51 protein-coding genes and 1 tRNA gene are annotated in these 56,648 nt (G+C 64.0%); 22 read left to right on the forward strand and 30 right to left on the reverse strand.

Annotated features, from left to right (window positions below; genetic code table 11):
• The first annotated feature begins 548 nt into the window (after positions 1-548).
• A complete protein-coding gene (locus AC1DYC_RS19200; RefSeq protein ID WP_477409025.1) occupies positions 549-2,519 on the forward strand; it encodes a M23 family metallopeptidase in 1,971 nt (656 codons plus the stop codon).
• Between the two features lie 69 nt (positions 2,520-2,588).
• Here AC1DYC_RS19200 and AC1DYC_RS19205 read toward each other — a convergent pair whose 3' ends face one another.
• A complete protein-coding gene (locus tag AC1DYC_RS19205) occupies positions 2,589-4,148 on the reverse strand; it encodes an MFS transporter (RefSeq protein WP_477409027.1) in 1,560 nt (519 codons plus the stop codon).
• 165 nt (positions 4,149-4,313) lie between these two features.
• Between AC1DYC_RS19205 and AC1DYC_RS19210 the strand changes: the two genes are divergently transcribed.
• Positions 4,314-4,946 (forward strand): TMEM175 family protein, encoded by a 633-nt coding sequence (locus tag AC1DYC_RS19210; RefSeq protein ID WP_477409029.1) that lies wholly within the window; start codon positions 4,314-4,316, stop codon positions 4,944-4,946.
• On the opposite strand, the gene AC1DYC_RS19215 is transcribed toward AC1DYC_RS19210, so the two are convergent.
• The 8 genes from AC1DYC_RS19215 to AC1DYC_RS19250 all read right to left on the reverse strand — a co-directional run bounded on the left by AC1DYC_RS19215 (position 4,920) and on the right by AC1DYC_RS19250 (position 16,831).
• On the reverse strand, positions 4,920-6,440 hold the full coding sequence (locus AC1DYC_RS19215) for a L,D-transpeptidase family protein (RefSeq protein WP_477409620.1): 1,521 nt from the start codon (positions 6,438-6,440) through the stop codon (positions 4,920-4,922). The genes AC1DYC_RS19210 and AC1DYC_RS19215 overlap by 27 nt on opposite strands.
• A gap of 294 nt (positions 6,441-6,734) precedes the next feature.
• Positions 6,735-7,091 (reverse strand): MmcQ/YjbR family DNA-binding protein, encoded by a 357-nt coding sequence (locus tag AC1DYC_RS19220; RefSeq protein WP_477309665.1) that lies wholly within the window; start codon positions 7,089-7,091, stop codon positions 6,735-6,737.
• A 72-nt stretch (positions 7,092-7,163) separates the two neighbouring features.
• A complete protein-coding gene (gene clpB, locus AC1DYC_RS19225) occupies positions 7,164-9,770 on the reverse strand; it encodes an ATP-dependent chaperone ClpB (protein ID WP_477409031.1) in 2,607 nt (868 codons plus the stop codon).
• Positions 9,771-9,979: 209 nt separating this feature from the next.
• Entirely contained in the window at positions 9,980-10,960 is a 981-nt protein-coding gene (locus AC1DYC_RS19230; RefSeq protein ID WP_477409033.1) for a DUF4167 domain-containing protein, read from the reverse strand.
• A 304-nt stretch (positions 10,961-11,264) separates the two neighbouring features.
• Complete coding sequence (gene prmC / locus AC1DYC_RS19235) at positions 11,265-12,143, reverse strand: peptide chain release factor N(5)-glutamine methyltransferase (RefSeq protein WP_477409034.1); 879 nt, start codon at positions 12,141-12,143, stop codon at positions 11,265-11,267.
• Positions 12,136-13,215, reverse strand: a complete 1,080-nt coding sequence (gene prfA, locus AC1DYC_RS19240) for a peptide chain release factor 1 (protein WP_477409036.1) — start codon at positions 13,213-13,215, stop codon at positions 12,136-12,138. The genes prmC and prfA overlap by 8 nt, the downstream gene beginning before the upstream one ends.
• A gap of 8 nt (positions 13,216-13,223) precedes the next feature.
• Positions 13,224-15,494, reverse strand: a complete 2,271-nt coding sequence (gene ptsP, locus AC1DYC_RS19245) for a phosphoenolpyruvate--protein phosphotransferase (protein WP_477309660.1) — start codon at positions 15,492-15,494, stop codon at positions 13,224-13,226.
• A gap of 83 nt (positions 15,495-15,577) precedes the next feature.
• The gene (locus AC1DYC_RS19250; RefSeq protein ID WP_477409038.1) at positions 15,578-16,831 is read right to left on the reverse strand and encodes an aspartate kinase; all 1,254 of its coding nucleotides are present in this window, start codon (positions 16,829-16,831) and stop codon (positions 15,578-15,580) included.
• Between the two features lie 247 nt (positions 16,832-17,078).
• Here AC1DYC_RS19250 and AC1DYC_RS19255 point away from each other — a divergent pair, with 247 nt between their 5' ends.
• Together AC1DYC_RS19255 and AC1DYC_RS19260 are read left to right on the forward strand one after the other, a co-directional pair.
• The gene (locus AC1DYC_RS19255; RefSeq protein ID WP_477409040.1) at positions 17,079-18,917 is read left to right on the forward strand and encodes a CHASE3 domain-containing protein; all 1,839 of its coding nucleotides are present in this window, start codon (positions 17,079-17,081) and stop codon (positions 18,915-18,917) included.
• A complete protein-coding gene (locus tag AC1DYC_RS19260; protein ID WP_477409042.1) occupies positions 18,914-19,210 on the forward strand; it encodes an antibiotic biosynthesis monooxygenase family protein in 297 nt (98 codons plus the stop codon). Before AC1DYC_RS19255 ends, AC1DYC_RS19260 begins: the two co-directional genes overlap by 4 nt.
• Here AC1DYC_RS19260 and AC1DYC_RS19265 read toward each other — a convergent pair.
• Positions 19,207-21,435, reverse strand: a complete 2,229-nt coding sequence (locus AC1DYC_RS19265; protein ID WP_477409044.1) for a diguanylate cyclase — start codon at positions 21,433-21,435, stop codon at positions 19,207-19,209. The genes AC1DYC_RS19260 and AC1DYC_RS19265 overlap by 4 nt on opposite strands.
• 373 nt (positions 21,436-21,808) lie before the next feature.
• Here AC1DYC_RS19265 and ubiG point away from each other — a divergent pair, with 373 nt between their 5' ends.
• Together ubiG and AC1DYC_RS19275 are read left to right on the forward strand one after the other, a co-directional pair.
• On the forward strand, positions 21,809-22,558 hold the full coding sequence (gene ubiG / locus AC1DYC_RS19270) for a bifunctional 2-polyprenyl-6-hydroxyphenol methylase/3-demethylubiquinol 3-O-methyltransferase UbiG (RefSeq protein ID WP_477283364.1): 750 nt from the start codon (positions 21,809-21,811) through the stop codon (positions 22,556-22,558).
• A gap of 20 nt (positions 22,559-22,578) precedes the next feature.
• Positions 22,579-22,920 (forward strand): MmcQ/YjbR family DNA-binding protein, encoded by a 342-nt coding sequence (locus AC1DYC_RS19275; RefSeq protein ID WP_477409046.1) that lies wholly within the window; start codon positions 22,579-22,581, stop codon positions 22,918-22,920.
• Between the two features lie 5 nt (positions 22,921-22,925).
• Here the strand turns inward: AC1DYC_RS19275 and AC1DYC_RS19280 are convergent, their stop codons facing one another.
• Positions 22,926-23,816, reverse strand: a complete 891-nt coding sequence (locus AC1DYC_RS19280) for a DMT family transporter (RefSeq protein WP_477409048.1) — start codon at positions 23,814-23,816, stop codon at positions 22,926-22,928.
• Between the two features lie 117 nt (positions 23,817-23,933).
• On the opposite strand from AC1DYC_RS19280, the gene AC1DYC_RS19285 reads away from it, so the two are divergent.
• A complete protein-coding gene (locus AC1DYC_RS19285) occupies positions 23,934-24,419 on the forward strand; it encodes a MarR family winged helix-turn-helix transcriptional regulator (protein WP_477409050.1) in 486 nt (161 codons plus the stop codon).
• Positions 24,420-24,423: 4 nt separating this feature from the next.
• On the opposite strand, the gene AC1DYC_RS19290 is transcribed toward AC1DYC_RS19285, so the two are convergent.
• The 5 genes from AC1DYC_RS19290 to AC1DYC_RS19310 form a co-directional block, all read right to left on the reverse strand.
• The gene (locus AC1DYC_RS19290; RefSeq protein ID WP_477409052.1) at positions 24,424-24,969 is read right to left on the reverse strand and encodes a hypothetical protein; all 546 of its coding nucleotides are present in this window, start codon (positions 24,967-24,969) and stop codon (positions 24,424-24,426) included.
• Positions 24,970-25,100: 131 nt separating this feature from the next.
• Complete coding sequence (locus AC1DYC_RS19295; RefSeq protein WP_477409054.1) at positions 25,101-25,526, reverse strand: DUF1178 family protein; 426 nt, start codon at positions 25,524-25,526, stop codon at positions 25,101-25,103.
• Complete coding sequence (locus tag AC1DYC_RS19300; RefSeq protein WP_477409622.1) at positions 25,523-26,389, reverse strand: carbon-nitrogen hydrolase family protein; 867 nt, start codon at positions 26,387-26,389, stop codon at positions 25,523-25,525. The genes AC1DYC_RS19295 and AC1DYC_RS19300 overlap by 4 nt, the downstream gene beginning before the upstream one ends.
• 2 nt (positions 26,390-26,391) lie before the next feature.
• Positions 26,392-26,670 carry a glutaredoxin 3 gene (grxC, locus tag AC1DYC_RS19305; protein ID WP_477409056.1) on the reverse strand — a complete coding sequence of 93 codons (279 nt, stop codon included), beginning with the start codon at positions 26,668-26,670 and terminating at the stop codon, positions 26,392-26,394.
• Between the two features lie 28 nt (positions 26,671-26,698).
• Positions 26,699-27,484 (reverse strand): ComF family protein, encoded by a 786-nt coding sequence (locus AC1DYC_RS19310; protein ID WP_477409624.1) that lies wholly within the window; start codon positions 27,482-27,484, stop codon positions 26,699-26,701.
• 55 nt (positions 27,485-27,539) lie between these two features.
• Between AC1DYC_RS19310 and AC1DYC_RS19315 the strand changes: the two genes are divergently transcribed.
• Complete coding sequence (locus AC1DYC_RS19315; RefSeq protein WP_477409058.1) at positions 27,540-28,412, forward strand: methyltransferase domain-containing protein; 873 nt, start codon at positions 27,540-27,542, stop codon at positions 28,410-28,412.
• A gap of 12 nt (positions 28,413-28,424) precedes the next feature.
• Here the strand turns inward: AC1DYC_RS19315 and AC1DYC_RS19320 are convergent, their stop codons facing one another.
• The 6 genes from AC1DYC_RS19320 to AC1DYC_RS19345 form a co-directional block, all read right to left on the reverse strand.
• Complete coding sequence (locus AC1DYC_RS19320; protein WP_477309668.1) at positions 28,425-28,607, reverse strand: Flp family type IVb pilin; 183 nt, start codon at positions 28,605-28,607, stop codon at positions 28,425-28,427.
• 127 nt (positions 28,608-28,734) lie between these two features.
• Positions 28,735-29,049, reverse strand: coding sequence for a hypothetical protein (locus tag AC1DYC_RS19325; RefSeq protein WP_477409060.1), 315 nt, complete (start codon positions 29,047-29,049; stop codon positions 28,735-28,737).
• 97 nt (positions 29,050-29,146) lie between these two features.
• On the reverse strand, positions 29,147-29,566 hold the full coding sequence (gene mutT, locus AC1DYC_RS19330; RefSeq protein ID WP_192258647.1) for an 8-oxo-dGTP diphosphatase MutT: 420 nt from the start codon (positions 29,564-29,566) through the stop codon (positions 29,147-29,149).
• A complete protein-coding gene (locus AC1DYC_RS19335) occupies positions 29,563-30,312 on the reverse strand; it encodes a GNAT family N-acetyltransferase (RefSeq protein ID WP_477409626.1) in 750 nt (249 codons plus the stop codon). Before AC1DYC_RS19335 ends, mutT begins: the two co-directional genes overlap by 4 nt.
• Before the next feature lie 29 nt (positions 30,313-30,341).
• Positions 30,342-31,583 carry a bifunctional glutamate N-acetyltransferase/amino-acid acetyltransferase ArgJ gene (argJ, locus tag AC1DYC_RS19340; protein WP_477409062.1) on the reverse strand — a complete coding sequence of 414 codons (1,242 nt, stop codon included), beginning with the start codon at positions 31,581-31,583 and terminating at the stop codon, positions 30,342-30,344.
• Positions 31,525-31,842 (reverse strand): hypothetical protein, encoded by a 318-nt coding sequence (locus AC1DYC_RS19345; protein WP_477409064.1) that lies wholly within the window; start codon positions 31,840-31,842, stop codon positions 31,525-31,527. Before AC1DYC_RS19345 ends, argJ begins: the two co-directional genes overlap by 59 nt.
• Between AC1DYC_RS19345 and AC1DYC_RS19350 the strand changes: the two genes are divergently transcribed.
• From AC1DYC_RS19350 to AC1DYC_RS19360, 3 genes are all read left to right on the forward strand, one after another.
• Complete coding sequence (locus AC1DYC_RS19350; protein WP_477409066.1) at positions 31,829-32,977, forward strand: caspase family protein; 1,149 nt, start codon at positions 31,829-31,831, stop codon at positions 32,975-32,977. The two genes, AC1DYC_RS19345 and AC1DYC_RS19350, sit on opposite strands and share 14 nt — an antisense overlap.
• Before the next feature lie 112 nt (positions 32,978-33,089).
• Positions 33,090-33,674, forward strand: coding sequence for a TetR/AcrR family transcriptional regulator (locus AC1DYC_RS19355; RefSeq protein WP_477305757.1), 585 nt, complete (start codon positions 33,090-33,092; stop codon positions 33,672-33,674).
• A 25-nt stretch (positions 33,675-33,699) separates the two neighbouring features.
• Positions 33,700-34,644 carry a glycosyltransferase gene (locus AC1DYC_RS19360; protein WP_477409068.1) on the forward strand — a complete coding sequence of 315 codons (945 nt, stop codon included), beginning with the start codon at positions 33,700-33,702 and terminating at the stop codon, positions 34,642-34,644.
• A gap of 75 nt (positions 34,645-34,719) precedes the next feature.
• On the opposite strand, the gene AC1DYC_RS19365 is transcribed toward AC1DYC_RS19360, so the two are convergent.
• Positions 34,720-35,637 carry a peptidylprolyl isomerase gene (locus AC1DYC_RS19365; protein WP_477409070.1) on the reverse strand — a complete coding sequence of 306 codons (918 nt, stop codon included), beginning with the start codon at positions 35,635-35,637 and terminating at the stop codon, positions 34,720-34,722.
• Between the two features lie 243 nt (positions 35,638-35,880).
• On the opposite strand from AC1DYC_RS19365, the gene secA reads away from it, so the two are divergent.
• Positions 35,881-38,613 (forward strand): preprotein translocase subunit SecA, encoded by a 2,733-nt coding sequence (secA, locus tag AC1DYC_RS19370; RefSeq protein ID WP_477409072.1) that lies wholly within the window; start codon positions 35,881-35,883, stop codon positions 38,611-38,613.
• Between the two features lie 68 nt (positions 38,614-38,681).
• Here the strand turns inward: secA and AC1DYC_RS19375 are convergent, their stop codons facing one another.
• Positions 38,682-39,644 (reverse strand): alpha/beta fold hydrolase, encoded by a 963-nt coding sequence (locus AC1DYC_RS19375; RefSeq protein ID WP_477409074.1) that lies wholly within the window; start codon positions 39,642-39,644, stop codon positions 38,682-38,684.
• A gap of 239 nt (positions 39,645-39,883) precedes the next feature.
• Here AC1DYC_RS19375 and AC1DYC_RS19380 point away from each other — a divergent pair, with 239 nt between their 5' ends.
• Positions 39,884-40,456: a TetR/AcrR family transcriptional regulator gene (locus AC1DYC_RS19380; protein WP_477305759.1), complete on the forward strand. Its 573-nt coding sequence runs from the start codon at positions 39,884-39,886 to the stop codon at positions 40,454-40,456.
• Positions 40,457-40,539: 83 nt separating this feature from the next.
• Here AC1DYC_RS19380 and AC1DYC_RS19385 read toward each other — a convergent pair whose 3' ends face one another.
• Complete coding sequence (locus AC1DYC_RS19385; protein ID WP_477409076.1) at positions 40,540-43,128, reverse strand: helix-turn-helix transcriptional regulator; 2,589 nt, start codon at positions 43,126-43,128, stop codon at positions 40,540-40,542.
• 240 nt (positions 43,129-43,368) lie between these two features.
• On the opposite strand from AC1DYC_RS19385, the gene AC1DYC_RS19390 reads away from it, so the two are divergent.
• The 5 genes from AC1DYC_RS19390 to AC1DYC_RS19410 all read left to right on the forward strand — a co-directional run bounded on the left by AC1DYC_RS19390 (position 43,369) and on the right by AC1DYC_RS19410 (position 48,804).
• Positions 43,369-43,641: a DUF4242 domain-containing protein gene (locus AC1DYC_RS19390; RefSeq protein WP_352557606.1), complete on the forward strand. Its 273-nt coding sequence runs from the start codon at positions 43,369-43,371 to the stop codon at positions 43,639-43,641.
• A gap of 447 nt (positions 43,642-44,088) precedes the next feature.
• Positions 44,089-44,592 (forward strand): hypothetical protein, encoded by a 504-nt coding sequence (locus tag AC1DYC_RS19395; RefSeq protein ID WP_477409078.1) that lies wholly within the window; start codon positions 44,089-44,091, stop codon positions 44,590-44,592.
• A 269-nt stretch (positions 44,593-44,861) separates the two neighbouring features.
• Positions 44,862-46,265 (forward strand): lipopolysaccharide biosynthesis protein, encoded by a 1,404-nt coding sequence (locus AC1DYC_RS19400; RefSeq protein WP_477409080.1) that lies wholly within the window; start codon positions 44,862-44,864, stop codon positions 46,263-46,265.
• Positions 46,265-47,545, forward strand: a complete 1,281-nt coding sequence (locus AC1DYC_RS19405; protein ID WP_477409082.1) for a GNAT family N-acetyltransferase — start codon at positions 46,265-46,267, stop codon at positions 47,543-47,545. The genes AC1DYC_RS19400 and AC1DYC_RS19405 overlap by 1 nt, the downstream gene beginning before the upstream one ends.
• Positions 47,546-47,652: 107 nt before the next feature.
• On the forward strand, positions 47,653-48,804 hold the full coding sequence (locus tag AC1DYC_RS19410; RefSeq protein WP_477409084.1) for a YncE family protein: 1,152 nt from the start codon (positions 47,653-47,655) through the stop codon (positions 48,802-48,804).
• A gap of 163 nt (positions 48,805-48,967) precedes the next feature.
• Here the strand turns inward: AC1DYC_RS19410 and AC1DYC_RS19415 are convergent, their stop codons facing one another.
• Entirely contained in the window at positions 48,968-50,713 is a 1,746-nt protein-coding gene (locus AC1DYC_RS19415) for an adenylate/guanylate cyclase domain-containing protein (protein WP_477409086.1), read from the reverse strand.
• A gap of 480 nt (positions 50,714-51,193) precedes the next feature.
• Positions 51,194-51,278: transfer RNA gene (locus tag AC1DYC_RS19420), tRNA-Leu, on the reverse strand.
• Between the two features lie 205 nt (positions 51,279-51,483).
• On the opposite strand from AC1DYC_RS19420, the gene AC1DYC_RS19425 reads away from it, so the two are divergent.
• Positions 51,484-52,068: a YqaA family protein gene (locus tag AC1DYC_RS19425; protein WP_477409088.1), complete on the forward strand. Its 585-nt coding sequence runs from the start codon at positions 51,484-51,486 to the stop codon at positions 52,066-52,068.
• A 62-nt stretch (positions 52,069-52,130) separates the two neighbouring features.
• On the forward strand, positions 52,131-52,649 hold the full coding sequence (locus AC1DYC_RS19430) for a disulfide bond formation protein B (protein WP_477409090.1): 519 nt from the start codon (positions 52,131-52,133) through the stop codon (positions 52,647-52,649).
• Positions 52,650-52,944: 295 nt separating this feature from the next.
• Here AC1DYC_RS19430 and AC1DYC_RS19435 read toward each other — a convergent pair whose 3' ends face one another.
• Positions 52,945-53,502, reverse strand: a complete 558-nt coding sequence (locus AC1DYC_RS19435) for an HNH endonuclease (protein ID WP_008874122.1) — start codon at positions 53,500-53,502, stop codon at positions 52,945-52,947.
• A gap of 128 nt (positions 53,503-53,630) precedes the next feature.
• Positions 53,631-54,272, reverse strand: a complete 642-nt coding sequence (locus tag AC1DYC_RS19440; protein ID WP_477409092.1) for a DNA-3-methyladenine glycosylase family protein — start codon at positions 54,270-54,272, stop codon at positions 53,631-53,633.
• 75 nt (positions 54,273-54,347) lie between these two features.
• On the opposite strand from AC1DYC_RS19440, the gene gluQRS reads away from it, so the two are divergent.
• Positions 54,348-55,223, forward strand: a complete 876-nt coding sequence (gluQRS, locus tag AC1DYC_RS19445) for a tRNA glutamyl-Q(34) synthetase GluQRS (protein ID WP_477409094.1) — start codon at positions 54,348-54,350, stop codon at positions 55,221-55,223.
• Here the strand turns inward: gluQRS and AC1DYC_RS19450 are convergent, their stop codons facing one another.
• Positions 55,224-55,511: a hypothetical protein gene (locus AC1DYC_RS19450; RefSeq protein WP_112562263.1), complete on the reverse strand. Its 288-nt coding sequence runs from the start codon at positions 55,509-55,511 to the stop codon at positions 55,224-55,226.
• A 224-nt stretch (positions 55,512-55,735) separates the two neighbouring features.
• Between AC1DYC_RS19450 and AC1DYC_RS19455 the strand changes: the two genes are divergently transcribed.
• A complete protein-coding gene (locus AC1DYC_RS19455) occupies positions 55,736-56,611 on the forward strand; it encodes a DMT family transporter (RefSeq protein WP_477409096.1) in 876 nt (291 codons plus the stop codon).
• The last annotated feature ends 37 nt before the right edge of the window (positions 56,612-56,648 follow it).

The raw sequence follows: 56,648 nt of genomic DNA on the forward strand, positions 1-56,648 counted from the left end.
CCGCAGACGCGGTGTCGTGGCCCGTTACGCTTGTGGCTTCGGGGCCGTCCGAGTGTCGCTTACGCGGCTCTCTTGAATTCTCACAAGGGCTTATTCAGAAGCAAACTGCTTCGCCGCCAGCGGCGCACCGCCCTCGTTCGTGAGGCGTATATAGTCGCCACCAACCAAAACTGTCAACAGCACTTCGTCATGTTTTTGAACTTTTTGCGACAGAAGTTTCAGAGCCGGCGGACTGCCCCAGGGGAACGTTGGGGTTGCCACGAAGGAGCCCTATTGCCGCCGCATTGCCGTTCGACACCAAGGCCAACAAGAAGGTACCGCGCGACCCGCGCAGCGCCTTCGTCCAAAAGACCAAAGCGAGGCCTGCGCATGACCGGTTGGGAGCCTCTTATAAGAGCATAGAGACGCCTCTTTATAAGGGGCCGTAAAACAGAGCGTGTGAGTGGGGATTTCGCCGCTTCGTTGACTTCACCCGCCGTGACAGGCAAATGTCATGGCCCAACAGAAGCGAAAAGCCGTTCCGCCCGGGGAAGAAGCAGCCTTTCTGGATGCCAGACACGGAAGATGTCATAGCCGAACTCGGCAATGAGCCGCCGCTGATCGCGGATGGCCGCAGCGGCCCGCCCGATCGGCGCGAGGTTTCGGCGCGCTGGCTGTCGGGCACGTTTCTTACCGGCGTGACCTCGAGCGTGCTGATGGGTGTGGCATTGTTTGCCGCCCTTGACGGCCGCCAGCAGCTGGCAACCCCGCCCGAAATCGCCGAACTGGCCCAGCTCGAAAGCGGCGGCGATTCCGGTGAGGTCGCCAAGACCACCAGGCTGGTGGCGCCGCGCCAGATCGCCAAGGCAAAAGATCGCCGGCGCATGGAAGTGTCGATGGTGACCAAGGTCGGCGACCGCGACGTTATCCACACCATGCCGTTCGTGCAGATCAAGATGGCACTGGCCGCCGGCCACACAACCAACCGCGCCTATCCGCCTTTCGACCCGATGCAGGTGTTCGGCGACGACGGCGACTCAACGCCCGCGCAGCCGGCGACGGCTTCCGCGGTTGGCGGCCAGATCTACGGCGCCAAGGTCGAAAGCGAAATGAGCCTGAAGACGGTCGATTTCCCGGTCGAGACGGCCTCCTTCGACGAAAAAAGCGACCTGTCCGCCGACGAGGTGGAAAAGGTGGTGCGCGAAGCCGGCACCGACCTCAGCGACGGCGCCGTGCAGGTCGCCTCGCTGCATTATGTCGACCCGCAGCGATTCGGCGATGCCTTCGCCGAATCGATGGCCGGCTCTTACGACGTCAAGATCGTGCCGGAAAACGTCTCGGTGGCGCCGCGCGTCGCCATCGACGACCAGACCCCGGCTTTCGCCGAGGAAATCATCCCCTTTACCAGGGACCGCGACATTGCCGAGGCCTTTGCCGATTCGGGCTATACCGGCGATGACGCCACCGGCATGGCCGAGGCGATCGGCAAGTTACTCAACGCACCGGCGCTGAAGGCCGGAACCGTGCTGCGCGTCGGGCTCGAAGTGCATGGTGATGCCGCCAAGGTGGTCCGCACCAGCGTCTATGACAAGACCACGCACATCGTCACCATCGCGCTCGACGATCACGGCCAGTATGTGCCGGCGCAGGAACCCGAACCGAATCCCGAATTGCTGACGGCGTTTGACGATTCCTCCGCGCCGGTGGTCGTGCGCGGCAATCTGCCGAACGTCTATGACGGCATTTACCGCGCCGCCTATTCCTATGGCATGTCTAAGAAGCTGACCCAGCAACTGGTCAAGCTTTTGGCCTCCGGCGTCGACTTCCAGTCCAGGCTCAATCCGTCGGACCGCATCGACGTCCTGTTCTCGCAGCCGGACGGCGACGACCAGGCCTCCGACGAATCGGAACTTCTTTATGTCTCGTCGACCTTCGGCGGCCAGACACGCAATTTCTACCGCTTCCAGATGCAGGACGGCTCGACCGACTATTTCGACGAGGATGGATCGAGCGCCGAGCAGTTCCTGCTGCGCAATCCCCTGCCCGCCGGGAAATTCCGCTCCGGCTTCGGCGCCCGCAGGCATCCGATCCTCGGCTACGTCCGCATGCATACCGGCGTCGACTGGGCAGCGCCGATCGGAACGCCGATCATCGCCGCCGGCAACGGCACCGTCGAAAAGGCCGGCTGGGCCGGCGGTTACGGCAAGCAGATCATCATCCGCCATGCCAATGGTTACGAGACCTCCTACAATCACCAGAGTGCCTTTGCCAAAGGCATCGAGCCGGGCGTTCATGTCCGCCAGGGCCAGATCATCGGCTTCCTCGGCCAGACCGGCCTCTCCACCGGTCCGCATCTTCACTACGAGCTGATCGTCAACGGCACCAAGGTCGACCCGATGCGCGTGCGCCTGCCGGTCGGCAAGGTGCTGAAGGGCGACGACCTTGTCGCCTTCAAGCGCGAGCGCGAGCGCATCGATGAACTGCTCAAGCAGGAAGACGGCAATCCACTGAAAGTCGCGAGCGCCAAGATCGAAGGCTAAGCCTTCAAAACCGCGCTGCCGAATCAAATTCATTCAAAATCAGAGCACTACGAATCAGTCCGCCCGGAATCAGGGTTGCTGATTCTCGGCGGTTTGCGACCAGGGCAGCTTCTGTCCGGAGATGGTTATCCAGGCGATGACAGCGGCAAGCAGGCAAAGCAGGGCCGTCACCACGGATACGGCTGCGAAGGCCGCATCGCTGGCGGCGAGCCGTGTCGCTTCAAGTTCAGGCGCGAGTGCTGTCGAGACCGGTTCGCCGAACCCCGGAATGCCAGGCCTGACGCTGGTGTCCAGCATCGTCGAATAGACCCAGGCCGCGAGCGACCCCATCGCCGCCACCGCGATCAGCCCGGCAATGCGCGAAACCGCATTGTTGATGCCCGAGGCAGCGCCCGTATCCTTGTCCTCGACCGCCGTCATGATCGCCGTCGACAACGGTGACACCACCAGCGCCATGCCGAGCCCCATCACCGCCATCAGCGGAAACGTGCCGGTCCAGAAATTGTGCATGCCGGCATGGGTGAGCATTGCAAGCCCGGCAAAGGCGATCGCCACGACCAGGCAGCCGCTGGCGATCGGAAAGCGCGGACCGATCCGGTCCGACCACTGGCCGACGGGACCCGACAGCAGCGCGATCGACGCCGACAGCGGCAGGAAGATGAAGCCGACCTCTTTGGTGCTCAGTCCCCAGCCGGCAATCAACAGCATCGGCAGGTAGAACAAATTGGCCGACAGCGCGAAATAGAGGAAGAAGGTGGCGACGTTGGCGCCGGCAAAGGCGCCGATCCGAAACAGCTTGAGATCGATCATCGGCTCGCGCTGCCGAAGCTCGAAGACGATGAAGACCACGAGCAGCACCGCACCCGCGGCGATGCTCGGCCCAGACATCAGCCCACCGCCTTCGCCGCTCATCGCGGTCAGCCCATAGGCAAGTGCCCCGAAGGCAAGCGTTGCGAGCAGCGCTCCGCCGAGATCAAGGCTGCGCTTCTCCGTAGGCGCGTCGGCGGAAATCTTGGCCAGCAGCAGATAGATTGAGATCAGCCCGAGCGGCAAATTGACGGCGAAGATCGCCCGCCAGATGCCGCCGCCAAAGGCGGCCAGGACAAAGCCGCCCAGCACCGGACCGAGCGCCGTCGTCAGCGCCGAAGCGGCGGCCCAGATGCCGATCGCCCGGCCGCGCTCGTTCTTCGGATAGGATTTGGCGATGATGGCGAGGCTGCCCGGCACCATGATCGCCGCACCGACGCCCTGAACCGCGCGAAAGGCGATGAGCACCAGCGCATTCGGCGCCACCGCGCAGGCAAGCGAAGCGACAATGAAGAGCGCAATGCCGGCCACGAAGGCGCGCCGCAGACCGAATCGGTCGCCGGCGGCGCCTCCGGCCAGGATCAGCGCCGACAGCGTCAGCGCATAGGCATTGGAAATCCACTGCGCTTCGGCCAGGCTGGCGCCGAGGTCGACGCGCATAGCCGGCATGGCAATCGCCAGGATCGAACCGTCGATAAAGCCGAGCGCGGACGCCAGGATCGCCGCCACCAGCACGAATTTGCGCTGCGCCGGCGGACAAAACGAACCGTTGGAAAGAGAGCTGGTCAGAGGGATTGCTGCGGCTTCGCTCGGAGACTTCATGAGCGCTTGCTTAGACCCCCTATGCCCTGGCAACAACCAGCCAGAGCTTCGCAGTCCTTGAAACCAGATTCGACCTGGCCGCATGGGCAGGAATCACGCCTCAATGGATGCAACCGGCACACAGCGTGTTAAGTTTCTTGCAACGCGCAAAGCAGGGGAAGCCGCATGAAACGACCGCTCGAACCATCGGTAGAGGCGCGCGGGCGCGTTGTCGGCATCACCGATGGCGTCTTTGCCATCGCGCTCACGTTGATCGTGCTTGAGATTCGCGTGCCGGCACACGAAATGGTCCACTCCGAGGGCGAGCTGCTTTCGGCGATCGCAGCACTGGCGCCGCGCTTCCTGACCTATGCGCTGAGCTTCCTGACGCTGACCATCTTCTGGTTCGGCCAGCAGGCGCAGCACGGGCTGATCGCTAGGTCAGATCGGCGGCTGGCGACGCTGAACCTGTGTTTTCTCGCCTTCATCGCCTTGCTGCCGTTCTCGACCGACCTGCTGGCTGACTTCCTCGAGTTCCGAACCGCGGTGATCGTCTACTGGCTGAACCTGTTGATGCTGGGCGTGACGCTGTTCGCAAGCTGGTGGTATGCCGACGGGAACGGCATGATCGCCGAGGATGTGGACGCTGAAACGCGGCGCACGGTCTACAATCGTATCGTCAAGGCACAGGCGCTGTGGGCGGCCGGCGCGGCGCTGTGCCTGATCACGCCGCTGCTCAGCATCGGTTTCATCCTGCTGGTACAGCTCATCTATGCCGCCGCGCCGCGCGCCTCACTGCTGCGTAAACTCGTCGGTTGAGGTCCCGCCGACATCCGCGATTGTTGGTCCGCCGACGAATTCCACCGTGACGCCCGGCGAGACGAGCTTGGCCAGTTCTCGCGCATCCCAGTTGGTTAGGCGCACGCAGCCATGGCTTTCGGTCTTGCCTATCTTGGAGGGATCGGGCGTGCCGTGAATGCCGTAGGTCGGCTTGTCCAGCGCAATCCATACCGAGCCGACCGGCCCGTTCGGCCCCGGCGGAATGGTCAGGATCTTGTCGTTCTGGCCCTGCTTGAAATTGATGCTCGGATTGTAGGTGTAGTTCGGATCGAGCGCGACGCGCGACACCGTATGGGTGCCGGTTGGCGAAGGCGTGTCGGCCGAGCCGATGGTGGCGGGATAGGCCGCGACCAGCTTGCCAGCGGCGTCATACGCGAACACCTGCTTCTTGTCCTTGTCGGCGACGATGCGGGCAACCGGAGTCGCCACCAGCCTGCCGAAATTGGCGACCTTGATGATGGTGCCGGGACGGTTGAAGTCGGCCTCTGGATTGAGTCCCTTCAGATAATTCTCGTCCATGTGGAAGCGCTCGGCCAAGGCCTCGGTGACAGAGGTGTAGGCCATGCGATCGAGCTGCGCTTTCTGGCTGTAGTCTTCCGGTATCGAGGCGACGTAGGGGCCGGCCGCGTCCTCGGGGGTGATCGTGTAATTGGCGAAAGCATCGCCGCCGGTTTGCGCCAGCGCTGCCTGGATGCCGACCGCATCGGTCGAGCGCAGATTGCTGCCGGTGATCTGATTGTAGGCGGCCAGCGCCTTGTCGACATTGGAGCCAAACCGTCCATCGATGACGCCGGGTGAGGCGCCGGCGCGGTCGAGCAGCACCTGCAAGGCAGCCACATCCTGGCGCGCACCGAGTGAAAGCGAGGGATCAACGACAGTCTTGCCGCCCTCGCTCTTGGGTGGCAGAGCGGCCTGGTCGCCGGGTGCCGCCGGGTCGATCGAAGCCTCGTTCAGCGGCTGGCGCTTGACGGGCCGCGGCTCGGCCGACTTCGGCGCTTCCGGGTAGACGTCGCCATCATCATTGGCGTTATCCTGGGGATAGCCCCCAAGGAATCTGTCACTGTTGGGATCGTATTCCTCAATCGGCGGACCCGGAATTTGTCCCTGATCGTCCAGCTGCCGGCGGCGGAAACGCGCCATGTCCTCGGGATCGTCGAGATAATAGCGGTCGTCATCCTCGACCGGTGCGCGTCCGAGTTCGCGCGCCCGCATCTGGCGACGCAGCGCACGGCGGTCGAGCCTGGTCTGCGGCGGCTGGATGGCGATGACCTTGCCGGTGTCGGCATCGACAATGACGCGGTTGCCCCTGGCGTCGTAGTAGATGTCGAGATTGCCGTCCTGGGCGAGCACAATGCCGGCGCTATCGGCAACGCGAACAACCGGCCGTGCGTTGTCCACTGTCGGCGATGCCATGGCGCTGGACGCAAGCAGCCCGGCTGCGAGCACCGAAAAGGCAAAGATCGTGCGGAACATGGTGGTCAAGCTCTCCGGTACTTACAGCGCCGCGCGTCTGTTTGGGCGCGCAAAGGACGCTGTAACACTTCATGTCTGCGCATATCCTTTCCGAAAATCGAATTTCGATTTTCGGGGTCATGCGTAAATTGCCGCCGCCCCCGGCAGTATCCCTTCAGAACGCGCTCGCCACCATTTGGATGCGTAGGCAACGCCCTGACCGTCAAAAGCCTGCGGGCAAACCTCTTCGCCAGCAAACCAGAACATAAGTTTTCCAACATGAACCGGGCATGAAGATGGCGGATTTCAGGTTCGCTACAGGCCCAATTCTTTGCGCGTCTGCTTCGTCAGCTTGAGGACGACGAGGCGATGGCTTTCGCCGAGATAGTCCTTCAGCGCATCATCATCCATGCTCTGGCTTGTCTGACGCTGGATCCATTTCATGCCGCGCGAGGCCAGATAGGGCGCCGGCCGGCAGCCAGGCTGGTCCTTCAGAATGTCATAGGCCATCTCAGAACATTTGAAGGTGACGAAGACGCTTCCCTCGCGATCATGACCGGCGATGGCGAAGACCTTGCCGCCGACTTTCCAGACATGCGCGCCACCCCACTGCACGACGTGGGTCGTCTGCGGCAGCGAGGCGCAGAGGCTGTTGTAGTCGTCCAGCGTCATCTGCACCCCACCAAAGCATTGTTATTTCATGAGAAAACGCCGCGCGTCCGTTCGGGACGCGCGGCGTATTGGTCAGGCTGCGGCTTCGGTCGCCACTACAGTGGGCTTCGACCGGAAATTCAGCCGGTCGGAGCCGGCGGTAACCTTCACGGTCGAGCCGTCGAGGATGTCGCCGAGCAGGATCTTCTCCGCCAGCGGATCCTGCAGGTCCTTCTGCATCACCCGCTTCAGCGGCCGCGCGCCATAGGCCGGGTCGTAGCCCTTGGCCGCCAGCCAGTCGATCGATTCCTGGTCGAGCGACAGCGTGATCTTGCGGTCGACGAGCAGGCTTTCCAGCCGCTTGAGCTGGATCTCGACGATGCGGCCCATATCCTGCCGGCGCAGCCGGTGGAACAGGATCACCTCATCGACGCGGTTGAGGAACTCCGGCCGGAACGACGCTCTCACCACGCCCATCACGTCGTCGCGCACGAGATCGACATCCTGGTCCTCGCTGAGATTGACCAGATATTCGGAGCCGAGGTTTGACGTCATGATGATCAACGTGTTGCGGAAGTCGACGGTGCGGCCCTGTCCGTCAGTCAGCCGCCCATCGTCGAGCACCTGCAGCAGCACGTTGAACACATCGGGATGCGCCTTCTCGATCTCGTCGAACAGGACGACCTGATAGGGCCGGCGCCGCACCGCTTCGGTCAGCGCGCCGCCTTCCTCGTAGCCGACATAGCCGGGAGGCGCGCCGATCAGCCGGGCGACCGAGTGCTTTTCCATGTACTCCGACATGTCGATGCGCACCAAGGCGCTCTCGTCGTCGAACAGGAAGTTGGCCAGCGCCTTGGTCAGTTCCGTCTTGCCGACGCCGGTCGGCCCGAGGAACATGAACGACCCGATCGGCCGGTTCGGATCCTGCAGGCCGGCACGGGCGCGACGCACGGCCTTGGACACCGCCTGCACCGCCTCGCCCTGGCCGACGACACGCTTGCCGATCTCGTCTTCCATGCGCAGCAACTTGTCGCGCTCGCCCTGCAGCATCTTGTCGACCGGAATGCCGGTCCAGCGCGACACGATATGGGCGACGTGATCAGGCGTGACCACCTCTTCGACCATGCCGACCTTGCCATCCTGGGCCTCGGCTTCCTTCAGCTTCTTCTCCAGCTCCGGAATCTTGCCATAGGCAAGCTCGCCGGCGCGCTGGAATTCACCCTTGCGCTGCGCAATGGCAAGCTCGTTGCGGGCCTCGTCGAGCTGCTTCTTCAGGTCGGCGGCGAGCCCAAGCTTCTGCTTTTCGGCCTGCCATTTGGTCGTGATCTCGGTCGATTCCTCCTCGAGGCCGACAAGTTCCTTTTCCAGACGGGCGAGCCGATCCTTCGAAGCGTCATCCGTCTCGACCTTCAGCGCCTCGCGCTCGATCTTGAGCTGCATGATGCGGCGATCGATTTCGTCCAGCGCCTCAGGCTTGGAATCGACCTGCATCCTCAGCCGCGAAGCGGCTTCGTCGACGAGGTCGATCGCCTTGTCCGGCAGGAACCTGTCGGCGATATAGCGGTTGGACAGAGTTGCCGCCGCGACCAGGGCCGAATCCGAGATGCGCACCTTGTGGTGCTGCTCATACTTTTCCTTCAGGCCGCGCAGGATCGAAACCGTGTCCTCCACCGACGGCTCGTCGACGAAAACCGGCTGGAAACGGCGGGCAAGGGCGGCATCCTTCTCGACATGCTTCCTGTATTCATCGAGCGTGGTCGCGCCGACGCAGTGCAGCTCGCCGCGCGCCAGCGCCGGCTTCAGCAGGTTCGACGCATCCATGGCGCCATCGGCCTTGCCGGCGCCGACCAGCGTGTGCATCTCATCAATGAACAGGATGATGCCGCCGGCGGCAGCGGTGACTTCATTGAGCACGGCCTTCAGCCGTTCCTCGAACTCGCCGCGATATTTGGCGCCGGCAATCAGCGCGCCCATGTCGAGCGCCATCAACTGCTTGTCCTTCAGCGATTCCGGCACGTCGCCATTGACGATGCGCAGCGCCAGTCCTTCGGCGATCGCCGTCTTGCCGACACCGGGTTCGCCGATCAGCACCGGATTGTTCTTGGTGCGCCGCGACAGCACCTGGATGGTGCGGCGGATCTCGTCGTCACGGCCGATTACCGGGTCCAGCTTGCCGGCGCGAGCGTCGGCGGTCAGGTCGCGGGCGTATTTCTTCAGCGCGTCATAGGCCTGCTCGGCGCTCGCCGAATCGGCGGTGCGGCCCTTGCGGACATCGTTGATGACCTGGTTCAGCGCCTGCGCGGTGACGCCGGCCTTGGCCAGGATATCGGCTGTCTTGGCCGATTTCTCCATCGCCAGCGCCTGCAGCAGCCGTTCGACGGTGACAAAGGAGTCGCCGGCCTTCTTGGCCAGTTCTTCCGCCGTCGAAAACACCTTGGCCAGCGGCTGCGCCAGATAAAGCTGGCCGTTGCCGCCTTCCACCTTGGGCATGGCCTCAAGCGCGGTTTCGACGCCGAGCTTGACGTCGCGGATATTACCGCCGGCGCGCTCGATCAGCGAGGCGGCCAGGCCCTCATCGTCGTCAACGAGGACTTTCAGCATGTGTTCGGGGGTGAATTGCTGGTGATTGCGCGAGAGCGCCATGGTCTGGGCGGACTGGATGAATCCGCGGACGCGCTCGGAGTATTTCTCGAGGTTCATTTCTGTCTCCTTCCATCACCGGCCCGCTTTGCGGCACCGGATCAGATTGCGGTGACGGACCCGCTCATCCGAGCCGGGTCCAGTTCACGCCAGATATGGGGCGCAAGCCATTGCCGCTCAAGACTTGCCGCGGATGATATTGCATGCCCGTGCAAACGAAAACGGCGGAGATTTCTCTCCGCCGTTTCATTGGTTGACGTCTTGTCCGGTTAGTTGTTGGCGTCGACGACGAACGGGTCGACGGCAGGGCTTTCAGCCGGCGCCGCATCCACCACCACCTCGGTGGCTGCAGCGGTCTCGCTGGCGCTATCCACCTGTTCACCACCAGACTGGTCGTCACCGACCTGATCGGCATTGGTGCGCGGGCGGCGCGGGCGACGAGGACGACGCGCAGCGCCGCTCTCGGCAGCGGCCTCATTGAGTTCGGCACGGGCCGCAAGAGCCGCCGGCGACAGGTTTTCGTACAGCGGCGCCGGCTCGGAAAAACCGGTCTCGGCTTCGGGTTCAACCGCGGAAACGGCCTCCGCCTGCACCGGGGTTTCGGTGAAGCGCTGCTGGTCGCCGCGCTGGCCGTTCTGCTCGCCGCGCTGGGCATAGTCGCCACGCTGGTCGTTCTGGCCATAACCGCCATTGGGGCGGCGGTCCCGGTTGCGGCCGTTGTTGTCGCGCCCGTTATTGTTGCGACCATTGTTGTCACGGCCATTGTTGTTCTCGCGGCCGTTTTCCTGGCCGTATGCCAGTTCGGCCGGCGTGCCTTCGATCGTCGGCTGCGGACCGTTGCCGTGGTTGACCTGCGGAGCCTGCGTCTCGCCGCCATTGCCGTTGCCGGCATTGTCGAAATCGTCGCGATCTTCATCGTCGTCGAAATCGTCGCGATTCTGCTGCTGGTTCTGGATCGGCAACTGGGCCTGCGCGGCAGCGATGATGCGATTGTAGTGCTCGGCATGCTGGAGGTAGTTCTCCGCCATCACCCGGTCGCCGGAGCTGTGCGCGTCACGGGCCAGAGTGGCGTATTTTTCGGCGATCTGCTGAGCCGATCCGCGGATCTTCACGTCCGGGCCGTTGCTCTCATAGTTGCGCGTCAAGGGATTTGGGCCCTTGCGGTTGTTGTTGTTGTTATTGTTGTTGCCACCGCCGCCGCCATTGTTGTTGCGACCGCGCATGCGCCTGTTCTGCTGTTGTGGCCTCATAAGACTCTCTTCATTTTGAAATTTTCGAAAAACGTTTCACGAACGGAGGCGCTCATGCAGCCAGCCGTTTCGTTTCTTCACCGGCGTTCGCCCGCATCAATTGCGTTGGCGCCACGTGTCATCCTGTTCCGGTTACATCACTTGCCGGACGATTCCCGCACGAAGCTTGGGCGTCGTTTGCGCAAGAAGGCAGCTATTTCCAAGGAAAACCGAATCGCTAAGAGCACTGCCTGCTTCGTCTCATCCGGTTAAGGCGGACCCTAGCCGCATTCCCCGGCATTGCCAAGCGCTTTTTTGCACTGCGTCAAGGCTTTCCCTGTTCAAACATAAGAACCCTGTCGTTTCCGCCGAGATCGACAAATGCCCCGGCCGGCCTGTAGCCGGCTGCCGTGAATATGTCTTTGACCTCATTGCGCTGCGTGTGGCCGATCTCGACCGCAATCTTGCCTTGTGCTTCCAAAAACCTTGCCGCCCCGGCGGCGATGATTCTGTAGGGGCCAAGACCGTCCACACCGCCGTCGAGGGCTCTGTGCGGATCGAAATCGCGGACCTCGTCCTGCAGATTTCCAATGTCTTCAGACGGTATATAGGGAGGATTTGCGGCAATTACATGGTAGCGGCCGCAAACTTTTGCGAACCAGTCGGAGTGCAGGGCCTCGAACCGGCCGGCCAGCCCGAGTTGCTCGGCATTGCGGGTCGCGGTCGTGAGCGCATCTTGTGAAATGTCCACGCCGGTGGCGGTCGCGGCGGGAACGGCGCTGAGCAGGGCCAGCGCAATGGCGCCGGTGCCGGTGCCGAGGTCGAGGATGCGGCATTCCCCCAGCCTTTCGGCCGTTTCGCTGGCAAAAGGCAGGACCGCCTCGACCAGCGTTTCGGTATCCGGCCGCGGCTCAAGCGTTCCCGGCGACAGACCAAGACGCAGGCCGTAGAATTCGCGATAACCGAGGATGCGGTGCACCGGCTCGCCGGCAAGGCGGCGCCGCAAGGCAGCATCGATTGAAGCGAGTGTACCGGCGTCGACCGCCCTTTGCGGCTCGGCGATGGCCTGCGTGCGGTCGGTGCCGGAAAAATGTTCGACAATCAGCCTGGCGTCCAGCGCCGGATCGGCAATGCCGGCCGCGGCCAGCCGCTCCCGCGCTGCCCGCAGCAGCGGCCCGAGCGTGCCGGGCAGGATGTCAGCCATCGAGCCCGATATCGGCAAGCAGCTTCGACTGGTGGTCCGCGATCAGCGCATTGATGACCTCGTCCAGCTCGCCCATCATCACCCGGTCGAGCTTGTAGAGCGTCAGGTTGATACGGTGATCGGTAAGGCGCCCCTGCGGGAAATTGTAGGTGCGGATGCGCTCCGAGCGGTCGCCGGAACCGACCTGCGATTTGCGCGCCTCGGAACGCTCCTCGTCCGCCTTGCTGCGCTCCATGTCATAGAGCCGCGCGCGTAGGATCTGCATGGCTTTCGCCCGGTTCTGGTGCTGCGACTTTTCCGCCTGCACCACCATGATGCCGGTCGGCAGATGGGTGATGCGCACCGCCGAATCGGTGGTGTTGACATGCTGGCCGCCGGAGCCTGAGGCCCGCATGGTGTCGATGCGGATGTCTTCGGCGCGGATGTCGATATCGACCTCTTCGGCTTCCGGCAGCACGGCCACCGTCGCCGCCGAGGTGTGGATGCGCCCGCTGGCCTCGGTGGCCGGCACGCGCTGGACGCGATGCACCCCGGATTCGAACTTCAGATGGGCAAAGACGCCCCGGCCGGAAATGGTGGCGATGATTTCCTTGAAGCCGCCGGCATCGCCGTCGCTGGCCGACACGGTCTCGAAGCGCCAGCCGCGTTCGGCGGCATAGCGCTCATACATGCGAAACAGGTCGCCGGCGAACAGCGCTGCCTCATCGCCGCCGGTGCCGGCGCGAATTTCGAGGATGGCGTTCTTGTCGTCGGCGGCATCCCTGGGCAGCAGCAGGATCTGGATATCCTTTTGCAGTTCCTCGATACGCTCCTCGACCCCGGGCAGATCGGCTTCGGCCAGCGCCCGCATCTCGGCATCGGTGCTTTTATCGGCAAGCATCGCTTCGAGGTCGGCCTGCTCATGCTCGGCCGCACGCAATTCCCTGACCTTGGCCACCATGTCCTGAAGCTCGGAATACTCCGAAGCCATCTTCACATAGGCATCGGCCGCCGGGCCGGCCGACATCTGCGCTTCGAGCATCTCGAAACGCTTGACGACCTGATCCATACGCTCGCGGGGAAGATTGACCATGGCGGATGCTATAGCGGGATGGAGCGGTCGTCGGCAAAGGCCTGCAGCAGCGCCCGCATCGGCAGCCCATGCGCCGGCGCCATCAGATTGTCGGCAAAGAAGGCCTCCAATTCCTCCAGCGGCAATTCGGTCAGCATCGCCTTGACCGGGCCGATCGAGGCCGGCGACATCGAGATCGAGCGGTAGCCGAGGCCGATCAGCGCCATGGCGGAGATGGGTTTGCCCGCCAGTTCGCCGCACAGCGTCACCGGCGTGTGGTTGCGCGCGCCGGCGTCCGCAATCTGCTTCAGCACCCTGAGGAACGGCGCCGACAGCGTGTCGAAGCGGTTGGCGAGCTGTGTGTTGCCGCGATCGACCGCCATGACGAACTGGAACAGATCGTTAGAGCCGACCGAGACGAAATCGACCGCCTTCATCAGATCGTCGAGCTGGAACAGCAGCGACGGCACTTCCAGCATGGCGCCGAGCTTGAGGCTGGTCGGCAGATGGTGGGCAAAGCGCGAGAGATGCCTGACCTCGCGGTCGATGATCTCGCGCGCCTGGGCGATTTCGCCGAGTTCGGTAACCATCGGCAGCATCAGCTTCAGTTCGCGCCCGCCGCAGGCCTTCAGCAGAGCGCGTATCTGGGTCCTGAGCAGGCCCGGCCGGTCGAGCGTAAGCCGGATCGCCCGCCAGCCCAGCGCCGGGTTTTCTTCCTGGATGGCGCCCTTGAAGTAGGGCAGCACCTTGTCGCCGCCGATGTCGATGGTGCGGAAGGTGACCGGCTTGCCGCGCGCCGCGTCGAGCACGTCGCGGTAGAGCTTCTCCTGCGCTTCGGCGCGCGGGAAGGTCGAGGCGACCATGAACTGCAATTCGGTGCGAAACAGGCCGATGCCGGCAGCACCGGCCTCGGCCAGCTGCGGCAGGTCGACGGCCAGACCTGCATTCATCAGCAAATCGACCTGGACGCCGTCCTTGGTCATAGACGGCTTCTTGCGCAGTTCGCGGTAGACTTCCTGCCGGCGCGCCCGGAAGCGGACCTTTTCGGCATAGGCGGCTTCGAGGTCGGGCTGCGGTCTGAGATGGATCGTGCCTTCCTCGCCGTCGACGATGATGGCATCGCCGTTTTCCGCCATGGAAACGGCGCCCTTCATCTGGCCGGCGACCGGGATGCCCATGGCGCGCGCGACGATGACGACATGGCTGGTGGCAGCGCCGTCTTCCAGCACCACGCCGCGCAGCTTGTCCCGGGGATAGTCGAGCAGTTCGGCTGCGCCCATCGAACGGGCTACCAGGATGGCGTCCTTTGGCAAGGACGCCGCGACATCCTCCGGCCCGCGTCCCATCAGCTGGCGCAGCAGCCGGTTGGCGAGGTCGTCGAAATCGCTCATCCGCTCGCGCAGATAGGGATCGGTCATGTGCAGCATGCGGGCGCGCATGTCGCTTTGCACCTTCTCCACCGCCGCTTCCGCCGTCAGGCCGTTGCGGATCGCCTCTTCCAGTCGGCGCACCCAGCCGCGGTCGTTGGCGAACATGCGATAGGCTTCGAGGACCTCGCGATGCTCGCCCTCGAAGGCGACGTCGCGTCGTTCCAGCATGTCGTCGATGGAGAGCCTGAGCGAGCCGAGCGACGTCTCGAGCCGTCGGACCTCTTCCTCGCTATCCTCGTTGAACAGATTGGTGACGACGATGCGCGGCTCGTGCAGCACGACATGGCCAAGCCCGACGCCTTCATTGAAGGACAGGCCGGTGAAGCTGACAGGGCGGCGCAAATCGAGTTCCAGCCCGGGCCGGGTCAGCCGCGCGAGATCGCCGGTGGCGATCATCTCGGCGATCACCATGGCGGTGGTTTCCAGCGCCTCGACTTCGTCGTCGCGGTAGTGGCGCATGGTCTTGTTCTGCACGACGAGCACGCCGAGCGTGCGCCCTGCCCGCAGCACGGGCACGCCGAGGAAGGAATTGTAGATCTCTTCGCCCGTCTCCGGCAGGTAGGCGAAGGCCGGGTGCTCCTGCGCGTTGGAGAGGTTCAGCGGCCGCGCACTGGCGGCAATCGTGCCGACCAGGCCTTGCCCTAGCCGCAACTGAGCCAAGTGGACGGCGTTCGGATTCAGACCCTCGGTGGCGTAGAGTTCGAGCACCGAATCGGCGCGCAGCACGTAGAGCGAGCAGACTTCGGCGACCATGTTGGAGGCGATGTCGCGCACGATCCGGTCAAGCCGCTCCTGCGGCTCCAGCGGCTCCTGCATGAGCTCGCGGAGCCGTTTCAGCAGAACGCGCGGGCCACTGGCCGTATCACGCATCGCGGCTTCTTCTCCAATGGGAATTTTGCCCGCCGCAGTTTCCACTGCGACCGGCGCACACGCAACAACTCAAATCGTTCTCGCTACTGCTTATCCAGACCGTAGACGGAATGCAAAGTGCGAACCGCCAGTTCGGTGTAGGGACCGTCGATCAGTATCGAAATCTTGATCTCGGAGGTGGTGATGGCCCGGATGTTGATGGCCTTGTCGGCCAGCGCCTTGAAGGCCGTGGCGGCGACACCCGCATGGCTGCGCATGCCGATGCCGATGACCGAGACCTTCGACATGCCGGCTTCGGACTGCACGACGTCATAGCCGATCGAAGCCTTCAGGCGCTCGAGCACGGCCAGCGCCTTGTCGACGTCGCCCGACGGAACGGTAAAGGTCATGTCGGTGAACTTGCCGTCCTCGGAGATGTTCTGGACGATCATGTCGACATTGATGTTGGCCTCGGCCAGCGGCCCGAAGATGCCGGCGGCAACGCCCGGGCGGTCACCGACACGGCGCAGTGAGATCTGCGCCTCGTCCTTGGCGTAGGCAATTCCGGTGACGACCTGCTGTTCCACGATCTCTTCCTCGTCGCAAATGAGCGTTCCCGGCGGATTGAGCAAATCCCCCATTCCGGGCGCATCGGGATCGTCGAAGGACGACCGCACGAAAGTACGCACCCTGTGCACCATGGCAAGCTCGACCGAGCGCACCTGCAGCACCTTGGCGCCCAGCGAGGCCATTTCGAGCATTTCCTCGAACGAAATCTTGGCCAGCCGGCGGGCCTTCGGCTCGATGCGCGGATCGGTCGTATAGACCCCGTCGACATCGGTGTAGATGTCGCAGCGGTCGGCCTTGACTGCGGCTGCGATGGCCACGGCACTGGTGTCGGAGCCGCCGCGGCCGAGCGTGGCGATGCGGTTGTCCGGGCCGATGCCCTGGAAACCGGCGACGACCGCCACCTGGCCCTCACCGAAACGCTTGATCAAAAACGCGCCGTCGATGTCGAGGATGCGCGCCGCGCCATGCGCATTGTCGGTCTTGATCGGGATCTGCCAGCCCTGCCAGGAGCGGGCATGCACGCCCATATTCTGCAGCGTGATCGCCAGAAGGCCGGCGGTGACCTGTTCGCCCGAGGCGACGACGGCGTCATATTCGCGCGCGTCATGCATCGGCGAGGCTTCGCGCGTCCAACCGACCAGTTCGTTGGTCTTGCCGGCCATGGCCGACACCACCACGGCCACTTCATGGCCGGCATCGACCTCACGTTTGACGTGACGCGCCACGTTGCGGATGCGGGCGATGTCGGCGACGGAGGTCCCGCCGAATTTCATCACGATGCGCGCCATGGAAGCGAAATGCCTTTGACTGAAGCCGGCCCGAGGCCGAAAGGGGAAGAAAGCGTCCGACAGAAGCCGGTCGCTGAATGCGCGGCCTCCTTAGCCAAATGATCGCCGTTTCGCAAGGCTGGCCACGGATTGCCGGCTTCAGGACGACGGCATATTGCGTTCCGCCCCGCCGCCGCTTACCAAATGCTGCCCGCGGGGAACTGCTTTTGGTCCGGCATATCAAATGATTGCTCGTCTTCGGCGTGCCATGAGATGGCAATCGCTGCCGCTGTTCATCGGCTTTGCCGTGCTGGCGTTGATCGTCGGCACGCGCGCCGTGCTGGTCGAGGGCCAGAGGGCCAATCGCGAAGCGGCGCGCCAAGCCATCGAATACCAGGAATCCCTGTCCGGCCTGCTGTCGCTGGCGCAGGACGCCGAAACCAGCCAGCGCGGCTATCTCCTGACCGGCGACAAATCCTACCTCCAGCCCTATCGGCAGGCGATCGAAGCCATTCCGGGCCAGCTTGCCCGCATCGACAGCATGACCGCACCGGACGACGAACTCGTCCAGCAGATCAATCGCATCAAGGACGCGCTTTCGCTGAAGCAGGCCGAACTGGCGCAGACGATTGCGCTTTACGATCGCGGCGATGCGGCGAAAGCGCTGGAACTGGTTCGCGGCGGCCAGGGCAAGGCCGCAATGGACCAGATCAGGGCCAGCATGGACACCATCCGGCGCATCGGCGGCGCGGCCATCGCGGCCCGCGACGACCATACCGACCGGGTCGAAAGCTGGCTGCGCATCGGCTCATTCGCAGCCCTGCTCGCAATCTTCCTGCTTGGCGCCTACACGATACGCCTGTCGCGCCGCCGTTTTCGCGAGGTCGCTGTCGCCCAGGAAGAGCTGATGCGCAAGAACATCGAGCTCGGCAACGAGATCCGGACGCGCGAAACGGCCGAATCGCAGATCCGCCAGATGCAGAAGATGGAAGCGGTCGGCCAGCTGACCGGCGGTATCGCCCACGATTTCAACAACATGCTGGCGGTGATCATCAGCGCCATGAACCTCGCCCAGCGCAAGCTCGCGCGCGGCGAGCAAGACATCGCGAAATTCATCGAGGCGGCAGCCGACGCGGCGATGCGCGCCGCCAATCTGACATCGCGGCTGCTTGCCTTCTCGCGCCAGCAGCCGCTGGCGCCGCAAGTGGTCGACACCAATCGTCTGGTTACCGGGATGTCGGACCTGTTGCGGCGAGCGCTCGGGGAAACCGTCCGCATCGAAACCGTGCTCGCGGGCGGCCTGTGGAAAACCCATGCCGATCCGAGCCAGATCGAGAACGCCATCCTCAATCTCGCGGTCAATGCCCGAGACGCCATGGACGACAATGGCAAGCTGACCATCGAGACCGCCAACAGCCATCTCGACGACAGCTACGCCGTTACCCATGCGGAGGTCAAAGCCGGCCAGTATGTGATGATCGCGGTCAGCGACACAGGCGCCGGCATGTCGGCGGACGTCATGGAGAAGGCCTTCGAGCCGTTCTTCACCACCAAGCCGGTCAACAAGGGCACCGGCCTGGGGCTGAGCCAGGTGTTCGGCTTCGTCAAGCAGTCGGGCGGTCACGTCAAGATCTACTCCGAACCCGGCGAAGGCACGACGATCAAGATCTATCTGCCGCGTTTCTTCGGTGCGGAGGAGCCTGTCCTGCCCACTGGCCGAGACGACAATCCCGCAGCGGTCACCGAGACGGTCCTTGTTGTCGAGGACGACGCCCGCGTGCGCGCCTCGACGACCGACGCATTGCGCGAACTCGGCTACACCGTCATCCATGCCGGCAGCGGCCACGAAGCGCTGCAGAAACTGGCGGACAATCCAGGTGTCGTGCTTCTGTTCACCGACATCGTCATGCCGGTGATGAACGGCCGCAAGCTCGCCGAGGAGGCGCTCGCGCGCCTGCCGCAGCTGAAGGTGATCTTCACCACCGGCTTCACCAAGAACGCCGTGGTCCACAATGGCGTGCTCGACCATGACGTGCATTTCCTGGCCAAACCCTTCACCATCGAGCAACTGGCGGCAAAACTGCGCGACGTGCTGGGCGCGAAATGACCGAGATCCTGGAAATCGTCAATTTTCGCCTTAAGCCGGGGACCGAAGTGGGCTTCGCCGCCGGCAACAGCCTGGTCAGCGACTGGCTGGCACGGCAACCGGGTTTCGTCAGCCGCTGCCTGGCCCGGCGGGATGATGGCGGCTGGGTCGATGTTGTGCTCTGGCGCAACCGCGAGCAGGCTCTCGCTGCCGCAGGACGGATCATGGCCGAGATAGGCGATTGCGAGGCGATGCGGGCCATCGATCCCGCCAGCGTCGACATGCGACATGCCGAGGTCGCCCTGTCGAGCTAACCCACGCTCTGGTTGGCCGTAGACAGTTCCCAGTCGGGATCGGCCTTGCCCAGTCCGGCAACGACACGGTCGCGGCCGTCCGCCTTTGCCTGATAGAGCGAACGATCCGCGGCGTTGACGATCTCGACCCATGACGCGCCGAGTTCCGGGAAGGCGGACACGCCGAATGAGGCCGTGATGGTGCCGAGCGTGCGGCCGCGATGCGCCAGATGCAGCTGCTTGATCGCCTTGCGCAGTGCCTCGGCGTGCTCGGCGGCATCGGCGAGCGACGTCCCTGGAAGCATCAGCGCGAATTCCTCGCCGCCATAGCGAGATACCACATCGCTATCCCTGGCGTGGTCGAGCAGCGCGGCGGCGACCTGCTTGAGCACGAGGTCGCCCGCTTCATGGCCGAACGTGTCGTTGAATTGCTTGAAATGATCGACGTCGAGCATGATTACCGCCATCGGCTGCCCGGAACGCTGCAGGCGCCTCAACTCGCGGCTGCTTGTCTCCTCGAGATAGCGACGGTTGTAGAGCCCTGTGTTCGGATCGCGGATGGACTGTTGCCGCAACGTTTCGCGCAGGCGCAGATTGGCGAGCGCCAACGCCAGCGTGTCGACGACGCCGCGCAGCACCTGTTGCCGCTCCGAGAGCCATTGCGGCCTCTCGGCGGCATCGGGTTCGCACAGATGCAGGATGCCAAGCGTTTCGCCCTGCGCCGCCAGCGGCATGCAGACATAGCCGCGACCGCCATTTTCGGTGATATGGTTGCAGCGCGGCGTCAGCATGCCGGGACCCGCGACATGCTCCTGGCCGCGGCGCAGCGCCCAGCAGTCTTCCGGGGCAAATTGCCCGACGCTTGACCGCACATCGCCCCAATGCGCCATTTCCTCGACCAGGTTGCGCGAGGCGCTGGTCAGGTGGACGGTTCCGCTCAGGCCGTCGAAGAAGTCAGGCATGGCCGAGCCGACGACCGAAAACGCCTCATGGAAGGTAACGCAGGCCTGCAGCAATTCTCCAAGCTTGACCAGGCGGGTCGTGGCTTGCGACGTCTGCTTCAATTCGTGGTTGAGCGTCGCCAACTCCTCGGCGCGATCGTTCACCGCCCGCTCGGCGCTGCGCAATTCGCTGATGTCGCTGAGCGTCAGCACGATGCCGCCATCGGCGCGATTGAGCGGGTTGCAGCTCGCGACCACTGGCAGCTGCGATCCGTCCGGCTTCACCAGCCGCACCTCGCTCTGGTGTCGGCGACCCGTGGCCAGCGCCAGTTCGACCGGGGATGCTCCCGGCGTCAGCCTGTCTCCCGACAGTCCCCGCATCTCCAGCACCGAGCGCCAGTCCTGCCCCTCGATCTTGCTGGCGTGCCGCCCCGCAATGTCGGCGGCCGCCGGATTGACCGACACGATCCGCCCCTCGCCGTCGAGGACGGCGATGCCCTCGGCGACCGTGCGCACGATATCCTCGATGTAAGCCTTCTGGTCGACGAGCTGCAGGCGCGAGGATTCGAGCTGCGACGCCATGCTGTCGAAGCCTTGCGCCAACTGGCCGAACTCGTCCCTGGACGTGCCGCCGATACGAGAGCCGGCGTCGCCACGTGCCAGCGCTTCGATGCCGCGGTTGAGGCCGGAAAGGCCGGCGCTGAAACGGCTGAGCAACAGGAAAGCGGAGAGCGCGGCAACCAGCATGGCTGCGACAGTGGAAAGGCCGACAAGCCACAGCATGTCGTTGGTCCGGTGTTGGACGGCGCGCAGCAGCGGCGTGTATTCGTACAGCACGGCGCCGACGACCTTACCGGGGGTGTCCTCGATCGGAACAACGACCAGGTTGATCGGCTCGGACACGTCGCCGCTGTCTTCGACGAAGTCGCGCGGCTCGCCATCGTCGAGCGTGCGGGCGACTTCGTTGCCGCGATCGTGCTCGAACACGGTTCCGACATTCTGTTCCTCACCGGGGACGTCGGCCAGGATGACCTTGCCGCGATCGACGACGACGAGATCGCGTTTCGAACGGCCGTGCTGCGAGGTCACGAACTCGCGTAGCGCCTCGGGCCTCTCGAACACCGGCCGCGCATCGGAAGCTTTGAAGGCTATGGCTTCCGCCAGTTGCCGCCCCGCGCTTGTCGCCTCGGCCAGCGCGTGGGATCTGGTCAGCGACATCTGGGAGAATATCGCTATGCCGCCCACCAGGCCAATCAGGGCCGCAGCGCTCAGTAGTGTCGCAATGATCTGGGTCTTGATTCGCACCAAGTCATCTCGATGATCGGACGAGCAATGTACATGCCAAATCCCGATCGCGCGCTGGAAAACCTCTAGGCTCGTAAATTTGATGTTAAGAGGCGAGCAACCTCGCTGCACCAGTGGGCGATCAGGTGGCCAAGCGCTGACAGGTCGCGGCCGACAACACCGGCCGACGCGGCGTCATCGCCGGCCGGTTCTGGCAGGAGCCGCAAAAACCCGTCTTGACTTTCTTGCCCCGGCACCCGACTTCCTAGCGCTCTACAGCGCCGCGCGTCCTTTCGGACGCGCAACGGACGCTGTAGCACTTTGATTTTGCGTATGATCCTTTCCGAAAAAATCGAAGCCGATTTTCGGGGTCATGCTCTAGGAGACCCGCCCCATGCCAGAGCCCCGCCGATCGACGATCGACGCCGGAGAAGTCGAACGCTTCTCAGCCCTTGCCGCCGAATGGTGGAACCCGAACGGCAAATTCCGCCCGCTGCACAAGTTCAACCCGGTCCGGCTGGCCTATATCAGGGACCAGGTGGCGGCGCGCTTCGGCCGTGATCCGCGCGCGGCGCGGCCGTTCGAAGGCCTGCGCTTCCTGGATATAGGCTGCGGCGGCGGGCTGTTGTGCGAGCCGATGGCCAGGCTGGGCGCCGAAGTGGTCGGTGCCGACGCATCGGCAACCAACATTGAGGTGGCGAAGCTGCACGCGGCCGAAGGCGGCGTGACGGTCGATTACCGCGCAACGACCGCGGAAGACCTTGCCGATTCCGGCGAGAAATTCGACGTCATCCTCAACATGGAAGTGGTCGAGCATGTCGCCGACATCGACCTGTTCATCGGCAAGTGCGCAGAGATGGTGAAGCCCGGCGGCATTATGTTCGTGGCCACCATCAACCGAACGCTGAAAGCGCTCGGTCTGGCCATCATCGGCGCTGAATATGTGCTGCGCTGGCTGCCGCGCGGCACCCACCAGTTCGGCAAGCTGGTGCGGCCCGAAGAGCTGGAAAAGGCGCTGGGCAGCGCCGCCATGACGGTCATCGACCGCACCGGCGTCATCTACCACCCGCTCGCGGACCGCTGGCAGCGCTCCAAGGACATGGACGTGAACTACATGGTGCTGGCGGAAAAGGGATCGGTCTGAACGAAGAAGCGTTGGCGACCGTGGACACTCTGAGGGCCCGAAAGCTGGCGCTCGATCTTCCCGAAACGGTCGAGAAATCGCATTTCCGCAAGGCTGACTTCCGCGTCCGCAACCGTATCTTCGTGTCGCTGCCCGAAGCCGACCGTGCCGTCGTCAAGCTCGACCGCGACCAGCAGGAGATGATGGCCGCGGCTGAACCATCGGTTTTCAAGCCGGTGCCCGGCGGTTGGGGTCAAAAGGGCTGGACGTCGATCATGCTTGAAGCCTGCGACGAACAGACGTTTCGCAGCGCAATTCGAACGGCATGGCGAAATGTCGCCCCGCCCGCCCTGCTCAAACGGTTCGACGCAAGCCAGATGTAGCCCGCTTACGCTTTCTGGCTTTGCGCCTTGGTGGTGATGATCACGCCGATGGTGACGATGACCGCTCCGGCCCAGGTCAGCAGCTGATAGTGCTCGCCTAGAAAGATCGTGCCGGCAAACAGCCCGACGGCCGCCGCCACATAGCCGATCTGGCTGAGATAGACCGGTCCGCCGACCGCCTGCAGCCGGAAGAAGAAGGCGAACATCGCCGAAGCTGACGCAACCTGCGCAACGACGACCAGCGGCACGCTGGCGAGCGGGGCGAAGGCGCCGACGCCGAACAGCACGAGAATGCCGATCAGCAGCAGCGTTGCCGAGGCCAGGTGGCTGCCGACGGCAAGTTCGATCGGACCGGTGCCTTCGGGCCAGTCGACGGTGCGATAGATGTTGCCGGCAGCAAGGCTGACCGGAATCAGGAGCCCGACCAGCACCCAGAAGAAATCAGCCGGCTGGCCGGCCTCGCCGCGCGTCACCGCCACCATGACCGCGCCGATGAAGCCGACGGCGATGCCGATGATGCCGAGCATGTTGGGCCGGCGCACGCCAAGCAGGATCGAAAACACCAGCGTAACGACCGGCGACAGCGTGAACATGATGCCGGTGTAACCGGCGCCGAGATGCGGGATGGCCGAAAACATCAACAAATTGGGCGCGGCATAGGACACGGCGGCCGTGATGAAGAAATAGCGCAGCCGGTGCTGGGTGAGCCGCATGCGCTGGCCGCTGGCGAGCAAAGCACACAACAGGACGCTGCCGGCGCCGAACGAGATGACGAAGGCCCAGACCATCGCCGGGACGCCGGCCGCGGTGGCCAGCTTGCCGAACGGCAGCGTCAGGCCGAGCAGGCCACCGGTGACGACCAGAAGGCCAAGCGCCGATTCCCAGAGAAATTTCATCGGATAGTCTCGTCCACTCACTTGCGAAATTGGCACTTGCGGCGCTGCGCCGGTCTTGTATCTTGAGGTAACATAGCACAAAGATTCTTAACATAAAGATATTTAATGGTAAGACAAATGGATCGCGCGGCAAAGGCGGTCGAGCAATGGAAACGGGAGCGCCCGGACCTGGACGTTTCGCCGATGCTGGTGCTTGGGCGGCTGAATGAAGCCTCGTCGCTGGTCGCCCGCGAGCGCCTCGCACCGCTATTTGCCCGTTTCGGATTGCAGGCCGGCGAATTCGACGTCCTGGCAACGCTGCGGCGTTCCGGCCAGCCTTATGCGCTCACGCCGACCGCTCTCTACGAGGCGACTATGGTGACGTCGGGCGCTATGACCAACCGGCTCGACCGGCTGGAAAAGGCGGGCCTCATCCTGCGCGGCCCGCATCCCAACGACCGGCGCGGCATTGTCGTGCAACTCACGGAAAACGGTCTGGCCTTGATCGATGCGGCCCTGACCGCCCACGTTGCCAACGAACACGAAATCCTCGCCGGCCTGACCGTTGCCGAACGCGACACGCTAGCTGGCCTGCTTGCAAAGCTGATCGGCAGTAGCGTCTAGCCGGTCAGCCTGCCCGCCGCCGCGCAAAACGGCGTCGGTGTTGCCAGCGCCCGTAGGACATGACGAGACCGACAAACCATCTGGGCAAGTTGTTGTAGAGAAGAGCATCCCGTACACCGTCGAGGTAACGTTCGGCCATCGCTTCGTCCGAGAGATCGGGCATGGCGGCAAGTGTCGCCTCGACGTCCTCAAGCCGGCCTCGTCCGGTCGGCAATCTGGCGGCGAAGGCGATCTCCCGGCGCAGGCAAACTTGCTCGACCCGATCTCGTAATGCCTCTTCATAGCCGATGCTGCATCGCATCAGGCGGGCATGCGTGGCTTCATGAACGATAGACGATGCAACGCGCTTGGATGTCGTGTCTTCGTGGACAAGATAGCGTTCGTCCAGTTCACAGGCCTGTGATGCAACTGCCCATTGAGCAACCGAAGATGGAAGCGTCGTGACGAGAATCTGCCTGACGTCGCGCAGCATATGCTTGTAGCGTACCGGGTCGAAATCCCTGATAAGGCCGAGCGCCTCAACGATCTTGTCAGCGCCCTTGTCGCTCACAATCACCAACCCGTCGACCGTGTGGTGAGCGCTGAGCTTGACGAGAACGCGGCGGGCCAGGCGATCGATGACACCCCTAATTGCGCGTTGCGGCTCTGCTGCCTTCAGGTCACGCGAAGCTCCCTTGGAATTCAGTTCCGGTCCTCCGGAAAGCTCGGGATCGGCATGAACTCGACGCCGTCTTCGGCGAGGCTCTTGGCTTCGTCCAGCGTCGCCTCGCCATATATGCCGCGCGGATCGGTTTCACCGAAATGGATCTTGCGCGCCTCCTCGGCGAATTTGTCGCCGACATAGTCGGCATTCTCACGCACCTTCTCGGCCATCGCCTTCAGCTGCGCCAAAGCCTGCTTCTGCGCTTCGCCCATGGCCAGCGCAATCGTTTCCTGCTTGCGGGCGGTGGAGACCGCCGGCGCCATCAGCGCCTTTTGCACCTTGTGCGAACCGCAGGTCGGGCAATCGACGAAGCCACGCTTCTTCTGCGTGTCGAAATCGTCATTGCTGCGAAACCAGCCCTCGAACTCGTGCTCATGCTCGCAGATCAGGGCAAAACGGATCACGAAGCTGCACCTCTGAGCCGCGGCACCTCGGCCGTGCCGGCATAGACGGCAAAATCGCGCGCGTTCTTGAGATTGGGGATCTTTTTGCGCGCCGCCGACGACTGCGCGGTATCAATCTCGGCGACGATTACACCAGGCTCGGCATGCGCCGCCTCGGCGATGATGCGACCCCACGGGTCAACGATCAGCGAATGGCCATAGGTTTCTCGGCCGTCCTCGTGCACACCACCTTGGGCAGCGGCAACCACATAAGCGCCGTTCTCGATGGCGCGGGCCCGCAGCAGCACGTGCCAATGGGCCTCGCCGGTCTGGCGGGTGAAGGCGGCGGGCACCGACAAAAGATCGGCGCCGGCCAGCGCCTCGGCGCGGAACAGCTGCGGAAAGCGCAGATCGTAGCAAACGGCAAAGCCAAGCCTGGCGCCATCGATCTCGGTGACGACGGCCTCGGTGCCCGGTTCATAGGCGGCGGATTCGCGCCAGCTCTCGCCATTGTCGAGGTCGACGTCGAACATGTGGATCTTGTCGTAGGTGGCAAGCGTGGCGCCGTCCGGCCCAAACAGCAGCGCTCGGTTGGCGAGCTTGCCGTCGGCACGCAGGATGGCGGTCGAGCCGATATGCAGGAAGACGCCGAGTTCGCTGGCGAGCTTGCGCGCGGTCGAAACGATGATGTCCTTGTCTTCCGAGGTGAAGGAGGCAGCCCTGGCTTCCTTGTCGCGGATCAGCGCGCCGGTCATTTCCGGGGTCTGGATGTAGGTAGCACCCAGGCTTGCCGCCTCGCGCACCAGCCGTTCCAGATCGACCGCATTGCGCTCAAGGCTTTCGCCTGAACGCATCTGGATCGCCGCCGCCTTGAAAACACCCATCGTCATGCCCTCTGTGCCGTCGAGCCGTTGGCAAGCAGCCTGTCCAGCTGCCCCCGCGCCTCCAGTTCGTGGAGTTCGTCGGAACCGCCGACATGCGTGTCGCCGATGAAAATCTGCGGAAAGGTGGTTCGCCCGTGCGCCCGCGAAATCATTTCCTGGCGCAATTCCGGCGAGAAGGAAGCGTCATGCTCGGTGTAGGCAACGCCCTTGCGATCGAGCAGCCGCTTGGCCGCCGCGCAATAGCCGCACATCATGCGGGTGTAGATCGTCACATCGAGCATTGGCCTGCAATCCTGTCTTTCCCTGATCTTATATAGTCGCGGACTCGTCGGCCCGAAAGTCCCCCGGCAGAACCCGCGCGAAGGTCAGCACGTCGACCGCTGCGGCGCCGCCCTTTTTCAATGCTTTGGCGACCGAGCGCACGGTGGCGCCGGTGGTGTAGACGTCGTCGACCAGAAGCACGCGGCGGCCGCCGATCTCGATTTCCGCTTCCGTCGGCACACGGAAGGCGGCGCGCACATTGTCCTCGCGCTCCTGCCGCTCCAGCCCGACCTGCTGGCGCGTGAGTTTGACGCGCCGGATCGCCGAGGGCGAGAAACGCAACCCACTGAGCTGCGAAACAGCCCTTGCCAGTTCCGCCGACTGGTTGAACTGGCGCCTGAAAAAGCGCCGCCAGTGCAGCGGCACCGGCACGACGACATCAGCGTCCGCGATCAGTTCGGCCCCGGCGCGCAGCATCCAGCGCGCCATCCATGGCGCGAGATCGGTGCGGTCCTGGTATTTCAACCCTTGCACCATCTGGCGGGCGACACCCGAATAGGCCACGGCCGCCCGCGCCCGCTCGAAAGGCGGCGGATCGGCGATCGCTTCGGCCGACAGGAACCCCTCGCCCATGTCGTGGGTGAACGGCGTGCCCATCACCGCGCACCACGGCCGCTCCAGGAGCCTGAGTTTGGGCCAGCAGGCGCCGCATAAAACGCCGGGCTGCGAGACATGCCTGCGGCAGCCGGCGCAGACCGGCGGGAACAGCACCCGTGCCGGCCAGTCCAACATCGTTTGAGCCAGGCTCTTGATCTCCATCACCGGATCGGCCACGTGGTTTGTCGTCCGCGCCACGATATCACAAGGCGGACAGACAGGGATGTTTGCCTTGCAGCCCATCATCGATACAGAGCTCTGGCTGGCACACAAGCGCCGGGCGTTGGGCCATCCCGTGGCTGGCGCCGATTTTCTGATGCGGCGGGCAGCGGAAGACCTAGCCGACCGGCTCGGCGCGGTCGAACGCCGGTTCGGCAAGGCCGCCGTGCTGTTTTGCCAGACGCCGGCCGCAACGGATGTGGTTGCTGCGAGCGGCAAGGCAGCGGAGATCGTGCGCGTCGAGGCAGACGCAGCGTTTCTGGACGGACAGCCAGGGCTGCTGGCACCGCTGGAGACCGTGCCGTTTCCGCCGGAAAGCCTGGATCTCGCCGTCTCGCTGCTGTCTTTGCAGGCGATGAACGACATTCCCGGCATGCTGGTGCAGATCCGCCGCGCGCTGCGGCCCGACGGGCTTTTCCTTGGCGCCTTCGCCGGCGCCGGCACGCTTTCAGAACTGCGCGAAAGCCTGCTCGCCGCCGAGACCGAGCTCTATGGCGGCGCCAGCCCGCGTGTCATCCCCTTCACCGATGTCCGCGACGCCGGCGCACTTCTGCAGCGCGCCGGCCTGGCGCTGCCGGTGGCCGACGTCGAAACGGTTACCGTGCGCTACGACACCCTTTTCAACCTCATCGCCGATCTCAGGGCGATGGGCGAAACCAGCGCGCTGACCGATCGCAGCCGGCGGCCGGGTGCGCGGAAGCTGTTTGCCCGTGCCGCCGAAATCTATGCCGAACGCTTTTCGGACGCCGACGGTCGGATCAGGGCAAGTTTCTCTGTTGTCTGGATGTCGGGCTGGGCACCCGATGCCTCGCAGCAAAAGCCCTTGAAACCGGGCTCGGCGAAGGTCTCGCTGAAGACGATACTGGAAAATCCCGGCGGGCGGTGACTTAGCTCCGGATCAGTGCTCGGCGAAGGCGTTGGCAAGCTTGCTGTTGGTGTCGCTGAACAGAAACTGGATCGCATTGCCGACTTTGCCGACGCCGCCGACGATGGCAAGCGACAGCACGGCGACAATCAGGCCATATTCAATGGCCGTGGCGCCTGTTTCGTCTTCCAAGAAACGCTGCAACAATGTCTTCATGATCGTCGATCCCTCTTGCCACGACCATACCGCCGACCTGTTAAGAAAGGTTAACGGCATAAGCTTAACAGGCGATGAAACGGGGCCCGCGTTAAGGAAATCAATAAGCTTTTGTTCACCTTCTTCGTCAGCAATCACCGCTGCGCCGGCCGTCGGCGCGGATGATGCAGACGGAACTGGGGGAGGGCTGCAGCACGCTTCTGCGCAGCGTATAGGTGGCGCGCGAGCCGATCGAACCGGTGCTCATCGTGTCCAGGCCGTTTGCAACAGCATCGCGGCTGGTCGATCGCGTCTGTTTGTCGAGGATGGGGACCGCAATCAGGGCCAGCGCCACCGCCGCCGAGCCGAACAGCAGCGTGATGCGCAATATGCTCATGCCGGCATTGGCGGCGCGAAAGCTGCGATCCGGCCGGATCGAATCCCACTCCTTGTCGAGGCTCATGCAATCGCTCCCGGCGAATCCGCTTTGCCGCAATTTTTCACGACGAGATAAATCTTCCATTAACGCTGGCTAAATCAGGCCGCGAAATGGCTTCTGCTCACAACAGGTCTATGAGGAACTGGATCAGCGGCGCATCGGCAGGCGGCATCGGATAGTCGCGCATCTGCTTTGGTCGCACCCATTTCAACGCCTGCCCCTCTTTCGGCTGCGCGATGCCGCGAAAGCGGCGGCAGACGAAGAGCGGCATCAGGAGATGGAAGTCATCGTAGGAATGGCTGGCGAAGGTGAGCGGCGCCAGGCAGGGTATGTCGGTCTCGATGCCGATCTCCTCCTGCAGTTCGCGGATCAGGCACTGTTCCGGCGTCTCGCCGGGCTCGACCTTGCCGCCCGGAAACTCCCACAGGCCGGCAAGCTGTTTGCCCTCGGGTCGCTGCGCCAGAAGCACGCGGCCATCGGCATCGACCAGCGCGCAGGCGGCGACCAGGAGCAGGCGTTTACCTTTGGCAATCTCGCTCATGCGCCTGGCGGCCGGCGGTAGTGGTAGCGATAGACCTCCTCGAAGCCGAGCGAGCGATAGAGCGCCAGCGCCGGCGCATTGCCGGCCTCGACCTGCAGCCAGGCTTCACGCGCCCCGCGCAGCCTGGCCCATTTCAGCGCCGACAGGATCAGGTTGCGGCCATGGCCCTTGTTGCGCGCCGATTTGTCGGTGGCGACCTCGAACAGGCCGGCAAGATCGCCGTCATGGACGCAGATCAGCACAGCCAGCGGCTCGGCCCCCTCTTCGAGCGCAAACAGCCCGACCTCGGGTTGAATGGCGCCTATGATTTCCGAAAGCCCCGGCCGAAGCGATGGATCCGAGCCGCTGACCTTGAGCGACGCACCAAGAAAGCGGCTGATATCCTTCAGCGGAATCTGGTCCATCGCCGGCGCCAGTTGCGCGTCCGCCAGCGGCAGCCGCATCACCAGCGATTCGTCGAATGTGCTCCAGCTCTCATTGTCGAGATGCCTGGCCAGGTCCGGCCCCGACAGCGGCGAGATGCGGAAGGTCAGCGGCCTGCCATAGGCATCGAAGCGCCGGCTGGCGCGGCCGATGCGCTCGGCGATGTGCTGGGTATCGCCGGGATCGAGCGGGTTGACCGAGTTCAGCCGCTTGGCCGGATGGCCGGCCGTCAGCCGCACCACCCAGGTGCCGTCATAGTGGACGGCCGCCGCCGGCCAGGCGCGAAAACCCGCAGCCTCGTAGCGGCGAACGATGGCGAGCATGCTTGCCGGATGCCTGGAAGCCAATTCCATCAGCTCCGGTAATCGCCATTGATGGCGACATATTCCTTGGTGAGGTCGCAGGTCCACACCGTCGCCTTGCCGCGGCCGATGCCGATATCGGCGCGGATGCGGATATCGTCGCGCTTCATATAGGCCGAGGTCGCTTCCTCGGAGTAGTTGGGGTCGCGCTCGCCTTCATGCGCCAGCCGGTTGTCGCCGAACCAGATCGACAGAAGGTCGCGATCGGCCGGTTCGCCGGCCTTGCCGACGGCCATGACGACGCGGCCCCAATTGGCGTCCTCGCCGGCGACCGCCGTCTTGACCAGCGGCGAATTGGCGATCGACAGCGCGATGCGCTTGGCCGAGCGCGCAGATTTCGCCCCGGTGACGGTGACTTCGACCTGCTTGCGGGCGCCCTCGCCGTCGCGCACCACTTGCAGCGCCAGCGACTTCAGCACCTTGCCAAGTGCGCGGCGGAAGGCGCCGAGGCGCGCATCCTTGGGATCGCTGATGACCGGCGCGCCGCGCTTGGCCGCAGCGCCGGTGGCGAACAACAGCAGCGTGTCGCTGGTCGAGGTGTCGCTGTCGACGGTGACCGCGTTGAAGGTCTTGGCGGTGCCGCGCGACAACAAATCCTGCAGCACGGGGGCGGCGATCGGCGCGTCGGTGGCGATGAAGGACAGCATCGTCGCCATGTCGGGCGCGATCATGCCGGCGCCCTTGGAAATGCCGTTGATGACGACGTCGGCGTCGCCGAGCTTGACCGTCGCGGTCGCCACTTTCGGATAGGTGTCGGTGGTCATGATGGCCTTGGCCGCTTCGGTCCACAGATCGGGCTTGCCGTCCTTGACCAGACCGGAGAGCAGATGGCTGAATTTGGTGGTGTCGAGCGGCTCGCCGATGACGCCGGTGGAGGCGAGGAACACTTCGCCTGGCGTGCAGCCCGCGGCCTTGGCCGCCGCTTCGCCGGTCAGCTGGGTAGAGGCGCGGCCCTTCTTGCCGGTGAAGGCGTTGGCGTTGCCCGAGTTGACGACCAGCACCCGCGCCTTGCCGGCGCCAAGGTTCTGCCGGCAGAAATCGACCGGCGCCGAGGGGCATTTCGATTTCGTGAAGACACCGGCAACAGCGGTTCCGGCGTCAAAGACCATGGCCAGCAAATCGGTGCGGTTCTTGTATTTGATCCCGGCCTCGGCGGTGGCGATGCGCACGCCCTCAATGGCAGGCATTTTGGGATATTTCTTCGGCGCGAGCGGCGAAATCGTTGCGGACATTGGGGACCTCGGGCGACGGAAAACGCTGGGGAAGGCCGGTTTGCCTGATACCACGGCCCGGCGCAAGGGCGTTTTCTTGGCCGCCGGCACCGGCAAGCCAGCTTGGATTAAGCTTGCATTTCAAATCCGTTGGCGTCACTGGGGCCTCTGGCGTTATGATATCGGCCATGGGCAGGCTGGTGATCTTGGCGGTGGCGTTTATGGGGCTTTTGCTCCTGAGCGCCGATGCGCAGCCGGAACGGCGCGTGGCGCTGGTCATCGGCAACGGCACCTATGCCGAGGCCGGCACGCTCGCCAATCCGGTCAACGATGCCCTCGACATTGCCGGCAAGCTGCGCTCGATCGGCTTCGACGTCATCGAGGGCAACGATCTTGGCAAGCGTGAGCTCGAGCGCAAGATCGGCGAATTTTCCGATGCGCTGCAAGGCGCCGGCGTCGGCCTGTTCTATTATGCCGGCCATGGCCTGCAGGTCGAAGGGCGCAACTACATCGTCCCGGTCGACGCCCGGCTCGACATGCCGGTCAAGCTGCAGCTCGAAGCCGTGCCGATCGACGAAGTCCTCGACATCATGGAACAGCAGACCAAGGTCAGCCTGGTGTTCCTCGATGCCTGCCGCAACAATCCCTTTGCCCGCAGCCTGAGCCGCACCGCCACCACGCGCTCGGCGACGGCGCTTGCCGGCCTGGCGCAATTCGATTCGACGCGCGGCTCCTTCATCGCCTTCTCGACCGCGCCGGGCGCTGTCGCCATGGACGGAACCGGGCGCAATTCACCGTTTGCCGCCGCATTGCTGCGGCACATGGCCGAACCCGGCCAGAGCATCAACGACATGATGATCGCGGTGCGCCGCGACGTGGTTTCCGAAACCCGCGAGGGGCAGCGCCCCTGGGAACAGGGTTCGCTGCTCGAACGGTTTGAATTCGTGCCCGGCGGCGAAACGGTCGCACAGAAGCCCCCGGTCGCTCCGGCACCCGAGACAAAGGTCGCGGCACTCGAACGGTCCGTCGGCGACGACAAGACCGCGATCGAGAAATTCCTGCGCGATGATTATCTGGCGCCCGATGCCGCGGCGATCGGCGAGACGGTCAAGCGGCTCTATGCCCCTTCCGCCACCATCTTCGGCACGCGCTACGACAGCGACGCCGTCATCAAGCTCAAGACCGACTGGTTCGCGCAATTTGCCTCCTGGTCGTTCAGCCTCGAACCCGGCAGCCTTGACGTGACGCCGCAGGGCGAGGACCGCGCCGAAGCCGTGTTCGCGATGAGCTATGATTATCAGCCGAAGGACAAATCGGTGGCGCGTATGACCGGCAAGGCAAAGGTCACGCTCGGCCTTGTCAAAAGCGACGGCCAATGGCGGATCGCCTCGGAAACCTCGCAAGCGATGAACTGAATTCCCCCCAGGGGCGAATACGGGCCTGCTTCCACAAGTCGCTGGAAACGGGCCGTTTCGTTTGAGTTCCGGCTCACCTATATTGCCGGCGAAAGTGTTGGCGAGGACAGACATGGGCGAGGATCCGGCGCGCAGATCGATCGGGGCGCGGCGCAATCCCGACAGCGCCGAGGCCATTCTCGAGGCCGCGGAGGCAGTGCTGGTCGAGGCCGGCTACGCGGGATTCTCCATTGAGGCCGTGGCGCGGCGTGCACGCGCCGGCAAGCCCACGATCTATCGCTGGTGGCCGAGCAAGGCGGCCTTGTTGCTGGAAGTCTACAAGCGGCAAAAGCGCGTCGCCGTCCCCGATACCGGCAATCTCGAAAACGATCTCGTCGGTTTCCTCCAAAACCTCTTCGCGCACTGGCGTGACACATCCTCGGGCAGCGTGTTCCGGTCGCTGATCGCCGAAGCGCAGTCGGATGAAGCGGCGGCCGTGGCCTTGACTGGCTATGCCGATGGACGTCGGTCCCACACCGCCCGGATCATCGAGCGCGCCAGGGCGCGAGGCGAGGTTGCCGCCGATATCGATGCGGCGCTGGTCGCCGACCTCGTGGCTTCCTATGCCTGGAAGCACCTCTTGACCAACCGTCTCGACGAAGACGAGGTTACAATCCGCGCCACCGTCCGCTATGTGATATCGGGCATCTCTGGCTGATCGCCGACAACCGCCGGGGGGCGACTTGACCGAAAACGCCTTACCGGTTCTGCCCGTCGGCCTGATCATCGTTTCCGACTATCTGACACAAGATGGCGATGACGAACTGCGCCGGGCAGTGCGCGCTTATGCGCAGGATGCGCGCGGCGTTCCGGCTGAAATCATCATCATGCTGCCGCATGGCCACGCATCGGCAATCGAGGCCGAACTGTCTGGAAAACCGGCCTTTTCCTGCCCTTCGGTGATCGTCGCGACGCATGATAGCGACGAATCCTCGCAACTGAAAGACGCAGCGCTTGCCTATTGCCGCCATGACCTCGTCGCCGTGGTCGAGGCCGATTGCCTGACGCGGCCCGGATGGCTGGCGATTCTTTACGAAGCGGTCGTGAAGAATCCGACGATCGATGCGATTTCCGGCCGCACCACTTACGACAAGGACACCATGATGATGCGGGTGATGTCGCTGCTCGACCGCGGCTTCATCGAACGCCGCAACCGCAGCGGCCAGATCATCCATGTCAGCAACAATGGCGCGCTTTACCGGCGGCCGATTCTCGAGCGCCATCGCTTCGAAGCCGATCATGGGCCCTTCGTTTCCTCGCATCTGCGGCAGCACGCGATGCTGAGGGATGGCGTGACCATGGAAGTGGCCACCGAGGCGGTCTCGATCCACGCCTATGAGGGCCTGGGCTTCATCTGGGATGTCAGACGCAACAAGGGCTACCAATACGCGCGCATGGATTTGCTGACGAAAGGCCGGCGCTCGAGGCTGGGCCTCGCCTGGCGGGCGGTGAAAACGTCCTTCAAGGAAAACCGCCAGACCGCACAGGCCGTCGGCACGGCGTTTTGCCGCTGGACGGACTGGCCGCTGTTCTGGGCGATGATGGTTCTGGTGCGCATCCCCGAATTCAGCGGCGCCCTGGCCGCCGGCGATCCGGCGGCGTTCAAGGCGTCCACCCACTATCGCTGACTTTCAGCCAGCCAAGGCTCGAAAACAAAAAGGGCGCCAAACGGCGCCCCTTTGCATGCTTTTCGAGGTGCCGCCTTACTTGCCGGCTTCCATCGTGTCGACGGCCTTCTTCAGATTGGCGTCGGGGATTTCGACCTTGGCCGCGCCGCGCAGCTGCTTGACCAGCGCGAAATACTTGTCGCGGATGACCGCCTGCTTGGCCTGGTCCTTGACGTCGTCAAACGCCGGCGGCTGCTTGACGCGCTTGTCCTCGAGCTTGATGACGTGCCAGCCGAACTGCGACTGCACCGGCTCCTTGGTGTATTTGCCGACGTCGAGCGCGAATGCCGCCTTGTCGAATTCCGGCACCATCTGGCCTGGGCCGAACCAGCCGAGATCGCCACCATTGGTCTTGCCCGAGGGATCGCTGGTGTGCTCGTTGGCGAGCTTCTGGAAATCGGCGCCGCCGTCGAGCTGCTTGATGATCGCCTCGGCCTCTTCCTTGGTCTTCACGAGGATGTGACGGGCATGAACCTCATTGACCGGCGGCGTGCTGGCGATTTCCTGGTCATAGCGGGCGCGCACCTCGGCGTCGGTGACCTTGTCGACGACGCCCTTCTCGACCATCTCGCCATGCAGCGCGCGCTGCTGCAGGAACGCCATGCGGCGCTGGAATTCGGGATCCTTGTCGAGCCCGGTGGCGACCGCCTGGGCGGCCATGACGCGGATCTCGATGGCCGCCGAAAGGGCGGCGGCGCGGCGCTGCTCGGGCGGCAACTGCGCGAATTGCTGCGACAGTTCACCCTCGGCAAGCCCAAGGTCCGCCTCGGTCAGCTTCTCGCCATTGACGGTGGCGATCACCGCATTGGGGTCGACGGGTGCGGCGGCTGGCGCTGCAGCATCGGCCGGGGCGGGAGCGGCTTCCTGGGCCAGGACAGGCGACAGCGAAAGAGCCGACAGGCCGAAGACCAGGCCAAGGCTGGCGAGCGACGCACGGCGAAACAGTAAGGACATCAAGATTAACTCCAAGGGGGATTGGTCGGGCTTGCAGATCAGCCGGATTGTGGCGGAATTTGGCGCTGCCCATAGGGCTAACGCGGCGTTGACATCAGTTGAGCCCCCTCTTATCTGTCCAACGACTTTGCGTCCAGAACCGTTTTCCGGGCGCTTTTTGCGTTTGTCTGCGTTTCACGCGGAATTGATGGGGCCGGCCGGCGCCCGTCTCAAGATTGAGAATTCTATCGAAAGGACCATTGGATGGTCAGTCTCGGCGGTCTCGCCCGTAAGGTTTTCGGCTCCTCAAACGATCGCCGCGTCAAGGCGACCCGGCCGCGTGTCGAGGCGATCAACGCCATGGAAAACGAGATGCGGGCGCTGTCCGATGCCGAGCTGCAGGCTCGCACGGAAAAATTCCGCCAGGATATCGCCAACGGCGCCACCCTCGATGACCTGCTGATACCGGCCTTCGCCACCGCCCGCGAGGCGGCGCGCCGCGTGCTCGGCATGCGCCCGTTCGATGTCCAGCTGATCGGCGGCATGGTGCTGCACAATGGCGGTATCGCCGAAATGCGGACCGGCGAGGGCAAGACCCTGGTCGCCACCCTGCCCGTCTATCTCAATGCGCTTGCCGGCAAAGGCGTTCACGTCGTCACCGTCAACGACTACCTCGCCACGCGTGACTCCGAATGGATGGGCCGCGTCTACAAATTCCTCGGCCTTTCGGTCGGCGTCATCGTCCACGGTCTCTCCGACGAGGAGCGCCGCATCGCCTACGCCGCCGACGTCACCTATGCCACCAACAACGAGCTCGGCTTCGACTATCTGCGCGACAACATGAAGTACGAGCGCGCCCAGATGGTCCAGCGCGGCCACAATTACGCGATCGTCGACGAAGTCGATTCCATCCTGGTCGACGAGGCGCGCACGCCGCTGATCATTTCCGGTCCGCTCGAGGACCGTTCGGAAATGTACAACACCATCGACGCCTTCATGCTGCAGCTCGGCCCGGCCGACTACGAGATCGACGAGAAGCAGAAGACCTCGATCTTCACCGAGGAAGGCACCGAAAAGCTGGAAAACCTGCTGCGCGCGGCCGGCCTGCTCAAGGGCGAGTCGCTCTATGATGTCGAGAACGTCGCCATCGTTCACCACGTCAACAATGCGCTTAAGGCGCACCGGCTGTTCCAGAAGGACAAGGACTACATCGTCCGCAACGACGAGATCGTCATCATCGACGAATTCACCGGCCGCATGATGCCGGGACGCCGCTATTCGGAAGGCCTGCACCAGGCGCTCGAAGCCAAGGAGCATGTGGCGATCCAGCCGGAAAACCAGACGCTGGCCTCGGTCACCTTCCAGAACTATTTCCGCCTCTACAAGAAGCTCTCCGGCATGACCGGCACGGCGCTGACCGAGGCCGAGGAATTCGGCAACATTTACGGCCTCGAAGTCACCGAGATCCCGACCAATCTGCCTGTCATCCGCAAGGATGAGGACGACGAGGTCTACCGGACGGTCGAGGAGAAGTACAAGGCGATCGTCAAGGAGATCAAGGAAGCGCGCGCCAAGGGCCAGCCGACGCTGGTCGGCACCACATCCATTGAAAAATCCGAGCAACTGGCCGAGCGCCTGCGCAAGGAAGGGTTCAAGGATTTCGAGGTGCTGAACGCCCGCCATCACGAGCGCGAGGCGGCCATCGTCGCCCAGGCCGGCAAGCCCGGCGCCATCACCATCGCCACCAACATGGCGGGACGCGGCACCGACATCAAGCTCGGCGGCAACGCCGAGATGCGCATCGAGGACGAACTGGGCGACATGCCTGCCGGACCCGAGCGCGAGGCGCGCGAAAAGGAAATCAACGCCGATGTCGAGCGCCTGAAGGACAAGGCGCTGGCCGCCGGCGGCCTCTACGTGCTCGCTACGGAGCGCCATGAATCGCGCCGCATCGACAACCAGCTCCGCGGCCGTTCCGGCCGCCAGGGCGACCCCGGCCGTTCGAAATTCTTCCTGTCGCTGCAGGACGACCTGATGCGCATCTTCGGGTCCGAGCGCATGGACGGCATGCTGCAGAAGCTCGGCCTCAAGGAAGACGAGGCCATCATCCATCCGTGGATCAACAAGGCGCTGGAAAAGGCGCAGAAGAAGGTCGAAGCGCGCAACTTCGACATCCGCAAGAACCTGTTGAAATACGACGACGTCTCGAACGACCAGCGCAAGGTGGTGTTCGAGCAGCGCATCGAATTGATGGACGGCGAAGGCCTCTCGGAGACGATCGCCGAGATGCGCGAAGGCGTCATCGAGGAGATCGTCACCAAGAACATCCCCGAAAACGCCTATGCCGAGCAGTGGAACGTCGCCGGCCTCAAATCCGAGGTCGCCGAATTCCTCAATCTCGACCTGCCGGTCGAGGACTGGGTCAAGGAAGAAGGCATTGCCGAAGACGACATCCGCGAACGCCTGACCGAAGCCGCCGACGCCGCCGCCAAGGAGCGCGCCGACCGGTTTGGTCCCGACGTGATGAGCTATGTCGAACGCTCGGTGGTGCTGCAGACGCTCGACCATCTGTGGCGCGAGCACATCGTCAATCTCGACCATCTGCGTTCGGTCGTCGGCTTCCGCGGCTACGCCCAGCGCGATCCGCTGCAGGAATACAAGGGCGAGGCGTTCGAGCTGTTCCAGGCGCTGCTCGGCAATCTGCGCCAGGCCGTCACCGCGCAATTGATGCGCGTCGAACTGGTCCGCCAGGCCGCCGAAGCGCCGCCGCCCGAGGCGCCCGACATGTTCGGCAGCCACATTGACGGCACCACCGGCGAGGACGATTTCGGCGGCGGCGAGACCGCGCTTCTGGTCCGCCAGGAGAGCAGCGCCATCGTCGCTCCCGAAGACCGCGACCCGAACAACCAGGCGACCTGGGGCAAGGTCGGCCGCAACGAAGCCTGCCCCTGCGGCTCCGGCAAGAAATACAAGCACTGCCACGGCGCGTTTGCCTGATTTCGACCGCTAGACTAGGGTGTCGGGGCCGGTTATGGGCCGGCCCCGATTTTTGAAGGCAGGCGGCGTCAGCTGCGAAGGAACGTCAGCAGATCGGCATTCAGCCGGTCCTTATCGACGTGAAGCAAGCCGTGGGACCCACCCTCGTAAACCACGAGCTTGGCCTGCGGCATGAGCTTGGCGGTCAGGTTCCCGGAGATCTCCAGCGGGACGATCTGATCGTCGCTGCCGTGCACCACAAGCGCGGGGACAGTGATCTTCTTGAGGTCCTCGCGGAAATCGGTTTCCGAGAAGGCACCAAGTGCGTGATAGGCGGCGAGCAGCCCGGTTGCCTGTCCCTGCCGCCAGTAGTTTTGCCGCAAGCCCTCGGAGATCTTCGCGCCCGGCCGGTTGAAGCTGTAGTACGGCATGGTGACGTCGAGATTCCATTGCGAACGGTCAGCCTGCACAGCCGCGCGAAAACCGTCGAACACCTCCTTGGGCGCCCCCGTCGGATTGGTCTCGGTCTTGAGCAGGAATGGCGTCACCGCGGAGACAAAGGCGGCCTTGGCGACGCGGCCCTGGCCATGGCGTCCGACATAACGGGCGACTTCGCCGCCGCCCATCGAATGACCAATGAAGGTCGCCTCGCGGAGGTCGAGCGCATTGACCAGTTGTGCCAGATCGTCGGCGAACGTGTCGTAATCGTAACCGTTCGCCGGCTGGCTTGACCGTCCGAAGCCACGACGGTCATGGGCGATGACCCGATAGCCGTTCTGCAGCAGGAAGAACATCTGGTCCTCCCATGCATCGGAGGAGAGTGGATAGCCGTGGCTGAAGACGACGGCCGGTCCCGTGCCCCAATCCTTGTAGTAGAGGCTGGTGCCGTCCTTGGTGGTCAGATGGTTCGCTGTCGGCTCGCCGGCATTTGCCGGCACCAGGGTTTTTGCACCGGCAGCACCGGCGCTGGCAGTGGCAAGGCCGACGCCAGCGGCGACGCCTTTCAAGAGGTTACGCCGGAAAGCACTGTCAGGTGTCGAGATCGTGGACATGGTGAACTCCGTGAAAAGAAGCCGCTTGCGGCGGCGGGATTGGTGAATGGTCGGGAGAAGAACCGGTCTGCCCGGTGGTTGGCAGAAAAGTTCGGAGTGGAATCAGAAGCCGGGGCGATCAAGGATTGTCATGAAAGGCCCTTTAGCTGTCTATCGATAGGTAGGTAACGACACAGCAGTTAGGCCTTTCCTTTCTCTGCGTCAACAACTATCTATCGAGTGGTAGACAGAGGATGAAGATGGCTAAAACGAAAACTGACATGCGCGAGGCGGTTATGGCGGCCGCAAAAGCGACAGTGCAGGCGCATGGCTACAACGCCCTCAGCTTTCGCGAGCTTGCCAAAGAGGTCGGGATCAAGAGCGCCAGTGTGCACTATCACTTCCCCACCAAAGGCGACCTGGGGGCCGCGCTGGCGCGTCGCTATACCGAGGATGGGGCCAACTATCTGTCGGAGCTGCTTGCAAATTCCAGCGACGCGACCTGGCGCATGGACAGATATACGGAAATCTTTCGCTCGGCGTTGGCCAATGACAATCGCATGTGCCTGTGCGGGATGATGAGCGCGGAACTCGCCGACCTTCCCACGGAGGTGCGAACCGAGGTCGACAAGTTTGCCGAGACGAATGTCGGCTGGATCACCCAGGTTCTGGCGCAGGCAAACCCTGCGGCGAGCGAGCAGGATTTGCGCGACCACGCGATGGCGATCTTCGCCGCCATCGAGGGAGCACAGCTCGTGGCGCGCGGTTGCCAGGACATCGGCATCTATGATCGAACGATCAGGGCGTATCGCGCCACCGGCCTCATGCCGTGACTGCCTGCGGCCGCGCTCGACTAGACTAGGTCGGGGGCGCGAAGGATCGCTGACCTCTCAGTCGAAACTTTGGAACAAGCTTCTCACAAAAGCCCAGAATCCCGCGCCGCCGCCGTCGCCTGACCGCGCGACACCGCGTCCAGTTTGCCCAGCACGGCCGAGACATGGTGATCGACCGTTTTCGGCGAAATCGTCAACTGCTCGGCGATCCGCTTGTTGGAGAGACCACGTTCGATCAGCTGCAGCACCTGCATCTGGCGCAAGGTGAGGCCGGCGAGATTGGCGCGCGTCGAGCGGCGTGGGCCGCGGGCAATGCCGCCAATGCCGTTCTTGCGCATGATTTCGCGCAGCCGCTGGGCAGCCGGCCATGCCCCCAGGCCATCGAATATCTCCAGTGCCAGCCGCTGCCCCTCATCGTCGCCAAGGGTGAGCGCCAGAGCGCGTTCGTAGGGCGCATTCAAGTCGGCCCACAGTGCCGAAGCCGAACGCCAGTCGCCGGTCAAAAGCAGACGGTATGGCGTCGCCATATCGGCAGTATCGCCGGCCGGCATGTCCGGAGCGAGCAATGTTCGCCATAGCGCCAGTTCCCCGATATGGGCGCGCGAGCGCACCGGCGTTTCGGCGCGGGCGATCAGCGCCAACGCCTTCTCCTTGTCGCCCAGCCCCAGCCATGCCTGCTCGGCCGTCAGCGCTGCGTAGGAACTCAGCATCTGCAGGTCTGCACCACTTCCGACGAACCGCGCCATTTCGGCAAACAGCGGCTCGGCCGACGGATCGCCGCGCCGCAGTCGCAGTTTCGCCAGGGCCAGCAGCGCCGGGAGCCGGCCCACGGTCGTTGTCCGCTCATTGTCGATGACGTCGGTTGCTGTGGCGGCGGCGTCGTCCCATTGGCCTTGGCGCAGCTGCACATCGGCCAGCATGCCTCTGAGATAGTCGCGCCAGGTGCCAAGGTCGTTTTCGGTGCAATAGTGGATGCCGCTATCGAGCACCGGCCGCGCCGCGTCGTAGCTCATCTGGGTGATCTCGAAACAGGCGCGGTTGGTAAAGGCGCGCGCGGCATGTTCCTGGAAATTGCCCTGAAGTGCGATTTCGAGGCTTTGGTCGAGGCGCAGGCGTCCGGCAGCCGGATCCAGCCACTGCTCGACGCAGCCGACATTGTTGAGGGCATGCGACGCGATGTCGGGCCGGTTCATGCGCTCGGCCAGCGCAGCCGCCTTCTCGCCATAGAACAGCGTGTCCTCCACCTTCTCCGACAGCATCGCCAGATGGGAAAGGTTCGAATAGGCCATGGCCAGTTCCGGACCGGCGGGAGCAGCTTCCAGCATCGCCACGGCCTCGGCGCCGAAGGCGGCTGCCGCTTCGCGGTCGTCGCCCATTTCGCTCAGCCTGGAAAGCCATCTCAGGCTGTCGCCCTCCTTCAGCCTGTTGCCGTCGGCTTGATGCAGCCGGCGTGCCTGTTCCTGCGACGCGAGCGCGTCGGCGATCTTGCCAATGAGGTGGCTTTCGAAGGCATGTCGTTCGTAGAGTTCCGCGCGTTCCGTGGCCGGCAGGCTGTCGGCCTGCTGCAAGGCGATCTCGTAGTAGCCGGCGGCATCGCGATGGGCGCCGACGCGCGACGCCTCGCGCGCCGCGATCGGCGCCAGTTCGCGCACCGCAGCCAGATTGTGCGCCTCGACCGCATGATGCACCAGACGGCCCGTGGAGACGTCGCCGTTTTCGAGCAGCGCAGCCAAGGCACGCTGGTTGAACTGCCGCCTGTGCGACGTCGTCAACATCATTTCGATGGCGCGCCGCGCAATGTCGTGGCGAAAGGCATAGCCGTCGCCGAGATCGTCGAGCAGGCCGTTGGCGACGCATTCGGCCAGCTGGCCGGCGCTGGCCACGCCGCACAGGCCCTGCAAGGCCCAGGCGTCGGCGCGACGCGGAAACACCGACACCGCGTCAAGCATTGCGCGAGCCCCTGGCGACAGCCGCTCAGCCCGCGCCAGCACCGCGTCGCGCACGCTTGCCGGCAACGCAGTTTCGTTTTCGGCGCACAGCAATTCGGTGACGAAGAAAGCATTGCCTGCGGTCGCCCGGTAGATGGCGTCGCCATCGCGGCCGGCGGCATCGGCCAGCGACAGAACGGCCGCCTCGCTGAGCAGCGGCACCTCGATGCGCGCCACGCTGCCGGCCGGGATTTCGCCCAGCGCGCGGCGGACCCTGACCTGGGCTTCGCTGCGATCGTTGCGCGCGGTCACCAGGAGCAGAATCTGGGTGTTGGCGATACGCCGGCCAAGGAAGCGCACGAAATCGAGCGTCGCGTCGTCGGCCCAGTGCAGGTCTTCGATCACCAGCAGGCTCGGTCCCTTTGCCGCGAAGGCGTCGAGCGCATCTGAAAACAGCGGCAGTCTCTGCCCATGCCGGGCGTCGATGGCGCGCGGCAGTGCCCATTGCGCCTCGCGGGCCAGATCGTAGAGAGGGCCTAGCGGATCGGGGATCGACAGATCCTCGCAGGCGCTGCGCAACGTCACCGCACTCTGCCCGACACGGGCCGCGAACGCCTCAACAAGCGCCGTCTTGCCGGCGCCAGCCTCCCCCGCCAGTACCGCGACGCGGCCATGACCGCCGATTGCATCGCCAAGCAAGGTCTCCAGTTGCTGCAGCTGCATCTGCCGTTCCAGAAGCATCATTATCGTCTCGTATGATCGGAGTTTTCCCACCATGGCGGGCCGCTCACGATAGCCCGTGAAGAGAGCGCCGCAATGTGACTTTGCACACATTGCCGTGCCTCTTCCCACAAAGAACGACGCCAATATAGGGAATCGTCCCGCCAAATATGGGGAATCGTTCCGATGCGCGGGCCGGGCCGGCGTGGTCAACGTCCAGCCGCGCTCCGATCGAGCGTGACTCAATGGAAAAGGAAGCCTTCCATGCCTCGCTATCTGATTGAACGCACATTTCCGGACGGCCTCAACATACCGATGACCGACATCGGCGCCAGCGCGGTGGGCGGCGTCGTCATGCGCAATGCCGAGAAGGGCGTCACCTGGATCCAGTCCTTCGTCACGCCCGACAAGAAGCGCAGCTTCTGCATCTACGACGCGCCCTCGCCCGAAGCGATCCGCAGCACCGCCCAGAAAAACTCGCTGCCCGTCGACAAGATCACGGAGGTGCGGGTTCTTGACCCTTACTTTTACCTCTGACCCGGCGTTCGGTCGCTACAATGATGAGCATCAAACTGCCCTTCGCGGCCATGGCGAACTGCCTGGTGGCCTGCCGGTCGGTGGAACCGAGCCTGTCCTGGGAAAGGCCGGCCTGCTCGGCCGTCTATGGCGGTTCGCGACGAAGCTGCCTGCGCATCTGTCTGAAAGGCGGCGCCTGCCCCCGGAAAGCGACTATCTGAGGCGCGACATCGGGCTCTCGGAGCGGGAAGTGCCGCAGGAATATTGGCAATACTATTTTTGGGATCGTTGATTTTGCACGGGTTTTAGCGGCGGCCGGAAGCTCGGCTACCGGAGCTGCATAACCATCACATGAACGGGGACGGACAAGCTCGTTCCCCCAAATCCTTGAACCAACGCTGCCGGCATTTTCGGCAGGCCCGACCGGGTCGCCATCGCCTCAAGCGTCAACAAACGAACGGAATGACCATGACCATAACTCTTTGGACGACACGCTTCGCGGCCCTGGCCGCCATCTCGATCGCGGCCGGTGCTGCCGCCCAGGCGCACGACGCCAATGCGCTGGCCGAAAAGGTGCGCGCCGCCAACAGCCGTTTCGAAAATGTGGTGGCTGCCACAGCCGAAGGTTACGCCCCGATCCCTTGCGCCAGCGGCATCACCGGCGGCGCGATGGGCATCCACTATGTCAACGGCGCCTATCTCAAGGACGATGCCGTCGATGTCGCCAAGCCCGAGGCGGTGATGTACGAGCCGATGGCCGACGGCAGCCTGAAGCTGATAGCGGTCGAATACATCACCTCGAAGGGCCCGGCCTCGCTCGAAGGCCAGCTGTTCAACTTCAACAGCGCCCCCAACCGCTACGGCCTGGGCCCGTTCTACGAGTTGCATGTTTGGGCCTGGAAACAGAACCCGACCGGCGCCTTCGCCGACATGAACCCGAACGTCTCGTGCGACGCGATGAAGGGGATGTAACGCTCCCCTTGTAGCACCTCGGGCACCGGACGCATCCGGTGCCCGGCCATCCCCCTTGGCGGGGGGAGGGGCGAGCGCAACGCCGACCGGCTCCCCAGTCTTCCCCGGCGTTCGCTCGCCTTTCGTTTTGCCACCGGCATGCGATTGACGTACTTTGCACATGCGACTGTCCTTGGCAGCTCGGCGTACCCGCACCTGCCCACCCTTTCTTAAGGTGTTTCGGCTACACCGAAACCTTGGGAACAGGCGGAAAACGGAGAGACATCGGGGTGCGCTTTTCCGCGGCGACGACGGCCGGGCGGTTCTTGCCGCAGCGCTTGGCGCTGCGCATGGGGCCGCTGCTTGGGCGCATCGATGCGGTGCTGTTCACCGCCGACGAGCGCGGCGAAGCCGGGCGCATGTCGCTCATCGCCTTTGCCATCCGCATCGTCAGCGCCGTCATCGCCTTCATCAGCCAGGTGCTGATGGCGCGCTGGATGGGCTCGTTCGAATACGGCATTTTCGTCCTCGTCTGGGTGACGATGGTCATCGTCGGCAACCTCGCCTGCCTCGGCTTTCACACCTCGGTCATCCGCTTCATTCCCGAATACCGCGAACGCAACATGCTGGACGAGCTGCGCGGCATCGTGGTCGCCAGCCGCCTGTTCGTGCTGATCGCCTCGACCGTAATCGCCGGCCTTGGCGTACTGGGCGTCTGGCTGTGCGCGGACTGGATCGAGAGCTACTATGTCATCCCGTTCATCCTCGGCCTGTTCTGCCTGCCGATGATTGCCATGGGCGACCTGCTGCAAGGCCAGTCGCGGGCCAATTCCTGGGCGCTGTTTGCATTGTCGCCGACCTATCTGGTGCGGCCGGTGCTGATCCTGGCGTTGATGGCGCTGATGCTGGCGATGGGCTATGCGCCCGACGCCCGGACCGCGATCTTCGCCTCGATCGCCGCCACCTACGCCACCACGCTCGGTCAGCTCATCGGCGTCACCCAGCGCATGGGCAAGAACATCCCGACCGGGCCGATGAAGGTGCATTTTGCCGAGTGGTTCATCGTCTCGCTGCCGATCTTCCTGGTCGAGAGCTTTTTCTTCCTGCTCACCAACGCCGATGTGCTGATGGTCGGCGCCTATCTGCAACCCAACGACGTCGCCGTCTATTTCGCCACCGTCAAGACGCTGGCGCTGGTGCATTTCGTCTACTTCTCCGTCAAGGCCGGCGTTGCCCAGCGCTATGCGCAATTCACCCATGGCGAACCGGAGAAGCTCGCCGCCTTTGCCCGTGAGACCGTGTCGTGGACGTTCTGGCCGTCGCTGCTGATGGCGCTGCTGGTGCTGGCGCTCGGCGAGCCGATGCTGGTGCTGTTCGGCCCCGAATTCACCGCCGGCTATCCGCTGCTGTTCCTGCTGGTGTTCGGTGTCGTGGCGCGCGCCGCTGTCGGCCCGTGCGAAAGCCTTTTGACGATGAGCGGCAACCAGAACATCTGCGCCGCCGTGTACGCCATGACGCTGGCCTTCAACATCGGCCTCAACATAGTGCTGATCCCGCTCTTCGGCCTGTGGGGGGCCGCGATCGCCACCAGCCTTGCCATGGTCTTCGAGGCCAGTGCTCTGTCCTTCACCGTCTGGCGCAAGCTTGGTATCGTCATGCTGATCTTCGTTCCCGCAGCCAAGAGAGCCGCCTGATGGCCGCCATCCCGTTGATCGAGGAAACCAGTGGCGGTCCCGCCGGCGCCATGGTGTCGGGCCTTGCCGGCCTGGCGCGCGACGCGGATCCGGCGCATCTCGAGATCCTCGCCAACAACCGGCCGCAGCGCAAGCTGGCGATCTATCCGGCTTCGGCCGGCTTCGAGCTGGTCGAGGAACTCGATTTTCTGTGCACCCGCACGATCGAGCCCAATGTCTTCTTCAACCCACGCTTCCTGGCGCCGGCCATGCCCCGGTTGGAGGATCGCGAGGTCAAGCTGGCGGTCATTCGTGACGGCGACGAATACCGCAACCGGCTGCGCCTGCTGGTGCCGTTCTCGGTCGAACGGCCGGCGATTCCACTCGGCGTTCCCGTCATGCGCACATGGTCGAGCCCGTTCGGCCCGATCGGCACGCCGCTGGTCGACCACGACGACCCGATCGGCGTCGTCGAGGACTTCTTCGGCATGCTGTCGCGGCCGCACCTGAAGCTGCCGAAAGTCTTCGTGCTGCCCGACATGCGGCTCGACGATCCGTTGGCCAGCGTGCTTGCCACCGTTGCCGAGACGCGCGGCCTGACAATGGTCACAACCGGCAAGGCGGACCGGCCGGTGCTCGAAAGTACGCTCGACGGCGAGGCCTATCTGAAGGCATCGCTGCGCGCGCATCACCATCGCGAATTCCGCCGCCTGAAGCGGCGCCTGGGCGATCTCGGCAAACTGGAACATGTCGTGGCGCGCGGTCCGGACGAAATCCGCCATGCCATCGAAAGTTTTCTGACGCTGGAAGCGTCCGGCTGGAAAGGCCGCGAGCGCACCGCCATGGCCATCGACCGCTTCCGCGCCGCTTTCGCCCGCGAGGCCGTACACCGGTTGGCTGAACACGACATGTGTCGCATCCATTCGCTGACGCTGGACGGCCGCACCATCGCCTGCCTGGTGGTCTTCGTCGAGGCCGGCGTCGCCTACACCTGGAAGACCGCCTATGACGAGACGCTGGCGACCTATTCGCCGGGCACGCTTTTGATGATCGAGGTGACCAAGCAGCATCTCGACGACCCCAACATCATGATGACCGATTCCTGCGCCGTACCCGACCATCCGGTGATGAGCCGGCTGTGGAGCGAGCGCAAGCCGATGGGCTCGCTGGTGATCGGGCTGACGCCGGATGCCGACCGCCTTGCCCGCCAGGCCGCCTCGCAGCTGCACCTCTACCGCGAGACCCGCAACATGGCCCGCCTCCTGCGCAACCGCATGAAGAGTTTGCTGGGACGGCGCTAAGCCGTGTACCCCGCGGGAGCCTTGAGAAAAGCCACTGGATCAGCAGCAAAACCCGAGCTATGGGTCGCGGCGGCAATTTCGGCCGGCCTTCACGACAAGCCATCCTGATGATCAGAACCTTTTTGCGTCACGCCGGTCCCTGTGCGGCAGTCCTGCTGCTTGCACTGCTGCCCGTTCGCGCCTGGGCGGGTAGCTGTCCCGAGGATTGCAGCGAGCCACCCGTCAACATCTACAGCCACACCGGCGCCGGCCACCTCGGCCCGGCTACGTTGGGCGCGCTGCCGCGCGTCTATGTGCCGAACCGCTCCTCCAACAGCGTCACCGTAATCGACACCATGACGCTGAAGGAAGTCGACCGGTTCTCCGTCGGCAGCAAACCGCAGCACGTCGTGCCCTCGTGGGACCTGAAGACGCTCTGGGTCGCCAACAATGGCACCGGCAAGAACGGCAGCCTGACGCCGGTCGACCCGATGACCGGCAAGCCCGGCCCGCAGATTGCCGTGGACGATCCCTATAATTTGTATTTCATGCCGGATGGCAGCGCGGCCATCGTCGTCGACGAAGCCCTGGAGCGGCTCGATTTTCGCGATCCACACACCATGGCCCTGAAGTCGAGCCTGCCGACGCCCAACTGCCCCGGCATCAACCACGCCGATTTCTCGGCCGACGGCTCCTATGCGATCTTCACCTGCGAATACGGCAATGGCGGAGTGACCAAGATCGACCTGAAGAACCAGAAGGTGCTTGGCCATCTCGACTTCTCGAAAATGGGCATGCCGCAGGACATCCGCCTCTCGCCCGACGGCAAGGTCTTCTATGTCGCCGACATGATGAATGACGGTGTCTTCCTTGTCGACGGCGACAGTTTCAAGGAAATCGGCTTCATCCCGACCGGCATCGGCGCCCATGGCTTCGTCGTTAGCCGCGACGGCAAGCGGCTTTACGTCTCGAACCGCGGCTCGCACAAAATGGAGCAGGGCAAGGCGAAGGGACCGGGCAGCGTGACCGTGATCGACTTCGCCACCCGCGCGGTCGTCACGCAATGGCCGATCCCCGGCGGCGGCAGCCCCGACATGGGCAATGTCAGCGCCGACGGCAAACAACTATGGCTGTCCGGCCGCTTCGACAGCGCCGCCTACATGATCGACACGACATCCGGCGCCGTGACCAAATTCCGCGTCGGCGCCGAACCGCACGGCCTGACGGTCTGGCCGCAGCCGGGACGGTATTCGCAGGGCCATACGGGGAATATGCGGTAGGGTGCGTCTGCTCTGCCTTTTCTATCGGCGGCTGCTGCCGTCGGCTTTATCGTGGCCCTGATGCTGGACCGGCTATCGATGAATGTCATCGTCCCGCGATCCTCTTCGGAACATCGCCTGGCCTGACGCGACACGCGGAGAGGCATCATAGCAACCGCGACGATCACTCCGGCACACCGGAGATGCCCAGCGCCTCGACGTAACGCTCGGCGAACACCTTGTCCCGCCACGGGTTGATCTGTCTCTGCAGGGTGAGCGTGTAGGTCGGGAACGCCTCCATCAGACGCCGCGCCGCCGCCTGCGCCTCGTCCGGCCGGTTGAGTTTGGCCAGCGCCATGATCACCACCCGGTGCGAGGTGCCGTAGTTCGGCATCTCCTGCAGCGCGCGTGCTCCCCATGCCAGCGCTTCCTCATAGCGCTCGAGCATCAGGTAGCTCATCCCGATGCCGGAGAGCGCGATGCCCTTCTCCGGGTCGACCGGGCTCAGCCGCATTGCCCTGTGAAAGTGCTCGATCGCGACGAGCGGGCGGCTGGAATGTGCGTTCACCCAGCCGCTGCTCGTATGGCCCTGCGCCGAATTGGGGTTGAGCAGCAGGGATCGTTCTATCGTGCCCAGCGCCATCTCGTAGTCCTTCGCGCTGTAGGCGAGCACCTGCGCGGGGAAGCGTAGGCTCGTGGGGTCGTCGCGCGCTTCGGCCAGTACCTCGCGCGCCATGCGCACGGCGACCCGGCCATCGTCGGGCTCATGCCAGCACTGGCTCACGGATACGCTGCGGATATAGGCGCCGAGCCCCTTTGCCAGGTTGAAGCCAGGGTCGATGCTGAGCGCCTCGTTGGTGAGCCGGCGCACGTCGGCAAAGCCTTCGCGCGTCATGCTGTAGAAGCGCGGCAGCGCGCGAAGATAGAGGTCGTAGGCGCTGATGTAGTCGGTCGGCTTCATGCGCGCCTGCTTGATCTGCTCCAGCCGGATGCTCGGCTCGACAGCGCCGACGACGCTCTCGGTCACCTTGTCCTGCAGGTCGAAGATGTCGCTCACGTCGCCCTCGAAGCGGTCGGCCCAGACATGGTGTCCGCTGACCGCATCCACCAGCTGCCCACTGATGCGCACCCGCGATCCTGCTCTGCGGATGCTGCCTTCGAGCACGTAGCGGACGCCCAGCTCGCGCCCAACCTGGCGCAGGTCGACCGCCCTGCCCTTGTAGGTGAAGGACGAGTTTCGGGCGATCACGAAGAAGGAGTTCACCCGGCTCAATCCCGTGATGATGTCCTCTACCAGCCCATCGGCAAAGTATTCCTGGTCGGGGTCTCCGCTCATGTTGGTGAAAGGCAGAACCGCGATCGAGGGTTTCTCGGGCAGGGGAGGCGGCGCAGCCACCGAGGCGCTGGCGTCGGTCTCGACGCGATAGGCGCGCACCGGCCGCTCGATGTTCTTGAGGCGCAGTTCGCCGAGCGGTGTGAAGCCGAAGTCGAGCTTGCCCTGAAGGTGGTCGTAGGCCGTGCCCGAGACGATCACGGTGCCGGGATCGGCGATGCCTTCGAGTCGGGCGGCGATGTTGACCCCGTCGCCGTAAATGTCGCCGTCCTCCTCGCAGACCACGTCGCCGAGATTGACGCCGATGCGGAAGCGAATCCGCTCTTCCTCGGGCGTCTCCGCCTCGTGCTCTGCCAGGGCCTGCTGGATCGCCATCGCCGAGGTCACCGCGTTAACGACGCTCGCGAACTCGCACAGCATGCCGTCGCCGGTGAGCTTGACGATCCGACCCTGGTGCTCGGAGACCAGCGGTTCGAGGAGGTCCTTGCGGTAGATTTTCAATCGCTCGAGCGTGCCGCGCTCGTCGCGCTCCGTCAGGCGCGAATAGCCGACCACGTCGCAAGCCATGATCGCTGCGAGGTGGCGCTGCGTGGTCATCGCGCCGCTCGGCAAAGCGCCTGCACCCGGGCCGCCCCGCGTCCATGTCCGGCCAACTTCCAGACGCCTCACCTGCATCGTATCCATCTCTCCCAGTCTCCGCCGGTCGCCGATACAGAACGGAGAACGCAGCTTGACGTTGCCTTCACGAGATTTCGCTATGCGCTTGCCAGGCGTGGAGCGTTCCAGTCGAGGCGCTAACAGCCAGCCGACGACACGCTCACGCAGCCTCTGGGGACGCTGACACGCCACTCCCAGAAGGCTGGAGATATTTCCTGTTTTTGTAACCGGCTGACGTCACCGTGGCTGTGCTTTTGTATCGGGCATCACCCCAGACGCTTGCGCTTGGAGGGTGATGAGGTCGGCAAGTGGGCTAAGCCGGACTGGTCAATCTGATGACTGATGCCTTCGCCCTGTCGGCCAAGGCACAGGCTCGACGCCTTATAGTGGGTGCCAACACTGGAAATTCCAGGAGAGAATTGGTGCCCCTAGCCGGAATCGAACCAGCACTCCTTGCGGAACTCGATTTTGAGTCGAGCGCGTCTACCAATTCCGCCATAGGGGCTCAGGCCGCAGGGCCTGGATGGGCGCGGACTATACGGTTGGAGGCCTGTTCGTCAACTGGCCAAATGCGCCGCCCCGCCCTGCTTGCGGCAAAAGCCCGCCTTTCGGTTTCCTGAAGCTCCTGCCATTGTGCGGCGCGGAAAATCTTTCTAGACAGGCCCGTATCAAAGCGCGTTGCGTCTGGGCGACATGCATTAGGAGAGCCGATGCTTCGCGGACTTTACGACTGGACCTTGTCGCTTGCGGCACGCAAATCCGCCGAATGGTGGCTGGCCTTCATCGCCTTCGTCGAAAGCTCGGTGTTTTTCATACCTGCCGACGTCTTGTATCTGCCCATGGTGTTGGCGCGGCCCGAACGCGCCTATCGCTACGCGCTGACCGCCACTGTTGCGTCGGTGCTGGGCGGCATTGCCGGCTGGCTCATCGGATACTATGCCTACGACACGATAGCGCGGCCGATGCTGGAGCACTTCGGCGGCCTCGACACGTTCGAGAGGTGGCAGTCGTCCGGCACTGGGCTGATGCTGGTGCTGCTCGTCACGTCCGGTGCTGCCCACCTGCCGCCGATGAAGGTGGTCACCATTCTGGCCGGGGCGCTTCACGTCAATCTTTTTGTCTTCATCGTCTCGGCCATCCTGGCGCGCGGCGCTCGATTCCTGCTTCTTGCCTGGCTGCTGCGCCGCTATGGCGAGGAGATCAAGGAATTCATCGAGAAGCGTTTGGGATTGATCGTTGGCGCCGGCGCCACCGCCCTGATTTTGCTCTATATCGTGGTCAAATACGCGTTCTGACCGCCCAAGGCGGGCGGTGGTTCAGGACTATGCCGGCGGACGGCGAATTCAACGGACGAAACATGACAGCTACGATGACAGCCGACACCGGACGCCAGCGGACGCGCACCGCCTTGTTTCTCGCGGTCGCCATGGCGGCTACGGTCGGCTCCGCGCTCGCCTTCCAGCACATTGGCGGCTACATCCCTTGCCATCTCTGCCTGGAGCAGCGCACCCCCTACTACATCGGCGCGCCGCTTATGCTTTTGGCGGTGATAGCCTCGATGCTCAGCGCGCCGGCCTGGCTGACGCGCGGTCTGCTTGCCATTGGCGGCCTGCTGATGCTCTACGGGCTTTATCTCGGCGTCTATCACTCGGGCGTCGAATGGGCTTGGTGGCAAGGTCCGGCCGACTGCACCGCCGGCGCCGGCCCGGTCGACACCGGCGGCAAGGGCGTGCTCGACGCGCTCGACAAATTCGTGCCTCCGTCCTGCGACAAGGCAGCCCTTCGCATCCTCGGCCTGTCGCTGGCCGGCTGGAACGCCATCGCCAGCTTCATCCTCGCCGCGGTCGCCTTCCGCGGCGCAATGGCCCGCGATTAAGCTAATTCGATCGAGCAGCGTGACGCAAAGTTCGAGCAAGGTCGACCCCCACTCCGTCTCGGCTTCGCCGAGCCACCTCTCCCCCGATCGACGGGGTAGAGGAAAGGGCGCGAGCCTATTGCAGCCAGCGCTCCTCCAGCGGGCTCCCTTCCTCTCCCTCCGGAGGGGGGAGAGGTGGCGCTGCGAAGCAGCGACGGAGTGGGGGAAGCCGGTCCTTAAACGCGAAGCCGCTGATAAGTGAGCGCGGCCGAGCTGGTCGCTTCAGGCGGCCAGCCTCCCGAATTCTCGAACGATCTCAGGGCTCCAGTTCGACATCCCAGTAAAGATAATCCATCCAGCTTTCATGCAGATGGTTGGGCGGGAACAGCCGGCCATTGTTGTGCAGGTCGTGCACGGTCGGCTGATAGGGCTTCTGCAGCGGCCACATCTTGGCGTGCGCCGGCATCATGCCGCCCTTCCTCAGATTGCAAGGCGAACAGGCGGCAACGACATTTTCCCATGTCGTCGCCCCGCCGCGATGGCGCGGGATGACGTGGTCGAAGGTCAGATCCTCGGGCGTGCCGCAATACTGGCACTGGAAGCGGTCGCGCAGGAAGACGTTGAAGCGGGTGAACGCCGGATGCCTGGACGGCTTCACATAGGCCTTCAGGCTGACGACGCTGGGCAGCTTCATCGAGAAGGTCGGCGAAGACACCGCATGCTCGTATTCGGCGACGATGTTGACCCGGTCGAGGAACACCGCCTTGATGGCGTCCTGCCAGGACCAGAGCGACAAGGGGTAATAGCTGAGCGGACGATAATCCGCATTCAGCACCAGCGCAGGAAGCCCATCCGGAGATACGGCAACCGTCACCTTGTTGACCTCCTCGTTCTAGAACCGATCGGCGCGGATACTGTAAGCCCGACATGACAGGGATGTGAAGCGGATTGTCGCTCGTCAAAAGCGGCAAAAATGCAGGATTTTCATGCTTTTTTGCGGTTTCAGGCGGGCGGGGCGGCGTCCCGGCCCCTGATTTCGCGATAATAGGACCAGAAAAGCCGCGATGCGACACCTCGCCACGGGCTCCATGATTCGGCCAAGGCGATGAGTGTTTTCTCCGGCGGACGCGGCTCGATGCCCAGCGCATGGCCGACCGCGCTCTGCAGCGCGACGTCGCGCGCGGGAAAAATATCGGGGTGGCCGGCGGCGAACAGAAGATAGACTTCCGCCGTCCACGGGCCGATGCCCGGCACCGCTGTCATCGCCGCAATCGCCTCCTCGGCATCGAGCGAACAGAGGTGGTGCAGGTCGAGCCCGTCGACCACGGCCTGGGCAACCGCGATCAGGCCGCGCTGCTTCGGCCGCGACAGCCCCGCCTCGCGAAACATCTCCTCGCCGGAAGCAAGGATGGCCTGCGGCGTCAGCGGATCGACCAGTTTCACCAGCCGGCCGAAAATGGCATCGGCGCTGGCTCGGGAGACTTGCTGCGAGACGATGATCGAGACGAGGCTCCTGAAGCCGGGCTCCGACAACCGCAACGGCACCTCGCCGGCCATCCCGCGCACTTTTTCCAGGCGCGGATCGATGGTGCAAACCGCATCCAGCCCCCGCGCAATGTCGTCCAATGTCGCGATGCGTTGCATGGTATCCTTGTCCGCCAATGAGCAGCAAAGTAGCAATTGGCAAAACCGCTGCACAACCGGATTGCCGCCTCAGAGATGACGCTCCTGACATTCCGCTTCGCGCCAAGCCCGAATGGCGAACTGCATCTCGGCCATGCCTATTCGGCGCTGCTCAACCAAAAGCTGGCAAAGGCTGCCGGCGGCCGCCTGCTGCTGCGCATCGAGGACATCGACACGACGCGCTGCACGCCGGAATTCGAGGCAGGCATTTTTCGCGACCTCGAATGGCTGGGTCTTGACTGGGAACGGCCGGTGCGCCGCCAGGCCGGGCATTTCGCCGACTATCAGGCCGTGCTCAACCGGCTGATCGTCGAAGAACTCATCTACCCCGCCTTCATGAGCCGCGGCGAGATCAGGGCCTTCATCGCCGACAGCGAAAAGCGTGGCCGCGACTGGCCGCGCGACCCGGACGGCGTGCCGCTCTATCCCGCCGCCGACAAGGCGCTGCCGATCAGCGAACGCAACCGCCGGATCGCTGGCAATGCGCCCTTCGCCTGGCGCCTCGACGTCGATGCAGCGCTGGCGCGCGTCGGCACGGATCTGTCCTGGCGCGAATTCACCGACGAGACGCTGTCAGCGACGCGAATTGTCGACGCCCGTCCGCAGGACTGGGGCGACGTCATCCTGGCGCGCCGCGACATCCCGACCAGCTATCACCTGGCCGTCGTCGTCGACGACGCGCTGCAAGGCGTCAGCCATGTGGTACGCGGCCAGGATCTCTATTCCGCGACGAGCATCCAGCGCCTGCTGCAGGAGTTGCTCGGCCTCTCGCAGCCGCAGTACTTCCACCACCGCCTCGTTCTTGGACCAGATGGACGCAAATTGTCGAAGAGCTTTGGCGATACCGGCCTTGCCGCGCTCAGGCAGGCCGGCGCTTCGCCGGACGGTGTCCGGCGGCTGGTCGGACTCTAGCTATAGCCGTGCCAGCCCCGCCTTGAGCAGCGCCAACGCGGCGATAAACGCGAAGGCGCCGCCCAGTCCCCAGGCAACCGCAAGCTTCAGATCTCTAAGGACGATGCCATGTTCGTTCGCGACCATGATTGCGACGAAAAAGCCGAGCGTGAACAGCAGCGTGTTGCCGGTCGAACCAAAACCGTCCTCTTGCATGATGGCGTCGAGCGCTGAGCCGAAGAAGAAGCCGAACACGGCCACGCTCGCAACCGTCATCAACAGCCAGCTTGTGTCGAGATGCAGCAGCATGCGCGCTCCCTGTCGAGGCCGAAACGCCGTGTCGCCGGGTCGATCGACAGGAGCCGATTGCCCTGACGCCGCCCTTTGAATTCGGCCGTCCCTTACATTCCTGCAAGCTTATGTACCAATTGTTTCGCTTTGCTTGCCGGATTGAACCGCATTAGAGCAATTGCCGTAGTTGACTCTTCACCCAATCGGCCCCCCTCACCGGACACGAACGGCTTCCCCCAAAAATGCACAGTCTCAAGCGGTTCATCCCCGCCTCCTTCGTCGTCCTGTGGGCGACCGGCTTCATCGGTGCGCGTTATGCCATGCCATGGGCGGAGCCCTTCACCTTCCTGGCGGTGCGGTTTGTCATCGCCGCCTTGCTGCTCGCCGGCCTAATGCTCGTGCTTGGCTCCAAGCGAGCCACAAGGGCCGAAGCGCTTCACGCCACTGTCGCTGGTATCCTCATGCATGGCGTGTATCTCGGCGCAGTGTTCTGGGCGATCCACAGGGGCATGCCGGCCGGGCTTTCGGCGCTGATCGTCGGCTTGCAGCCGCTGATCACCGCGGTGCTTGCCGGCAAGTTCCTCGGCGAGGCCATCCTGCCACGCCACTGGGCCGGCCTCGCCGTTGGCCTGATAGGCGTCGTCATCGTGCTGTGGCCGAAGCTCGGCGCGCTCGGCGGTGGTGTTACGCCGGAGACGCTGACGGCGTCGCTCGTCTCGGTGCTGGGCATGAGTGCCGGCACCATCTGGCAGAAACGCTATGCGTCGGGCGGCGACCTGGTTGCGGCGACGATGTGGCAATATGTCGGTGGCGGTGCGCTGATGATCCTGGCGTCGCTCGCCCTTGAGACCCACACGGTGGTCATCAATGGCGAGCTGATCTTTGCCATGGCCTGGCTGGTGCTGGTGCTGTCGATCGGCGCCATCTTCCTGTTGATGGTGATGATCCGCGACGGCGAGATGTCCAAAGTCGCGTCGCTGTTCTACCTGGTGCCGGCGGTCACCGCTGTGATTGCCTGGGCGCTGTTCGGCGAACAGCTCAACCTCATGCAGATTGTCGGCATGGCGATCGCGACACTGGGGGTTGGGCTGGCCACGGCCCGGCCGGCCAAAGCATGACCCCTGAACCGAAGGTCAGCGGAGCAAAAAGTGGGTA

The organism is Mesorhizobium sp. P2_E7 (genome assembly GCF_056403855.1).

Coding starts and splice junctions, on each gene's coding strand:
- AC1DYC_RS19200 (WP_477409025.1), top strand. CDS start 549: ATGCCAGACACGGAAGATGTCATAGCCGAACTCGGCAATGAGCCGCCG.
- AC1DYC_RS19205 (WP_477409027.1), bottom strand. CDS start 4,148: ATGAAGTCTCCGAGCGAAGCCGCAGCAATCCCTCTGACCAGCTCTCTT.
- AC1DYC_RS19210 (WP_477409029.1), top strand. CDS start 4,314: ATGAAACGACCGCTCGAACCATCGGTAGAGGCGCGCGGGCGCGTTGTC.
- AC1DYC_RS19215 (WP_477409620.1), bottom strand. CDS start 6,440: ATGTTCCGCACGATCTTTGCCTTTTCGGTGCTCGCAGCCGGGCTGCTT.
- AC1DYC_RS19220 (WP_477309665.1), bottom strand. CDS start 7,091: ATGACGCTGGACGACTACAACAGCCTCTGCGCCTCGCTGCCGCAGACG.
- clpB (WP_477409031.1), bottom strand. CDS start 9,770: ATGAACCTCGAGAAATACTCCGAGCGCGTCCGCGGATTCATCCAGTCC.
- AC1DYC_RS19230 (WP_477409033.1), bottom strand. CDS start 10,960: ATGAGGCCACAACAGCAGAACAGGCGCATGCGCGGTCGCAACAACAAT.
- prmC (WP_477409034.1), bottom strand. CDS start 12,143: ATGGCTGACATCCTGCCCGGCACGCTCGGGCCGCTGCTGCGGGCAGCG.
- prfA (WP_477409036.1), bottom strand. CDS start 13,215: ATGGTCAATCTTCCCCGCGAGCGTATGGATCAGGTCGTCAAGCGTTTC.
- ptsP (WP_477309660.1), bottom strand. CDS start 15,494: ATGCGTGATACGGCCAGTGGCCCGCGCGTTCTGCTGAAACGGCTCCGC.
- AC1DYC_RS19250 (WP_477409038.1), bottom strand. CDS start 16,831: ATGGCGCGCATCGTGATGAAATTCGGCGGGACCTCCGTCGCCGACATC.
- AC1DYC_RS19255 (WP_477409040.1), top strand. CDS start 17,079: ATGAGATGGCAATCGCTGCCGCTGTTCATCGGCTTTGCCGTGCTGGCG.
- AC1DYC_RS19260 (WP_477409042.1), top strand. CDS start 18,914: ATGACCGAGATCCTGGAAATCGTCAATTTTCGCCTTAAGCCGGGGACC.
- ubiG (WP_477283364.1), top strand. CDS start 21,809: ATGCCAGAGCCCCGCCGATCGACGATCGACGCCGGAGAAGTCGAACGC.
- AC1DYC_RS19280 (WP_477409048.1), bottom strand. CDS start 23,816: ATGAAATTTCTCTGGGAATCGGCGCTTGGCCTTCTGGTCGTCACCGGT.
- AC1DYC_RS19285 (WP_477409050.1), top strand. CDS start 23,934: ATGGATCGCGCGGCAAAGGCGGTCGAGCAATGGAAACGGGAGCGCCCG.
- AC1DYC_RS19300 (WP_477409622.1), bottom strand. CDS start 26,389: ATGGGTGTTTTCAAGGCGGCGGCGATCCAGATGCGTTCAGGCGAAAGC.
- grxC (WP_477409056.1), bottom strand. CDS start 26,670: ATGCTCGATGTGACGATCTACACCCGCATGATGTGCGGCTATTGCGCG.
- AC1DYC_RS19320 (WP_477309668.1), bottom strand. CDS start 28,607: ATGAAGACATTGTTGCAGCGTTTCTTGGAAGACGAAACAGGCGCCACG.
- AC1DYC_RS19325 (WP_477409060.1), bottom strand. CDS start 29,049: ATGAGCCTCGACAAGGAGTGGGATTCGATCCGGCCGGATCGCAGCTTT.
- mutT (WP_192258647.1), bottom strand. CDS start 29,566: ATGAGCGAGATTGCCAAAGGTAAACGCCTGCTCCTGGTCGCCGCCTGC.
- AC1DYC_RS19335 (WP_477409626.1), bottom strand. CDS start 30,312: ATGCTCGCCATCGTTCGCCGCTACGAGGCTGCGGGTTTTCGCGCCTGG.
- argJ (WP_477409062.1), bottom strand. CDS start 31,583: ATGTCCGCAACGATTTCGCCGCTCGCGCCGAAGAAATATCCCAAAATG.
- AC1DYC_RS19345 (WP_477409064.1), bottom strand. CDS start 31,842: ATGACCAGCGCCACGCGCCGTTCCGGCTGCGCATCGGCGCTCAGGAGC.
- AC1DYC_RS19355 (WP_477305757.1), top strand. CDS start 33,090: ATGGGCGAGGATCCGGCGCGCAGATCGATCGGGGCGCGGCGCAATCCC.
- AC1DYC_RS19365 (WP_477409070.1), bottom strand. CDS start 35,637: ATGTCCTTACTGTTTCGCCGTGCGTCGCTCGCCAGCCTTGGCCTGGTC.
- secA (WP_477409072.1), top strand. CDS start 35,881: ATGGTCAGTCTCGGCGGTCTCGCCCGTAAGGTTTTCGGCTCCTCAAAC.
- AC1DYC_RS19375 (WP_477409074.1), bottom strand. CDS start 39,644: ATGTCCACGATCTCGACACCTGACAGTGCTTTCCGGCGTAACCTCTTG.
- AC1DYC_RS19380 (WP_477305759.1), top strand. CDS start 39,884: ATGGCTAAAACGAAAACTGACATGCGCGAGGCGGTTATGGCGGCCGCA.
- AC1DYC_RS19385 (WP_477409076.1), bottom strand. CDS start 43,128: ATGATGCTTCTGGAACGGCAGATGCAGCTGCAGCAACTGGAGACCTTG.
- AC1DYC_RS19390 (WP_352557606.1), top strand. CDS start 43,369: ATGCCTCGCTATCTGATTGAACGCACATTTCCGGACGGCCTCAACATA.
- AC1DYC_RS19395 (WP_477409078.1), top strand. CDS start 44,089: ATGACCATAACTCTTTGGACGACACGCTTCGCGGCCCTGGCCGCCATC.
- AC1DYC_RS19405 (WP_477409082.1), top strand. CDS start 46,265: ATGGCCGCCATCCCGTTGATCGAGGAAACCAGTGGCGGTCCCGCCGGC.
- AC1DYC_RS19410 (WP_477409084.1), top strand. CDS start 47,653: ATGATCAGAACCTTTTTGCGTCACGCCGGTCCCTGTGCGGCAGTCCTG.
- AC1DYC_RS19415 (WP_477409086.1), bottom strand. CDS start 50,713: ATGACCACGCAGCGCCACCTCGCAGCGATCATGGCTTGCGACGTGGTC.
- AC1DYC_RS19425 (WP_477409088.1), top strand. CDS start 51,484: ATGCTTCGCGGACTTTACGACTGGACCTTGTCGCTTGCGGCACGCAAA.
- AC1DYC_RS19430 (WP_477409090.1), top strand. CDS start 52,131: ATGACAGCTACGATGACAGCCGACACCGGACGCCAGCGGACGCGCACC.
- AC1DYC_RS19440 (WP_477409092.1), bottom strand. CDS start 54,272: ATGCAACGCATCGCGACATTGGACGACATTGCGCGGGGGCTGGATGCG.
- gluQRS (WP_477409094.1), top strand. CDS start 54,348: ATGACGCTCCTGACATTCCGCTTCGCGCCAAGCCCGAATGGCGAACTG.
- AC1DYC_RS19450 (WP_112562263.1), bottom strand. CDS start 55,511: ATGCTGCTGCATCTCGACACAAGCTGGCTGTTGATGACGGTTGCGAGC.
- AC1DYC_RS19455 (WP_477409096.1), top strand. CDS start 55,736: ATGCACAGTCTCAAGCGGTTCATCCCCGCCTCCTTCGTCGTCCTGTGG.